General features: G+C 66.3%; 49 protein-coding genes and 8 pseudogenes (1 of these 57 only partly in view). 38 read left to right on the top strand and 19 right to left on the bottom strand.

The window, feature by feature from the left end; all coding sequences use genetic code 11:
- Positions 1-194: 194 nt before the first annotated feature.
- A complete protein-coding gene (locus HD593_RS09265) occupies positions 195-1,070 on the bottom strand; it encodes a phosphorothioated DNA-binding restriction endonuclease (RefSeq protein ID WP_185101772.1) in 876 nt (291 codons plus the stop codon).
- 63 nt (positions 1,071-1,133) lie between these two features.
- On the opposite strand from HD593_RS09265, the gene HD593_RS61230 reads away from it, so the two are divergent.
- From HD593_RS61230 to HD593_RS61215, 4 genes are read left to right on the top strand one after another with little or no spacing between them, the layout of a single operon-like run.
- Positions 1,134-1,568: a hypothetical protein gene (locus tag HD593_RS61230; protein ID WP_246546421.1), complete on the top strand. Its 435-nt coding sequence runs from the start codon at positions 1,134-1,136 to the stop codon at positions 1,566-1,568.
- Positions 1,569-1,615: 47 nt separating this feature from the next.
- Positions 1,616-1,933, top strand: a complete 318-nt coding sequence (locus tag HD593_RS61225) for a phospholipase D-like domain-containing protein (RefSeq protein ID WP_246546418.1) — start codon at positions 1,616-1,618, stop codon at positions 1,931-1,933.
- Positions 1,846-2,760 carry a DEAD/DEAH box helicase family protein gene (locus HD593_RS61220; protein WP_312903409.1) on the top strand — a complete coding sequence of 305 codons (915 nt, stop codon included), beginning with the start codon at positions 1,846-1,848 and terminating at the stop codon, positions 2,758-2,760. Before HD593_RS61225 ends, HD593_RS61220 begins: the two co-directional genes overlap by 88 nt.
- Positions 2,657-4,237: a DUF3427 domain-containing protein gene (locus HD593_RS61215; RefSeq protein WP_312903408.1), complete on the top strand. Its 1,581-nt coding sequence runs from the start codon at positions 2,657-2,659 to the stop codon at positions 4,235-4,237. Before HD593_RS61220 ends, HD593_RS61215 begins: the two co-directional genes overlap by 104 nt.
- Here HD593_RS61215 and HD593_RS09255 read toward each other — a convergent pair.
- Both HD593_RS09255 and HD593_RS09250 read right to left on the bottom strand, forming a co-directional pair.
- Positions 4,225-4,584, bottom strand: a complete 360-nt coding sequence (locus HD593_RS09255; protein ID WP_185101771.1) for a hypothetical protein — start codon at positions 4,582-4,584, stop codon at positions 4,225-4,227. The genes HD593_RS61215 and HD593_RS09255 overlap by 13 nt on opposite strands.
- Positions 4,581-5,810, bottom strand: a complete 1,230-nt coding sequence (locus HD593_RS09250; RefSeq protein WP_185111738.1) for an IS256 family transposase — start codon at positions 5,808-5,810, stop codon at positions 4,581-4,583. Before HD593_RS09250 ends, HD593_RS09255 begins: the two co-directional genes overlap by 4 nt.
- A gap of 1,143 nt (positions 5,811-6,953) precedes the next feature.
- Between HD593_RS09250 and HD593_RS09245 the strand changes: the two are divergent.
- Positions 6,954-7,730, top strand: a pseudogene (locus HD593_RS09245) (IS256 family transposase); the annotation flags it as partial.
- Between the two features lie 9 nt (positions 7,731-7,739).
- Here HD593_RS09245 and HD593_RS09240 read toward each other — a convergent pair.
- A complete protein-coding gene (locus tag HD593_RS09240; protein WP_185101737.1) occupies positions 7,740-9,839 on the bottom strand; it encodes an ISAzo13 family transposase in 2,100 nt (699 codons plus the stop codon).
- A 47-nt stretch (positions 9,840-9,886) separates the two neighbouring features.
- On the opposite strand from HD593_RS09240, the pseudogene HD593_RS09235 reads away from it, so the two are divergent.
- The 4 genes and pseudogenes from HD593_RS09235 to HD593_RS09220 all read left to right on the top strand — a co-directional run.
- Positions 9,887-10,366 (top strand): annotated as a pseudogene (locus HD593_RS09235) (transposase); the annotation flags it as partial.
- A gap of 146 nt (positions 10,367-10,512) precedes the next feature.
- Positions 10,513-10,986 (top strand): hypothetical protein, encoded by a 474-nt coding sequence (locus HD593_RS09230; RefSeq protein WP_185101770.1) that lies wholly within the window; start codon positions 10,513-10,515, stop codon positions 10,984-10,986.
- A gap of 476 nt (positions 10,987-11,462) precedes the next feature.
- Positions 11,463-12,779, top strand: coding sequence for a hypothetical protein (locus HD593_RS09225; RefSeq protein WP_185101769.1), 1,317 nt, complete (start codon positions 11,463-11,465; stop codon positions 12,777-12,779).
- 219 nt (positions 12,780-12,998) lie between these two features.
- Entirely contained in the window at positions 12,999-13,421 is a 423-nt protein-coding gene (locus tag HD593_RS09220; RefSeq protein ID WP_185101768.1) for a hypothetical protein, read from the top strand.
- 382 nt (positions 13,422-13,803) lie between these two features.
- Here the strand turns inward: HD593_RS09220 and HD593_RS65545 are convergent.
- Positions 13,804-14,010 (bottom strand): annotated as a pseudogene (locus HD593_RS65545) (ScoMcrA-related endonuclease); the annotation flags it as partial.
- Between the two features lie 322 nt (positions 14,011-14,332).
- Between HD593_RS65545 and HD593_RS64260 the strand changes: the two are divergent.
- Positions 14,333-15,226, top strand: a pseudogene (locus HD593_RS64260) (ABC-three component system protein); the annotation flags it as partial.
- Between the two features lie 21 nt (positions 15,227-15,247).
- Here HD593_RS64260 and HD593_RS09215 read toward each other — a convergent pair.
- Complete coding sequence (locus tag HD593_RS09215; RefSeq protein WP_185101767.1) at positions 15,248-16,030, bottom strand: transposase family protein; 783 nt, start codon at positions 16,028-16,030, stop codon at positions 15,248-15,250.
- Positions 16,031-16,347: 317 nt separating this feature from the next.
- Between HD593_RS09215 and HD593_RS09210 the strand changes: the two genes are divergently transcribed.
- The 3 genes from HD593_RS09210 (at position 16,348) to HD593_RS09200 (ending at position 20,754) form a co-directional block, all read left to right on the top strand.
- The gene (locus HD593_RS09210; protein WP_185101766.1) at positions 16,348-16,728 is read left to right on the top strand and encodes an ArsR/SmtB family transcription factor; all 381 of its coding nucleotides are present in this window, start codon (positions 16,348-16,350) and stop codon (positions 16,726-16,728) included.
- A 497-nt stretch (positions 16,729-17,225) separates the two neighbouring features.
- Positions 17,226-19,493: an HD domain-containing phosphohydrolase gene (locus HD593_RS09205; RefSeq protein ID WP_185101765.1), complete on the top strand. Its 2,268-nt coding sequence runs from the start codon at positions 17,226-17,228 to the stop codon at positions 19,491-19,493.
- Positions 19,494-19,875: 382 nt separating this feature from the next.
- Positions 19,876-20,754 (top strand): DUF4190 domain-containing protein, encoded by an 879-nt coding sequence (locus HD593_RS09200; RefSeq protein ID WP_185101764.1) that lies wholly within the window; start codon positions 19,876-19,878, stop codon positions 20,752-20,754.
- A 586-nt stretch (positions 20,755-21,340) separates the two neighbouring features.
- Here the strand turns inward: HD593_RS09200 and HD593_RS09195 are convergent.
- Positions 21,341-21,835, bottom strand: coding sequence for a hypothetical protein (locus HD593_RS09195; protein ID WP_185101763.1), 495 nt, complete (start codon positions 21,833-21,835; stop codon positions 21,341-21,343).
- A 264-nt stretch (positions 21,836-22,099) separates the two neighbouring features.
- Between HD593_RS09195 and HD593_RS65075 the strand changes: the two genes are divergently transcribed.
- The 3 genes from HD593_RS65075 to HD593_RS09185 all read left to right on the top strand — a co-directional run bounded on the left by HD593_RS65075 (position 22,100) and on the right by HD593_RS09185 (position 23,784).
- Complete coding sequence (locus tag HD593_RS65075; RefSeq protein ID WP_350669274.1) at positions 22,100-22,486, top strand: S26 family signal peptidase; 387 nt, start codon at positions 22,100-22,102, stop codon at positions 22,484-22,486.
- A 385-nt stretch (positions 22,487-22,871) separates the two neighbouring features.
- Entirely contained in the window at positions 22,872-23,441 is a 570-nt protein-coding gene (locus HD593_RS09190; RefSeq protein WP_185101762.1) for a hypothetical protein, read from the top strand.
- A gap of 31 nt (positions 23,442-23,472) precedes the next feature.
- Positions 23,473-23,784, top strand: coding sequence for a hypothetical protein (locus HD593_RS09185; protein ID WP_185101761.1), 312 nt, complete (start codon positions 23,473-23,475; stop codon positions 23,782-23,784).
- 679 nt (positions 23,785-24,463) lie between these two features.
- Here the strand turns inward: HD593_RS09185 and HD593_RS09180 are convergent.
- Entirely contained in the window at positions 24,464-25,159 is a 696-nt protein-coding gene (locus HD593_RS09180) for a hypothetical protein (RefSeq protein WP_185101760.1), read from the bottom strand.
- Between the two features lie 384 nt (positions 25,160-25,543).
- On the opposite strand from HD593_RS09180, the gene HD593_RS09175 reads away from it, so the two are divergent.
- The 7 genes and pseudogenes from HD593_RS09175 (at position 25,544) to HD593_RS09150 (ending at position 29,137) form a co-directional block, all read left to right on the top strand.
- Positions 25,544-25,864, top strand: coding sequence for a transposase (locus HD593_RS09175; protein WP_185101759.1), 321 nt, complete (start codon positions 25,544-25,546; stop codon positions 25,862-25,864).
- Positions 25,864-26,118, top strand: a pseudogene (locus tag HD593_RS65070) (IS3 family transposase); the annotation flags it as partial. The gene HD593_RS09175 and the pseudogene HD593_RS65070, both read left to right, overlap by 1 nt.
- Before the next feature lie 555 nt (positions 26,119-26,673).
- The gene (locus HD593_RS09165; RefSeq protein WP_185101757.1) at positions 26,674-26,922 is read left to right on the top strand and encodes a hypothetical protein; all 249 of its coding nucleotides are present in this window, start codon (positions 26,674-26,676) and stop codon (positions 26,920-26,922) included.
- Positions 26,849-27,289, top strand: coding sequence for a hypothetical protein (locus HD593_RS09160; protein ID WP_185101756.1), 441 nt, complete (start codon positions 26,849-26,851; stop codon positions 27,287-27,289). The genes HD593_RS09165 and HD593_RS09160 overlap by 74 nt, the downstream gene beginning before the upstream one ends.
- Positions 27,286-27,591, top strand: coding sequence for an NlpC/P60 family protein (locus HD593_RS61210; RefSeq protein WP_312903407.1), 306 nt, complete (start codon positions 27,286-27,288; stop codon positions 27,589-27,591). Before HD593_RS09160 ends, HD593_RS61210 begins: the two co-directional genes overlap by 4 nt.
- Positions 27,563-27,763 carry an NlpC/P60 family protein gene (locus HD593_RS65065; protein ID WP_425262872.1) on the top strand — a complete coding sequence of 67 codons (201 nt, stop codon included), beginning with the start codon at positions 27,563-27,565 and terminating at the stop codon, positions 27,761-27,763. The genes HD593_RS61210 and HD593_RS65065 overlap by 29 nt, the downstream gene beginning before the upstream one ends.
- Positions 27,764-28,231: 468 nt before the next feature.
- Positions 28,232-29,137 (top strand): MerR family transcriptional regulator, encoded by a 906-nt coding sequence (locus tag HD593_RS09150; RefSeq protein WP_185101754.1) that lies wholly within the window; start codon positions 28,232-28,234, stop codon positions 29,135-29,137.
- Positions 29,138-29,464: 327 nt separating this feature from the next.
- Here the strand turns inward: HD593_RS09150 and HD593_RS09145 are convergent, their stop codons facing one another.
- Complete coding sequence (locus HD593_RS09145) at positions 29,465-29,962, bottom strand: FBP domain-containing protein (protein ID WP_185101753.1); 498 nt, start codon at positions 29,960-29,962, stop codon at positions 29,465-29,467.
- Between the two features lie 65 nt (positions 29,963-30,027).
- On the opposite strand from HD593_RS09145, the gene HD593_RS09140 reads away from it, so the two are divergent.
- Entirely contained in the window at positions 30,028-30,603 is a 576-nt protein-coding gene (locus tag HD593_RS09140; RefSeq protein WP_185101752.1) for a TetR/AcrR family transcriptional regulator, read from the top strand.
- Between the two features lie 44 nt (positions 30,604-30,647).
- Here the strand turns inward: HD593_RS09140 and HD593_RS09135 are convergent, their stop codons facing one another.
- Complete coding sequence (locus tag HD593_RS09135; RefSeq protein WP_312903406.1) at positions 30,648-31,448, bottom strand: GNAT family N-acetyltransferase; 801 nt, start codon at positions 31,446-31,448, stop codon at positions 30,648-30,650.
- Positions 31,449-31,519: 71 nt separating this feature from the next.
- Positions 31,520-32,269, bottom strand: coding sequence for a DeoR/GlpR family DNA-binding transcription regulator (locus tag HD593_RS09130; protein WP_185101751.1), 750 nt, complete (start codon positions 32,267-32,269; stop codon positions 31,520-31,522).
- A 53-nt stretch (positions 32,270-32,322) separates the two neighbouring features.
- Here HD593_RS09130 and HD593_RS09125 point away from each other — a divergent pair, with 53 nt between their 5' ends.
- The 3 genes and pseudogenes from HD593_RS09125 to HD593_RS65060 form a co-directional block, all read left to right on the top strand.
- Complete coding sequence (locus HD593_RS09125) at positions 32,323-32,685, top strand: DUF4406 domain-containing protein (RefSeq protein ID WP_185101750.1); 363 nt, start codon at positions 32,323-32,325, stop codon at positions 32,683-32,685.
- Positions 32,686-32,713: 28 nt separating this feature from the next.
- Positions 32,714-32,869: a hypothetical protein gene (locus HD593_RS09120; RefSeq protein ID WP_185101749.1), complete on the top strand. Its 156-nt coding sequence runs from the start codon at positions 32,714-32,716 to the stop codon at positions 32,867-32,869.
- A 114-nt stretch (positions 32,870-32,983) separates the two neighbouring features.
- Positions 32,984-33,064: pseudogene (locus HD593_RS65060) on the top strand (hypothetical protein); the annotation flags it as partial.
- Positions 33,065-33,253: 189 nt separating this feature from the next.
- On the opposite strand, the gene HD593_RS61200 reads toward HD593_RS65060, so the two are convergent.
- The 3 genes from HD593_RS61200 to HD593_RS65055 form a co-directional block, all read right to left on the bottom strand.
- Positions 33,254-34,906 carry a hypothetical protein gene (locus tag HD593_RS61200; RefSeq protein ID WP_185101748.1) on the bottom strand — a complete coding sequence of 551 codons (1,653 nt, stop codon included), beginning with the start codon at positions 34,904-34,906 and terminating at the stop codon, positions 33,254-33,256.
- A gap of 135 nt (positions 34,907-35,041) precedes the next feature.
- On the bottom strand, positions 35,042-35,284 hold the full coding sequence (locus HD593_RS09105) for a DUF6086 family protein (protein ID WP_185101747.1): 243 nt from the start codon (positions 35,282-35,284) through the stop codon (positions 35,042-35,044).
- Positions 35,248-35,388: a DUF6086 family protein gene (locus HD593_RS65055; protein WP_221524673.1), complete on the bottom strand. Its 141-nt coding sequence runs from the start codon at positions 35,386-35,388 to the stop codon at positions 35,248-35,250. The genes HD593_RS09105 and HD593_RS65055 overlap by 37 nt, the downstream gene beginning before the upstream one ends.
- A 173-nt stretch (positions 35,389-35,561) precedes the next feature.
- Between HD593_RS65055 and HD593_RS09100 the strand changes: the two genes are divergently transcribed.
- Positions 35,562-35,966, top strand: coding sequence for a hypothetical protein (locus HD593_RS09100; RefSeq protein ID WP_185101746.1), 405 nt, complete (start codon positions 35,562-35,564; stop codon positions 35,964-35,966).
- 77 nt (positions 35,967-36,043) lie between these two features.
- Here HD593_RS09100 and HD593_RS09095 read toward each other — a convergent pair whose 3' ends face one another.
- The gene (locus tag HD593_RS09095) at positions 36,044-37,156 is read right to left on the bottom strand and encodes a hypothetical protein (RefSeq protein ID WP_185101745.1); all 1,113 of its coding nucleotides are present in this window, start codon (positions 37,154-37,156) and stop codon (positions 36,044-36,046) included.
- Between the two features lie 280 nt (positions 37,157-37,436).
- Here HD593_RS09095 and HD593_RS09090 point away from each other — a divergent pair, with 280 nt between their 5' ends.
- The 3 genes from HD593_RS09090 to HD593_RS60210 all read left to right on the top strand — a co-directional run bounded on the left by HD593_RS09090 (position 37,437) and on the right by HD593_RS60210 (position 40,159).
- A complete protein-coding gene (locus tag HD593_RS09090) occupies positions 37,437-38,645 on the top strand; it encodes a plasmid pRiA4b ORF-3 family protein (RefSeq protein WP_185101744.1) in 1,209 nt (402 codons plus the stop codon).
- Between the two features lie 240 nt (positions 38,646-38,885).
- Positions 38,886-39,374: a tyrosine-type recombinase/integrase gene (locus HD593_RS65050; RefSeq protein WP_425262850.1), complete on the top strand. Its 489-nt coding sequence runs from the start codon at positions 38,886-38,888 to the stop codon at positions 39,372-39,374.
- Entirely contained in the window at positions 39,323-40,159 is an 837-nt protein-coding gene (locus tag HD593_RS60210) for a tyrosine-type recombinase/integrase (RefSeq protein WP_246546412.1), read from the top strand. Before HD593_RS65050 ends, HD593_RS60210 begins: the two co-directional genes overlap by 52 nt.
- 426 nt (positions 40,160-40,585) lie before the next feature.
- Here the strand turns inward: HD593_RS60210 and HD593_RS09080 are convergent, their stop codons facing one another.
- Positions 40,586-41,464, bottom strand: coding sequence for a DUF6907 domain-containing protein (locus tag HD593_RS09080; protein ID WP_185101743.1), 879 nt, complete (start codon positions 41,462-41,464; stop codon positions 40,586-40,588).
- 341 nt (positions 41,465-41,805) lie between these two features.
- Between HD593_RS09080 and HD593_RS09075 the strand changes: the two genes are divergently transcribed.
- The 5 genes from HD593_RS09075 to HD593_RS09055 all read left to right on the top strand — a co-directional run bounded on the left by HD593_RS09075 (position 41,806) and on the right by HD593_RS09055 (position 51,327).
- Complete coding sequence (locus HD593_RS09075; protein WP_185101742.1) at positions 41,806-43,365, top strand: DUF2397 family protein; 1,560 nt, start codon at positions 41,806-41,808, stop codon at positions 43,363-43,365.
- Entirely contained in the window at positions 43,362-44,681 is a 1,320-nt protein-coding gene (locus HD593_RS09070) for a DUF2398 family protein (protein WP_185101741.1), read from the top strand. Before HD593_RS09075 ends, HD593_RS09070 begins: the two co-directional genes overlap by 4 nt.
- On the top strand, positions 44,678-49,681 hold the full coding sequence (locus HD593_RS09065; RefSeq protein ID WP_185101740.1) for an SbcC/MukB-like Walker B domain-containing protein: 5,004 nt from the start codon (positions 44,678-44,680) through the stop codon (positions 49,679-49,681). Before HD593_RS09070 ends, HD593_RS09065 begins: the two co-directional genes overlap by 4 nt.
- A complete protein-coding gene (locus HD593_RS09060; protein ID WP_221524670.1) occupies positions 49,678-50,913 on the top strand; it encodes a TIGR02679 domain-containing protein in 1,236 nt (411 codons plus the stop codon). The genes HD593_RS09065 and HD593_RS09060 overlap by 4 nt, the downstream gene beginning before the upstream one ends.
- A gap of 105 nt (positions 50,914-51,018) precedes the next feature.
- On the top strand, positions 51,019-51,327 hold the full coding sequence (locus tag HD593_RS09055; protein WP_185101739.1) for a site-specific integrase: 309 nt from the start codon (positions 51,019-51,021) through the stop codon (positions 51,325-51,327).
- Here the strand turns inward: HD593_RS09055 and HD593_RS09050 are convergent.
- Together HD593_RS09050 and HD593_RS09045 are read right to left on the bottom strand one after the other, a co-directional pair.
- Complete coding sequence (locus HD593_RS09050) at positions 51,324-52,481, bottom strand: hypothetical protein (RefSeq protein WP_185101738.1); 1,158 nt, start codon at positions 52,479-52,481, stop codon at positions 51,324-51,326. The genes HD593_RS09055 and HD593_RS09050 overlap by 4 nt on opposite strands.
- A 785-nt stretch (positions 52,482-53,266) precedes the next feature.
- A pseudogene (locus tag HD593_RS09045) lies at positions 53,267-53,740 on the bottom strand (transposase); the annotation flags it as partial.
- A gap of 47 nt (positions 53,741-53,787) precedes the next feature.
- Here HD593_RS09045 and HD593_RS09040 point away from each other — a divergent pair.
- Positions 53,788-55,887, top strand: coding sequence for an ISAzo13 family transposase (locus HD593_RS09040; protein WP_185101737.1), 2,100 nt, complete (start codon positions 53,788-53,790; stop codon positions 55,885-55,887).
- A gap of 6 nt (positions 55,888-55,893) precedes the next feature.
- On the opposite strand, the pseudogene HD593_RS09035 reads toward HD593_RS09040, so the two are convergent.
- A pseudogene (locus HD593_RS09035) lies at positions 55,894-56,670 on the bottom strand (IS256 family transposase); the annotation flags it as partial.
- A 265-nt stretch (positions 56,671-56,935) separates the two neighbouring features.
- On the opposite strand from HD593_RS09035, the gene HD593_RS09030 reads away from it, so the two are divergent.
- Positions 56,936-57,671, top strand: the 5' portion of a protein-coding gene (locus HD593_RS09030; RefSeq protein ID WP_185101736.1) for a tyrosine-type recombinase/integrase. The gene runs 431 nt beyond the window's last position; the window shows 736 of its 1,167 coding nt (coding positions 1-736); it begins with the start codon at positions 56,936-56,938; its stop codon lies beyond the right edge, outside the window.

The raw sequence follows: 57,671 nt of genomic DNA, 5'->3' as shown, positions 1-57,671 counted from the left end.
TGTCAAAATGACAAAAAGTAGCGGCGCGGTTAGCTTCGCCATCCCCTCGCATGACGCCTGTCCGCTTGCACAGCATTCCTAGGCGGGCATGCCAGTGACGGTACGCCGCCATTGCGACAATTTGGTGTCAGGCGTCGCGGACGTTCGGCTCGTGAGTCGGCCGACTGCGCGTCCAGATCTCGCAGCCAGTGACCTTAACCTCGGGCGGGCGTGCGGAACACCTGGTGGTTGTGCCAGCCGATGTGGTCCTGCTCGACTTCGTCCAGGCCGGGCTGGGGCTGTCGGGCAGGCCTGCCCGCCAGGGAGAGCACCATGTCCCGGGACGACTGCGAGCGGCCGACGAACCGGGCCGAGACGGCGATGGTGCGCTCCGCGGTCAGTCCGATGACGCCCTTGTCGAACAGTATGTGGTGGATGGCGCACAGGCACAGCCCGTTCGCCACGTCGTCGGGCCCGTCGAAGGCCCACCAGCGCACGTGCGCGGCGTCCAGCCCCACCACCGCCCCGTCCAGCCAGCCGTCGTAGGAGCAGAACGCGCAGCAGTACTCGTACGCCATGAGCACCCGGTCACGGAAACCCCGGTCACGCTGCTTCTTGATCTCCGTGAGGGTTTCCAGCGTCTCCAGGTCCAGGCCGGCCAGCAGGCACAGGTCGGTGTGCAGGGACGGCGCGAAGTTGGCGTCCAGGAGGTAGCGGGCCATCCGCCCCAGCAGGCCGGGCTCCTCCGCCAGCGCGCGGGCCAGATCGGGATGCAGACGGCCGGCGGCCTGGCCGTCGCGCAGGCGGCCCAGCTCCGGGCCCGGGCTGCCGGGGCCATGCCGGGTGTCGACCAGCCAGAGGCCGTCGTTCGTCAGGTGATGGAAGGGGTAGCCGGGGCTGGTGTCACGCGGCGGGCCGTACTCCTTGAGCAGTTTCCTCAGCTCGGCCTCGGCGGCGCTGAACGGGATGGGGCCGTTGCCGTGCCGCTGGAAGTGGCCCAGGGCGTACAGGAGGAGGAGTGGCTTGTGCGGGGCGCGCTCGCCGCCCCTGCTCCAGCGCCGGATCTCGGCCACCCGCTCGATCCAGTCCACGATCGGCCAGTGTAGGGGGATTCCGGCCTGTCGCGGGGGCCGGCCGCGCCCTATAGTCGCCGGGTGAGCGATCTCCAGCCGGGCGTCTATCAGCATCTGGTCACGCGTGAGCTGGATGGCCTGCTGCGTACGGTGTCCGATCGTGATCTGATCGACCGGCGTTCCCTGGACCTCGCCGACTCCCACGAGACCCTCGTCCGGCATCTGGCCGCGCTCACCCGGCGGGCTCTGCGTTCGGTGCGGGGTGAGAACGACGCGGTGCGGCTGGCCCGGCAGGTGGAGATCGTCAATCGGGTCGCCGATCTCCTTGGCGACCTGGTACCCGAGGCCGCCTCCCCCGAGGAGATGGTGGAGGGCCGCGGAAGAGCTGCTTTGGATTGCCAAGGGCCGGGACGCCGGTGGCCAGGTGCGCTTTCCGCCCCGACCGGCGGTCCCCCTCACCGGCAGTGCGCTGCTGGTCAACGGGCGCCGGGCAGCCAGAGATCGGCCATGAGCTGAAGCGAGAGCTGGCCTCCGCCGACCATGTCGACCTGCTGTGCCCGTTCGTGAAGTGGAACGGTGTGCGGGTGCTGGCCGAGGCGATCGAGGAGTTCCTCCAGCGCGGCGGCCGGCTGAGGGTGGTGACCACCACCTACATCGGCGCCACCGACCGCCTGGCCCTGGACCGGCTGGCGGCGATGGGTGTCGAGATCCGCGTCTCCTACGACACCCGGATGACCAGGCTGCATGCGAAGACCTGGCTGTTCCGCCGGGATAACGGGTTGTCCACGGCTACGTGGGCTCGTCCAACCTGTCGCGCACCGCGCTCAGCCACGGACTGGAGTGGAACGTCCGGCTCGCCCAGGCCGAGCAGCCGCACCTGATCGACACATTCGCCGCCACCTTCGACGACTACTGGGGCGATCCGTCGTTCGAGCCCTACGACCCGGCGCACGACGCCGAGCGGCTCGACCGCGCTCTGTCCACCGAGCGGTCGGGCGGCAACGGCCTGGTGCTCGACTTCGCGCACGTGGACGTACGCCCGTATTCCTACCAGCGCGAGATCCTGGACGAGCTCGCCGCCGAGCGGGAGATCCACAACAGGTGGCGCAACCTCGTCGTCATGGCCACCGGCACCGGCAAGGCCGTGGTCGCCGCGCTCGACTACCGCCGGCTGCGGATGGCGGGACAGGCGGAGTCGGTGCTATTCGTAGCCCACCGCAAGGAGATTCTGCGACAGAGCCTGCTGACGTTCCGGCAGGTGCTGCGGGACGAGACGTTCGGCGAGTTGTACGTGGACGGCGCCCGCCCCGAGCATTGGCGGCACGTGTTCGCCTCGATCCAGAGCTTGGACACCAACCCGCTCCCCGAGCCGGACCGCTCTGACATGGTGATCGTGGACGAGTTCCACCACGCCGAGGCCGCCACCTATCGCAAGCTGCTCACCGGAGTGCGGCCCAAGGTGCTCCTGGGCTTGACCGCGACGCCGGAACGCGCCGACGGGCAGGACGTCAAGCACTGGTTCGACGGCCGGATCGCCGCCGAGCTGCGCTTGTGGGAGGCGCTGGAGCGGGGACTACTGGCCCCGTTCCAGTATTTCGGGGTACATGACGGCACCGACCTGCGCCAGATCGGCTGGCGCAGAGGCCAGGGATATGACCTCGGCCGCTCTCGAACGTCTACACCGGCAACGACCGTCGCGCCGCCGTGATTCTCGAGACGCTGCACCGCAAAGTGGGCGATGTGGGACGGATGCGGGCCCTCGGCTTCTGCGTGAGCATCGACCACGCCCGCTTCATGGCCGACCGCTTCACCGGGCCGGACTGCCGTCCGTCGCCGTCACCACGAACAGCTCGCGTGACGAACGGGATCAGGCACTGCGCGACCTGCGGGAACGGAAGATCAACGCGGTGTTCACCGTCGACCTCTTCAACGAAGGCGTCGACGTCCCGGAGATCGACACCGTGCTGTTCCTGCGGCCCACCGACAGCGCCACCGTCTTCCTGCAGCAGTTCGGCCGCGGCCTGCGGCTCGCCGACGACAAGCCGTGCCTGACCGTGCTCGACTTCGTCGGCCACCAGTACAAACAGTTCCGCTTCGACCGCCGCTACCGAGCGCTCACCGGCGCCAGCCGTACCGGCATCGCCAGGGAGATCGAGCACGGCTTCCCGACACTGCCCGCCGGCTGCGTCATCGACGTGGACCGCGACGTACGCCGGCTCGTTCTCGAAAACGTCCGGCAGGCGCTCAACTTGAACTGGCGGGATCTGGCACACGAGCTGCGCGACCTCGGCGACGTCGACCTGCCCACCTTCCTACGGGAGACCGGGCTGGACGTGGAGGATCTGTACCGGGATCGTCAGGGCTGGGCCTCCCTGCGGCACGCCGCAGGCTTCGGCGCCGCTCCGGGTGACAAAGCACTCGGACGGGCCTTCGGCCGGATGTTGCACATCGACGACGTCGAGCGTCTCACCTTCCTGACCGAGCTGCTGGCCGGAAGAGTTCCAGAATCCCCGCGCGAGCTACGCCTGATGGCCATGCTGGACGTGATGTTGTGGGGCGGCACCGGGCCGGTCTCCGAGATGGCGGCCCGGTTCGCCCGCCTCACGGGTGCTCGTGCTGCAGAGCTGAGAGAGCTTGCGGGGGTGCTGCGCTCGGGCCTGCGCCACGTGGCTCCACCGCTGGACGCTGTGGTGCCGCTGCATGTGCACGCCCGCCACAGCAAGAACGAGGTACTGGCTGCTTTCGGTGTCGACAAGCCTGTGCACAAGAGGGAAGGCGTCAGGTACGTTCAAGCGCATCAGGCAGACCTGTTCTTCGCCACGATTGACAAGTCTGAGGGCCGTTACTCTCCCACCACGCTCTACCTCAATCGAGCGATTAGCGAAGAGCTCTTCCTGTGGGAGTCGCAGAGCATGCTGCGGTCGTCGACCCCCACCGCGCGGCGCTACGTGACAGGTGACTCTACGGTTCACCTGTACGTCAGGCGTTCCAAGCGCGAGGGCCCGCGAGGGAGGGAAGGACTCGGCGCTCCGCCATTCACGTACGCAGGGCCTGTGCAGTACGTGAGCCACGAGGGCGAGCGGCTCATCCGGTTCGTCTGGCGCCTGAAGCATGCGCTCCCACCTGAGGTGTTCCACGAGCAATTGTCAATTTCTGTGGATCGGGTGGGTGGTCAGTCTCGGTAGCGGGGGTATCCGCCGTGGTCGGGAAGTTCGTCTTCGTAGTCGCAGGCAGCGACTGCGTCATGGCCTGCCTGCCAGGCGCAGGTGAGGATCTTGGACACCGTCTCGATGACCTGGTGGCTGGGGGCGTTCCCTCTTTCGATCTCCATCTTGATCGGCCAGGTGGGGAAGTCGGTCCCATCGTGGGTGAAGGTGTCGTTGCGCCGGATCTCGATCTCGATGGTGTCGATGCGCAGCAGGCAGCCATCGCGTGTCGCGCCGGTGGCATGGGCGGTCAGCTCGATCGCGGCCTCTTGGCCGGCGCCGCGTAGGTAGAGCCCGCAGTAGTCGTAGCGGCCGGGAGTGGTCATGCGGCGTCTTTGCTCTCGTGACGTTCCAGCAGGACGCCGCGTTCGAAGCGGGCGCCCGCACGGACGAGGGCGACCAGGTGTGGGGCATTGACCGCCCGCCAGCGAGCCTGGGCCGATTCGATGAGCTTGAAGGCCATCGCCAGGCCGGCCGCGCGTGAGCCCGGCCATTTGGTGACCTTGGTGCGGTGACGGACCGTGGCGAAGGTCGACTCGATCGGGTTGGTGGTGCGCAGATGCACCCAAGGCTCGGCGGGGTAGTCGTAGAAGGCGAGCAGCTCATCCAGGTCGTCGGCCACCTTGGCGACGGCCTTGGGATACTTGGCGCCGTAGGCGGCCTGAAAATCGGCCACCGCTGCTTGGGCGTGCTCTTTGTCCTCGGCGTTCCAGATCTGCGCCAGGTGCTTCTTGGCGGCCGGGTGAGCCGACTTCGGCAACGCCCCCAGCACGTTGGCGATTTTGTGAACCCAGCACCTTTGCTCCCTGGCCTGCGGAAATACCTCCCGCAGCGCCGACCAGAAGCCAAGCGCGCCATCGCCGATCGCCAGCACGGGGGCGCGCATCCCGCGCCGCTTACAGTCGCGGAGCAGGTCGGCCCATGACTCGGTGGACTCACGATAGCCATCGGTCAAGGCGACGAGCTCTTTGCGACCGTCCGCGCGCACGCCGATCATCACCAGCAGGCACAGCTTGTGCTCCTCCAGCCGGATGTTGACGTGGATGCCGTCTACCCACAGGTAGACGTAGTCGACGCCGGACAGGTCACGATCAGCGAAGACACGCTGCTCGGCCTTCCACTGTTCGGTGAGCCTGGTGATGGCCGAGGCGGACAGGCCGCTGGCCGAGCCGAGGAACTGCCCCAACGCGGGGGCGAAATCTCCTGACGACAGCCCATGCAGATACAGCAGCGGCAGCACCTCGCTGATCTGCGGCGTCTTGCGAGCCCAGGCGGGCAGGATCGCGGAGGAGAACCGTCTGCGCTCGCCGGTTTCCGCATCGATGCGCTTGTCGTTGACGCGCGGAGCCTTGACCTCGATCGCGCCGGCCGCGGTCAGCAGTTCGCGGGGCTGGTGGTAGCCGCTGCGCATGACCAGGCGACGATCGGCCTCGTCACGCTCGTCGGCGAAAGCGGCGATGTAGGCGTCCGCCTCGGCTTGCAACGCGACGGCGAGCATCTTGCGGGCTCCCTCGCGGACGATCTGATCGATCAGCGAAGCCGACGCGGGCATCGGGCTGTCGTCAGCGGGCGGCTCGGGCACTACGGTGAGCGGCACGGGTGTGCCTTCCCGACCGACGCTGCAACGTCGGCCTTATCTCGAAACCATCATCGGATGATCCGGGAAGGTACACCCCTTCCCGGCAGATCCACAGATTTCGATCATTGCTCCGTTCCAAACGCGAGGAAGGACTCGGCGCTCCGCCATTCACGTACGCAGGGCCTGTGCAGTACGTGAGCCACGAGGGCGAGCGGCCCATCCGGTTTGTCTGGCGCCTGAAGCATGCGCTCCCACCCGAGGTGTTCCACTACGCCAAGGCAACCGCCGGCTGAGCCGACTGCAACAGGAGTACCTCTGTGAAGACACCCGCATCTGAAGAGCGGGACCCCCTTGTAAGGCTCTCGCCCGGGAGCATCGCTTTCACCAGCGTAAACACCCGCCCAGCGATGGACAGCGAGGAGGTCCTTGCTGAGGAGCCGAGGCAGGCCGAGCAACAATCACATATGACCCGTCAGTAGAGAAACCGGACGCCGTTCGACTCGAGCTCTCCTAAAGCGGGTGCCGCAGGTTCGAATCCTGCCGGGGGCACTTACCTAGATCAGCGTTTTCAGCCCCTGACCTGCGGTTTCACAGCCGCAGGTCTTTTGTTTTGTGACCTTGATAGGCAACCAGCGGTGCCCGCATGCAACCGTAAGACCATGATCAGGGGATATGCGCGGGATGATCTTGGAAGCGTTTCCCCAGCTCAGGGGCCTAATTCTCCGCCATCCCGGCCACCGGTACCCGCCACGACCGCCTGCACATTGGCCCAACGCCACCGGTGACCATGCCAAATGCGTGCGCAAACCTGCGCTGCAGGCGCACCTTCGTCTACCAAGTACACGTCCCGCCCCAAGGAGAGCCCTAGCCACCAGAGTACAGGAGGCTACGACCAGACCGCAGGAGAGCCACTGCGAACGCCGCCCCCGCATCCGACTCGCCCCTTCAGCTCTGGGTCAACTGAAGGGCACGTCAACCGGATCACCCTCCTGGATGCCAGGTTGCGTCCGCGGAAGTGGTGTACGAGTTTGACCTGGTCAGCAGGTGTGGCGTCGTGAAATGAGAACGGTCATCGCGTGATCCTTCGTAGCAACGATTCCAAGAAGGAGAACGGCGATGACCGCGGACAACAGTGTGTCGCCTGAGCGGTGGCTGGCGCAGCAGATCGAGACCGGTGACCCGGATCTGTTGCGATCCATGGTGAAGACCATGGCCGAGACGTTGATGTCGGCCGAGGCCGACAGCCTGTGCGGGGCCGCCTACGGGCAGCGCAGCGACGAGCGGACCAACTCCCGTAACGGCTACCGGGCGCGCGAGTGGGACACCCGGGCGGGCACGATCGAGCTGGCGATTCCGAAGCTGCGCTCGGGCTCGTACTACCCGGACTGGCTGCTGGAGCGACGGCGGCGGGCCGAGCAGGCGCTGATCAGCGTGGTGGCCACCAGCTACCTGCTCGGCGTCTCCACCCGGCGGGTGGACAAGCTGGTCGAGCAGCTCGGCATCAAGCACATCTCCAAGAGCCAGGTCTCGCAGATGGCCAAGGTGCTGGATGAGCAGGTCGAAGCCTTCCGCACACGCGCCCTGGACGCCGGCCCGTACACCTTCGTCTGGATCGACGCCTTGACCCAGAAGGTGCGTGAGGGCGGCCGCACGATCAACGTGCACGCGCTGGTGGCCACCGGCGTCAACGCCAACGGCCAGCGCGAGGTGCTCGGCCTGGAGGTCACCTCGGCCGAGGACGGCGCCGGTTGGCTGGCGTTCCTGCGCGGCCTGGTCGCCCGCGGCCTGTCCGGGGTGCAGCTGGTCATCTCCGACGCGCACCGCGGCCTGGTCGAGGCGATCGGCGCCGCCCTGCCGGGCGCGTGCTGGCAGCGCTGCCGCACCCACTGGAGCCGTAAAAAATCAAGGTGTCGATTCTGTGACTGCTGGGTTGTCGTCGTGTGGTGTGAGGGCGTTCAGGAGCGCGTCGGCGCTGGAGTAGCGGGTTGCGGCTCGGGTGACGGTGTAGTCGGTCTCCTCCAGCAGCGGGCGGACCCAGATCTGCGCGTTTCCGATGGTTCGCCGGCTCACCTGAAACAGCTCGGCCACGACTTGCCAGGTGCAGACCTTGCGCATGCCAAGGATGACCGCCAGGACGCGCTCGGCGTCGGTGATCTTCTCCTGGAAGATGCCTCCACGAGCGCTGGCCTGCCGGTCACCGCCGCGCTGGCGATGCTTGCGCTGCTCGGCCTCGGCGGCCTGCCGCAGCGACAGGCGCTCGGTCAGCGCGGCCAGTTCCGGGCGGCTCATCCCGGTCAGTGCCGGATCGGCGAGCAGCGCCAGCCGGTTCGGCCGTGCCGGGACGGTGTTGCTGTCCAGGAAGTCGCGCAGCGCACCGGCGCTGGTGAAGCGCAGCACGGTGGGCTTGATCGTGAGTTTGCGGGCGGCCAGGAGCTTGCCGGTCTCGGTGATCGCCTGACCGATCGGCGGCTGGCTGATCTCGAGCATCTCCGACAGGACGCGCTGGGAGCAGATCTGGCGGAGATAGACAATGGCGATCAGGGTCTTGTCGGCGTCGGTGAGCAGGGGGCGTCCGTGGTTAGCCTTGGCCTGCCGGCGTGGGCCACCACGGATTTCGAAGTTGCGCTGCTCGGCCAGGGCCGCCTGACCCGGAGCCAGGCATGCGGCCAGCTCGTTCAGCTCCTGGCGGCTCATCCCAGTCAGCCGGGGATCGGCCAGAGCATGCAGGCTTTCGGACCGGATGCGCGCCTGGTCATCGCATGGGGACAGGGGCGGGTGGCCGTCTGCCGGGCTGATTGTGTAGTTCCAGGCGCCGCGCTCGGTATGCGGGACGATGGGCAGCATGCTCATCCGCTCGGCCGACACCGACACGCCCAGCGGGTAGGCGTTGGTGTCCAGTTCGGCCGTGACGGTCAGCCCGGTGTGGGTGCGGGTCGCGGCGATGCTGTTGACCACGACCTCGTGGCTGGTCAGCGGCCTGCCGCGCCAGTTCATGGTGATGTGCGAGAACAGCCGGTGCTCTATCTTGTTCCACTTGCTGGTGCTCGGCGGGAAGTGGCAGACGGTCACCGTCAGCCCGGTCTCGGCGGCGAAGCCAGCCAGCTCGGCCTTCCATAACCGGAAGCGATAGCTGTTGGAGCCTCCGCAGTCCGCCGTGATGAGCAGCCGGTTCGCGTTCGGGTAGTCCAGGCTGCCGCGGCCGCGCCACCAGCGCCGGATCGATTCCACCGCGAACGCCGAGGTGTCGTGGTCGATCCCGACGTTCACCCAGCCCGTGTTGCGGGCCATGTCGTAGATTCCGTACGGGATCGCGTGCGGCACGTGCGGACCGGTGAAGAAGAAGCTGTGGTCCTCAACCCGGACCGGGTCGCCCTTGGGCCTCCATTGTCGGCCGGGGTTCGGCAGATCGCCCAGATACTCCTTCTTCTTCGTGTCCACGCTGATCACCGGCTCACCGTCCGCCTGATGAGCCTTGACCTGCTCGTTGATGTAACGAAATTGCGCGTCCCGGTCCGGATGCTGCTTGCCTTCCAGCGTCTTGGCATTGGCCTGCAAACTGAAGCCTTGGTCCTTCAACAGCCGGCCCACCGTCGGAGCCGAGACCGGACGGCCCTGCCGGGTCAGTTCCTGGGCCAGATCACGCAGCGACCTGGTAGTCCAGCGCAGCGGCGAGGCCGGATCCCCGCGCTCATCCGGCTCCACCAGCGCCAGCAGTGCCAGCACCAGATCCGGGTCCTGAGCTTCAGCCGTCTTGCGACCGCCACCACGACGACGGACACGGCCATCCGGCAGCGGATCCTCACCGGCCTCCAGCTCGAACACGCCGGCACGGACCGTCGTTTCGGACACTCTGGCCACTGCCGCCACCGCCCGCACCCCACCATGTCCGAGCAGCCGAGCCTCCTGGCCCATCACCAGACGCCGCTGCCGCTCGTTCAAATGCGGAAACAGCACCCTGAACCGCAAGGAAAGCTGATCGCGGACTTCGTCCGGTATGCCCATACCAGGCCAACGAGTTCAAGATCGAAAAGCAACGCCTTATTTCTTGACGGCTCCACTACCTGCGCAATCTGCTCACCACCGTGCCCAAGTCGGCCCAGCCGTGGGTGGCCACCCTGGTGCGCACCATCTTCGACCAGCCTGCCGCCGAGCAAGTTCGCGCCCAGCACGCCTGGGTCATCGACGCCCTGGAGGCGAAGTATCCGGCCGCATGTGAACATCTGGACGCCGCCCGCGAGGACCTGCTCGCCTTCGCTGCCTTCCCGCGTGAGACCTGGCGGCAGATCTGGTCGAACAATCCGCAGGAACGGTTGAACAAAGAGATCCGCCGCCGCACCGACGTGGTGGGCATCTTCCCCGACCGGCCCTCGATCATCCGGCTGGTCGGCGCGGTGCTGGCCGAACAGACCGACGAATGGACCGAAGCCCGCCGCTACATGGGCCTGGACATCCTCGCCAAAGCCCGCGTCCGGCTGATCACCGGCGACACACCGACCCCAAATCCACTTCCGCACACACTTACCGCTTAACCTGCAGAAACAGGATCACGCGAAGATCGATTCATACACCACGTCCGTGGACGTGGCCGGATGCCAGTAACCAGGTGGGCCCTACGGCCTGGCGGAACGTATCGGCTAGCTGGTTCCGCGATAAACCTGGACAATCGCCTACCGCGATGGGAATCTCCGGCTTCCAACCGGCCTTCCTCGTCGGACTCGAAGCCGTCCGCCAGGCACACGGACCGGCTCTGGCCGCGCTTGCAGGCAGGCGTCTGACGGGGTTCGCACTCGTACGTTTCGCCGAAGATGGGGACTGGTTCGCCGACTGCCCCGTCGTCCTGGACTTCGACGGCATCCAGGCGGAGATCTGCCACTGGAAGTTCGACGAGCTGTCGATCGGGTGGAACACCATCGACACGACGGCCGCGATCAGCGGATGGGAGTACATCGAGCAGACACCGGCATGGTCCAGCACCGACGAGCGGCTCGAACCGTTCGTCGGCCAGGAACTCCACGAGGTCGCCCTGCTCGAATGGCGGCCATCATCACGTCATGACCTGGTGGACGGCACCCTCGCCGTGGAGTTCGTCTTCGATACCGGTCGGTTCGGCGTGATCCTGCTGCACCGCCACAGCGGACGCTCGCCCTGACCCTTTTCAGACACCCTCTATCTGGTCCTTGTGGGCTGGGCCGTTCACGATCTCCCGTCGTCTTGCGGAGCTGTTCGAGGACAGTGCCGATGCGGTCGATATCCCTTTGGATGAGAGCTCTGGGCGGCACATGCGTGCCTTGACCTCCCTCAGCGCCCTAGGGCGCATACGATCACGGGCACGCAACGGCGTCGCAGTAACCTAAGAGACGGAAATTCGAATTACCAGAAAAACGCCTCTCGAAGGCTCAAGCATTGGCGCACAATCGCCTACCTGCACATACAGAGCTTATTCACCAGGATTTTCGGCTCGACACATACCCTGCGTCACGTAGGCTGTCAAGATCTTGTATCGAACCATGACATCAAGCAGGGTATGTGGGCGGTTCTCGAGACCGAGTTCAAAGCCACGGACGGGATTCCTGGCGAGGTCGCCCGCCCGTGGCGCACCTTCGATGCAGCAGGGAGTCTAACCTCATGTCCGCACGACAAGCATTACGGGCTGCCTTGGGCGGCGTCTTAACCATCGTCACCATGGCTGCCGGCGCAACGCCGTCCGTCGCAACCGTGGAGCCGGAGCACCGGCTCAGCAGCGTACAGCAGCCCAACAAAGCTTTGGCGGAGCAAGCAACAGAGGCACTCCGCGCAGGACAAAGCAGCAGCTCCTTGGTGGCCGGAGCGCTGTACGACCCGGAAGGCCAGCCGCTGGCAGACACGCCGCTGCGGATCGACCTGGAACCGGCCGCCTCTGTCATCGCAGCGGCCGGCACCGCGGTCGGGCTGGAATACATCAAGGTCAGCGAGACTCACACCGCCGCGGACGGAACCTTCTCCTTCACCGCACCCTCTTTCGACGACCTTCGGGGATACGCCGACGAACACGGCGTGGTGTCAGCCCTTATCACCTCGTCCGGTGGGCAGGACAGCGTCTGGCGGCGCATCTACCTGAAGGCGCCCGCTGCGTCGAAGGGCCGGTGGATGCTCGCCGAACCCACTCCGGCACGCAGGTCGGTGTCGGAGGAGCTACGCAAGATAGACGGCTCCCGAACCGCCGCCGAGGTCACCGTAGACCATTTCCCCGAAGACGCGTCCTCCCTTCGCCTGCTGGGCTACCCATCCGGCTCATCGGGGCAGACCACTCAGTCAATTCCCAATCCCGCTCAATACTGCAACAGCAACGAAGGCTATTACTTCGCCATGTCCGACCTGCCTATCAAGCGCAGCCTGGTCACCGTACGGGCACACGCGACAGGTCCGAACACCACCGCTACCTACGCCTGGAGCACCACCAACACGACACAGATCGAAGCAGCGGCCAACATTGCCGCCGGTGGAGCGCTGGCCAAAGCGGGCTTCACCAACGTGCAGAGCAATTCCGCCGGAATCAACTTCGAGATCGGCCACTACCGGCCCGCACACTTCCAAGCGGAATTCGAATTCCGCACCTGGGATCTGTGGTGTGAGCACCACATCACCCTGGAGAAGAGGCTCTCCGGAAAGTACGAGTGGCGACCGTACCGGTTCACCGGTGGCAACGACATCATTCCCGGCGGAGGCAATCAGGGCGTGTGCCCGGACCCTGACACCGTCGTCCCCATCTCCTCCCCGACCTGGGTCGCCCGGGACACCACATGGACCCGTTACGGCGGCGTCGATTTCAGCACGGTGAAACTCGACTCCAGGACGACGAACGGCGAGAGTTGGAAACTGACCGTGACACCTGTCCGATCAGCGCACATCTGCGGGCTGGAAGACGTTCCCGTCTATGCGTCATACGTCATGGAGCAGTACTAGGTGACCCCGATGCCTCAACGGCCCGGCCCGCGCACCCGTGTGCGGGCCGTCGGCCTCTTCCTCTGCCTGCCCCTCGCGGCGTGTACGAGCGCACCCGGTCCTGCGTCTGTCGCCACCCCTGGCGACGACGGACGGGTGGATGCCTCCCGCCGGGTCGGCCAGGGACCACTGAAATCGGCCCCTCCCACGGGGTACGCACTGCGCTACGACCGAGGAACGGTGTTCACCGACGGCTGGGTGGTGCTCTACAACTTCGGCGACGCACCGGTCACCATCACCCGGGTCACGACCGTCCTCGAGGGGAACGGGCTGCGCCAAGTCGGTGCCCGGATCGCGGGATACGCGCGCAAATACACCATGCAGCAGGCGTTGACCGGCTTTCCGCCGCGCACAGAGGGTCTGGGCCCGCTTTCCCCGGCCGAGGGTTACGTGCTGCCCGCCGAGCAGGGCCGCCCTCGCAAGAAGGGACACGAACTGCTGATCGGGCTGCGCGTCACCCAAGCCACCGGCCGAACCAGTCGCACGCACGTGGAGGTCGCATACACCTACAAGGGCCACACTTACACCGACCGATGGGTGAACACCATCGCTGTATGCAGCCCACGGCACGGCCCAGACTGCCCACAGCAATACGTCCAATGATCCATCCCACACGAGCACCTTCATACGGACCATCAACGCCTCACAGCGCGCGTCTCGCCGGCGACATACTTTGCCGCCCGGCGTAGGATGTCGCGCTCCAGCTCCAGCTCCCGGATCCGGGCGTTGAACTGCTTGCTCTCCTCTTCCAGCACGTCGTCGGACGATAGCCGACCCCGCACCGGCCGCTTGACCAGGACCGTCTTTCTTGGCCTCTGCCGTTCCGTTCGCGCGGGCCTCCTTCACCCGCACGCGCAGGGTCTTGCGGTTGATGCCCAAGTCCCGGCGTCCGGCTCGGTGTGCCGCTCGGCCGAGGGCCCACATGGGGTGAGCGCATCGTGACGCTTGGGGCGGCCGTTCGAGACGGCGGTGTCGAGGTCGCTGATCATCTGCAGGAGCGCCTCGGCAGGTGATGCGTCTTGGTATGGGCGGACCAGGAAACCGAGGTGGCCGAGGACCCTGCCGACCATGCGGCCCCTCCGGAGAACTCCGTTGCGCGAAGCGCGTGCCCGTTGACGCCGCAAAGAGCCACGCCGGCGATCGCCTTGGAGCCGTAGCGGCGTCCGTTGTGGATGATGAAGTAGGGGTGGCTTGGAGCGCTGCCCGTAACGAGGGGCCGCCGCTCACGAACGGCGGACGCAGGCGAGTCGCCCCGTGTTCAGGTGCGGCACAGCAGAAGAGTTGTCCGGATCGTCGTAGCGGCCGATGCGCTGGCTCCTACCAGGTCGCTTTCTGTTTGCCGGGGGACGAGGCGATGGTGCCCGGCCCGGAGGGTCACACACGCACGAAGCCATATAGCCGCAAAGGGGTCATCGGGCCTGTTCGGCATTGGAACTCGATGACGTTCGAGCCGGAATGGGGCTACTCTCCTTAAGGTCAGGAGTGTCCGCCGGTTCGCGAGCCGCGCCAAGGGTATGTCGATGGAGGAGTGCGTGGAGATTTGGGAGCGCTCGTCGATCAGGTTCATGCTCAACTCGAAACTCGATGAGCTTCATGGCGAAGCGTTCGAGGAGTTCTTCCATCGAGTTATGAGCACATCAGATCCGAGCTTTCTCAACGTTCGTACCGCTGGCCGACTTGGCGACCAGGGCGCCGACGGTCTTCTCCTCTGTGGCAGCAAGCTCTACGCGTGTTACGCGCCGCAGACGGTGGTGCCGAGACATATCTCGGATAAATTCGAAGACGATCTGAGCAAGGCCATCAAGAAGCGCGCGGAGGAGTTCAGTACATTCGTCTTCGTCCACAACGACCGGAGGGGCCTCCACCCGCAGGTGGCGAGCCTGCTCGCTGCGGCGCGGAACGACCATCCGCAGCTGGCCTTCGAGAACTTCGGGCGTAACCACTTCTACACACAGTTCTGCAGGATGGAGAAGTGGCAGGTCGAAGACTTTCTAGGCCCGTTTCCGGCGCAGTCGGTGGTTGTCGGCGTTGTGCTGGAGGAACTAGTTCCCTTGCTGGATCATCTCGCACAGTATCGCCGTCCACTCGAAGACCTGCCGCCCCTCCCCCGGCCACCGCTGACGAAGATGGACTACAACGGGTTCTCCTGGGACGTGAGGCATCGCATGCGGCTTGCCCTGCCATATGTCAGCCACGTGGAGGACTACTACCGCGGGCGGCGAGACCCCAACGAGCGAGACGAGGTCGCGGCGGGCTTTCGCGCGCACTACGAGATGATCATCGAGACCCTGGGCCCTGCGGACGACATCCTGTGGGAGCTGGAACGACACATCCTCGGCAACGCCTCGCAACGATCCCCTATGGAGCTGAACGCACTCGTCGTCCTGATGTACTTCTTCGGAGAGTGTGACATCTTCAAGGAGCGCTTTTCATCCTGCGTAGCGGCCCTCTTCGATGAGTTGCAGGACGAGGATGGCCTGCACGATGGTGGTGGCGCGGTGCGGGCAGCAGCGCAGGCGGGTCAGGACTTTCCAGGTCTTCAAGGTGGCGACGGCGCGTTCGCCGCAGGCGCGGATGCGGGCGTGTGCGCGGTTGACCGAGCGCTGATGGCGTGACAGCGGTGGCCGCAGTCGATGGCCTTTGAACGGCGTGCGGATGCTGCCGCCTGCGCCTTGGTATCCCTTGTCGGCGAAGGTCTGTACGCCTGTGGTGGTCAGCGCGTCGATCAGGCCGGTGGCGCGTGCCGCGGTCAAGTCATGCGTGGCGCCGGGCATCGCAGGTGAGGCCCAGACGAGGCGGCCGGCCGGATCGGCCAGGACCTGCACGTTCACGCCGTGGCATCGGTGTTTGCCGGAGTAGTACGGCCGTTCGTCGGCCAGCCGGTCGATCGGGATCAGGGTGCCGTCCAGGATGGCGTAGGCCAGCCGGCCGGCGCGTAAGGCGGCGGCGTGCACATCGTCGGCGAGCATGGCGAGCAGGTCGGTCGCCTCACGGACGTAGCGCCAGGCGGTGCTGGTGCCGATGGCGAAGCCCGAGGCCAGACGCGCGTAGGTGTCGCCGTTGCGCAGATGGGCGAGCACGAGCAGGGCTTGCCGGGATGGGTCCAGGCGCCGCCACCGGCAGCGGCGCTCGGCACGCCGGGCGCGGATCAGTTCGGCCAGCCGGATCAGGGTGTGATTGGACAGCGGAATCGCGGCAGGGTAAGACAGCAACGAGGCTCTCCGGTAGAGGCATCGGATCTTGGTCGACTGCTGTCTTACCGAGAGCCTCTTCTCATGCCAACCCGTCCTCGCGCCGCCCCCGCTGACCAGCGCGATCAGGTTGGAAAAGCCTCACTGTAGTTCTACCGCGACGCCCTCCGGAGCCGCCGCCCCTCACCGCGACCGCCACCGGCATGCTCCGCCAGGCGCAAGAGGAGGACAACGGAGGACAACCTCGGAACGGTGGGCTACGTCGGAGCCGCACGGCTGGCCGCCAGCGAGACTCTGTGGGACAGACAGCACTCTCTCGCCGAACTGCTGTCTGCCGAGTGGGCCCGGTGGCCGGCATCCTGGAGTCCCTGGGCAGCCGGCCGAAACTGGCCCCGCTCACCACGCTCGTACGACGGGGCCGGTGCACCACCACCGACGTCCTGGAGTCCCTCGGCGGCGAGCAGACCGGCGGCCAGTTCTACCATCACCTGCGCCCACTGCACAGCGCCAGGCTGATCACACAACGGCGGTGCGGCGAGTACGAGCTGGCGCCGCAGGTCATGATCCAAGTCCTCACCATCCTCGCCGCCGACTTGGACCTGGCCAACGACTCCCCACTCGGCCCACCCACCGATCCCCCCAACTCGGAACGACCAAGCAGGCACGGCGGTCCCCACCAGGTGGACGTCGGCAATGACGGTCTTGAACCGGCTACATGAGTCTTCGGCCATACACGACGGACAGCACCGGACTCGCCGATCCCCGCTCTGAATACACCCCTGGGGCCCATCCGGTCTGCCCGAACTTGCAATCAATCGAGATGTTCATCCGAACAGGTCCGGATGGAGTGCCGAACCCACCGTTGGCGGATTGTGCTTGAGGGCGAAGCGCCGTGCACCCAGCCGTGCGAAAGTCTGGAGCGAACGTCATGGATCTCCTGCTCGCCCTTCTTCCTCTGGCCGTGGCCACTCTCAACCTGGTCGCTGCTCTCATCGCCGCCCGGCGTCCAGTTGTATCTCATCCACCTCGGGGGGAAAGCAAGCCTGCCGATGAATGCGCAGAGGGTGAGCGACCGGCGTGATCTTCACCAGCGGGTGATACTGCAAGACAGGACGTCCGCCGCTCCCGACTGTCTTGTGGCAAACGCACGCAGGCGGGAACTGACCAGCCGGAGCCTACAATGGCCGTTACACCTGACCCAGTCACGGTCGAGACGTTGAGCGAGCTTGCCCAAGCCCTTGATCAGCTGCGGGAGAGCCGCTCCTACAGCGAGTTGGCCAAGGCAGCGAGACCGGACACGCTCCCGTCGAGCACTCTGAACAATCTCCTGTCAGGTGCGACGCTGCCGACGCAGGAGACGCTGGAGCGATACCTGCGCGCGTGCGGCGTGGTGCGCGATCAGCGAGCGGCCTGGCACGCCGCTCGGCAGCGAGTCGCGTCGAGCGCTCCCCAGGGCCTGCCGGACGCAGTGCGGGTGAACCGTGCGGATCAGCGCCGACTCGGCGTACATGCCGCGATCAGGGTAGATGACGCGGTCGGCGACCTGCCTGCTTACGTGGCGCGTGATGTCGACCTCAGCCCCGATGGCGTGCGCGCCCTGGTGAGCAAAGCGGCCGCGAGGGGTGGGATGGTCCTCCTGGTAGGCGGCTCCTCTGTGGGTAAGACCCGCTGCGCCATTGAGGCGCTGCAGGCGGTCGTGCCGCAGTGGTGGCTGTGGCATCCGGCGGATGCGGCGCAGATCCGGCAGGCCGCCACAGCACCCCCTGGTCGCCTGGTGGTATGGCTGGACGAACTGCAGCGTTATCTAGGTGGATCGACCGGTCTGCAGGCCGCGACCGTACGCACGTTGCTGCACGCTCGGACAGTGATGATCGCCACCTTGTGGCCCGAGCGCTACACCACCTACACAGCGTTCCCGGCATCTCACCGGTCCGATCCATACGCGACCGAACGCGAACTGCTCGATCTGGCCGATGTCGTCCACCTCCCGGCCTCATTCGGCGTCGCCGAGCAGGCAAGAGCACAGGCTGCCGCGGATGCCGGGGACCGGCGCATCGCAGTTGCCCTGCAATCGGCAGACTACGGGCTCACCCAGACGATAGCTGCGGCTCCGCAACTGGTGGACCGCTGGAGCGCGGCTGACCCCTACGCCGCCGCCGTCCTGAACGCCGCGATCGATGCCACCCGTCTCGGCGTCATCTCACCCATCAGCGAGGGCCTGTTACGAGCCGCCGCGCCCGGCTACTGCGATCCTCGCCAGCGCGCCGCAGCACCAGCCGGCTGGTTCGAAACAGCGCTGGCCTATGCCACAACCACCCTCAGTGGTGCCGCCGCCGCACTCGCCCCGGTCTCCGACCAGACCACCATGGGGCATATCAGCGGCTATCTGGTCGCCGACTACCTGCAACAACACGCCGAACAGCAGCGCCGTCTTCTCCAAGTGCCCGCCACCTGTTGGCAGGCCATGATCGACCACCTCACCGACTCCAGCGATCAGTCCCGGACGGCCTACTCCGCGCAAACCCGCCTCCTGGACCAGTACGCCGAACTCCTCTACCGCCAGGCCATCAACAACAGCAACAGCCAGGCGATCAGCCTCCTGAGCACTCTGCTGATCAGCCAAGGTCGCAAGCAGGAAGCCGTGGCGATATGGCGTGATCGAGCGGAAGCAGGCGACCGGTCCGCTGTCGCGGCGCTGGCAGACATGCAAGGCGAGCAAGACAGGACCGCGGCAACAGTCACCATGTGGCGCCGCCAGGCAGAAGCAGGCGACCGGTCCGCCGCCGTACGATTGACGGGACTGCTCATCGGTCAGGGCCAAGCCGAGGAAGCACAGGCGCTGTGGCACCACACATCCGGAGCCGACGTTGCGCGGACTTTCACGACAGATGTTGCTCAAGCGCTGACTTCGGCCATGCAGCTCAAAGACCCTTACCTCCGCCATCACAGCGAACGTATGTCTCGGCTCGTCGCCATGATCGTGCAACAACTCAGGATGACGCCCGACGACGTCGAGGCAGCACGCCTCGCCGCCCTGCTTCACGACATCGGCAAGCTCGCGCTTCCCAGTGCCGTCTACCTGAAGGCTGGGGCCCTCACCGAAGAGGAGTTCACCATCATCAAGATGCACGTCACGCATGGAGCGAGCATTGTCCGCCGGCTGTCGCGCCTTTTCGAGGGTACGTGCCACCCCACTGTCGACCATCCCCACATCGCCAGGGCCATTGAGGGCATCCTCCACCACCACGAACGTTTCGACGGCCGGGGATATCCCCTGGGGCTGGCGGGCGAGGAGATCCCGCAGATCGCCCGCGCCATTACCGTTGCCGACGCGTTCGACTCGATGACGACCGACCGCACCTACCGGAGCCCACGCTCCATTCACGAAGCTGTGGTGGAACTCCGCAAGGGGGCGGGCAGCTCCTTTGATCCTCAGATCGTCGAGGCGTTCGTGAGCACCCTCCAGTCCCGCATCAAAAAGTAGTGCAAATCCATCATTTCGGGCATGGGTTTGATGGCCCAACCCGTATCCCCCGAACAGGAAAACGGTGGCCAGAAAGACCATTCGGCGACCGTCGTGACCCGCAAGGATCTCGCGTACTGACCTCAGGGGCCGAGCTCGAGTGACCGGTCCCGCGTTCCCCTCCAGCAGACCTTCCCCAGCAATGGGCTGAGATCATTGGTCGTTTGCACGTGGCGCCTGGTCATGGCTGAGCGCAGCAACGATTGGAGCACATGTTGCGCGAGCCTGTTATTCGTTGGACCGTGCCATTACGATCGGCTAAGCGCATCGCAAAGGGTCTGTACGGGGATGGAATCACTCTGCGGTGGCACGGTCACGTCTCATTCGTCGTGGAGGATTCGCCATGTCCAATCCCTACGGGCAGCAGTACGACCCGAACAGAGTGCACCCCTCTGCGCATGGCGCACCGCCTCCCGGCTACGGAACGGTGCCTCCTCATCACCATCAGCAGATGCGCAACGGATTAGGCATCGCCGCGCTGGTCATCGGCATCATCGGAGTGCTGACCGGGGTGATTCCGATCCTGTTCTTCGCCTCCGGCACCCTTGGCCTTCTAGCGGTGATCTTTGGTTTCGTCGGTCGCGCCCGGGCAAGCCGCGGCACCGCCTCCAACGGTGGCTTGGCATTGTCGGGAGCCATCCTCGGCCTCATTTCCATGGGACTCGCAACGTGGGGACTGGTCGTCACGGTGAGCGCCGTGGGCGACGCGGCAACGCGGCTCGACAAGGCGCTCGCCTCCGCCACCGCGTCCCCTGAAGGCGCCGATCCCAGCCCGACGAAGAGCCAGGCACGCAAACCGATCCCGCTGGGTGCTGTCACAAAGGAGCCTCCATTCTCGTTGAAGGTCGTGTCCGTCAGCCGTGAGCAGACCGTGAGCAGTTCCATCGACAGCCACAAAGCCCAGGGCTCCTACGTCGTCGTACGGGTCCTGGTGAAGAACACCGGCAACAGCCCTGCCTCGTTCGACGGCACCGACTCAGGCCTCCTGGACAGCGACAGCAAGCAGTACAACGTGGACTCGAACGCGACGATCAGTCAGAATCTGGAGACGGGCCAGGGCTTGTACGACGAGATCAACCCCGGCCAAAAGGTCACCAGAGTACTGGTGTTCGACCTTCCGAAGAAGGCGAAGCCCGTCGTGATCGCCATGTTCGGCGCCGAGGGCTCCGACGGAGCGTTCATGTACCTGGTCAAAAACAGCGAGCTGGCCTCCCCGGCGTGATGCGGGCCTTCCCGACCGACCCCGCTCTCAAAGTATGCCGGTCTTGCTCACAGGTGTGCCGTCACGCGAGATGAAATGCCCCGCGACCGCCTCACGGCAGCACGAGCGCACCGCGTCCACCCGGGAGGTGCACCGTGCGCCTGCGGCAGCGGCAGCGGCAGCGGCGGCGAGTACGACCGAGGGGCCTCGGTGAATCCGGACAGCTATCTGGTTGATAGGGACTCACGGCTTGAGAGAAAAGGCAAGTCCATCGGCCTCGCCGTAAACCTGGATGAGGGAGCATTTCGAGGGTGAGCGTCCTTTCTGGGCTGAGCATGAGCCGTCAGGAAGTGGGCCGGATGCACGAGTGCTAGGCCTCGAACCACTCGGCGGCGATGTCGGTTCCCGTGAAGCGCCCGATCAAGGCCAAGAGGGTGGAGGCCGGAAGGTCGTGCAGATAGGTCGGTGACTGCATGGCCGCCTCTCGAACGACAGGAGGCATCCAAAGGTGGGTTACGGGTTGCTTCGAGCCCATGCCCACGGCAGCCTTCCGCACTTCCTGAGCTCGGCCGCGCGTCGCGTTGCCCTGATCGTCATCATGGTGCGATCAGGCAAATGCGCACAACCTGTTGAACTCCGCGATGTCCGTATTGATATCTGCGATCACCTGGTTGGGGTCGCCGCCGGTCATGCCGTTCAGACGGAAGTTCAGTTCCTGGAACTCGGCGGCCAGTCGTCTGATCGTCGCCCCCACCGCTCCCTGCGCGTTGAGGGCTGCGCCCATCAGGTCGCGGTACGTCTGCTGAGCCGTGGCCGCCTGGCCGCTGCGGCTGGTTCCGGCATTCCTCCGGTAGGAGGTCAGGGCGGCCGCCGCCTCGTCGCAGCCGACGGACCGGACCTCCGGCAGCGGAGAAGGGGAATCCTGGACCACCGGCGTGCGGCTCGGTGCTCGCGACGTGCTGGACTCGGGCGATGAATCCGCAGGCGATGGTGAGGGCCGGGTGATGACCCGATCCGGTGAGGATGCAGGCGGGGACGAACTGGAAACTGCTGTGCTGGGCGGGGTGGTGGGCGGCATCAGGTAAGCGAAGATCGCGACCACGGCTGCGATCGTACCTGCCAGAGCACTCACTGCCGTCCAGTTCAGGCGCGAGCCTGCACCCCCACCGCCCGCCCGCGCTGATCCGCTTCCAGTCATGTTCTGATGGTGGCCGAGCCGCCGAACTCGGTCCAGGATGATTCCTGCAGATGTTCTTGAACTGCGGACAGCCCCGGCGCCGGCTACGCCCTGGCCGCGGACCATTCCGACCGGGCGGCCACTATCCCGCTGCTCCTCCCCTGCTGACGAGCCGACTACGCTCCCCACATCGGCGATATCGTCATCTACCCCACACCACAAGGCTGGTCCGGCACCACAGCGGGTGACGAGCGCGTCGGGCGAGTCATCGGCACACCGGAAGGCGCAGTGAAATGCTACGACACCGAGGGACGGCTTGAGCTGAACGGTAATGCGCTGAACGAGCCCTACTTGGCACTCCCTCCCGCGTCTCACACGACATTCGACATTCAGGTACTGCGCGGCCAACTGTGGATCATGAACGACAACTGCCACGTCACCCTTGACTCCTGCGCCTACCCGGACACTCCCGGTGGCGGAACCATCGGGACCGCGGACGTAACGGCTGTGGTCGATGCACCACCGCGGGAAGCTCACCGACCGACCGGACCGCCGACCTGGCCGAGTCGCCGGTAGGCGGGCACCTCGTGACTTCTGCGATGTTGATGCGATGGACAGATAGGACGGTCGTCTAAGCGATCGTGCGTTTTGTCGAGGACGGGGACAGGTTTCAGCAGCCGTGGTTGCGCCGCGTCCATGACCGGGCGAACGACCGTCCGTAACATGGACTCGTTCTCATGGATATCAGGCATCGAACCCTGCCATGAAGCGCGATCGTATGGAGCAGGATATGCGCGGGGACTGGCACCAATGCGGCCTCAATGGCCTCACATGCCGAATGTACCTCATAAACCTCTGGCATCACTGCTTCTGGAGTCGTGTCCGCATCAGGCCACGAGGAGACCCATTGATGTTCCGCCACGACTCATTATGATAAGTCCGGGGCGGGAAGGTAGGGGCGATGAACGACAACCTGCAACATCCTTTTCCGTTCGCGTATGCGTACGCGGCCAAGGAGGTTCAGACCATCGCCGCTCCACTGCTGACCGCGGCCGCCCTTTCGCTCGCCGGCGTGGTAGCCGGGGCGAGCTCTAAAACTTTTCTCTGGCCAGGGCCCACTCTGCTGCTACTCGTCGCAGCATCCCTCCTGTTGGTCGCCAGCATCCAACTGCACTACCACTCGCGCCAATATCTCTACACGTGTGCCGATATCGAAGAATGGGTGCCAGAAGATATTTCACCCGCCGTTCGCGCAAAGCTGTACGAGTGGCAAGGCGACGACTTTAGCACTTGGATGGTATTTCACAATCGGGCGGTTCATTGCTTCAATACTGGCACTGTTTTCTTAGGGATAGGAGTAGCTGCCGCATTGTGGCCTCCAGAAGAGGGAACGCAGGCCACTTGGAGAACAGTGGCAGCCATTATGGTGCTATTGGGCGTTGCTGTAGAGGTGGGCTGGATGGCTCATCTGTACTCCAGAAGCGGAAGCCTGGAGGAGAAGCGCAGGAGAGAGCTCAGCAAAATTTCATGAGCAGTCACACACGAAGACACAGGAGACTCAAATGACTGTACATGACATGACCCTACCTGGATTTCTACCGCTGAAGCGCTTCTGTCGAGAGAAATATTGCTCGGCACGCATCAAGGTGCGGAGGGGAGATAAGTACGCCGAATGGAATGCAACGCTGACTCGGGGCGATAAAGCAATTACAGAATACCTCAAGAAGTACAACAAGGCTCAGCACAGAGATGGCTGCCGATACAAAGATCTGCCACCGTCCGTCCACGTCTGGTGCCGGAAGGGCGACCGAAGCGAGTTCGAGGCCCTCGCGAAAGAGCTGATCCGCCTGGAAACGGCGCGCCAGAGCTCCTAGCATGGCCTGCGTGATCGACATATCCCGCCGAAGACGTCACCTGAAAGCCTTGTTCGGACTGCTCAGCATCACATTCGGCTGCCTCTTGGCCTGGTTGTCGATACACAACAGAATGCTTCCGGTCGAGAGCTGGGCCGCAGTCACATGGCCCTGGACACTCCTCACGCTGGCGACCGTCAACTTCGCACGGTCGGCCTTGAAGGCCGGCAGCCTGATCGGGCCCGGCCTGCTGGCGTCAACCGCCTGCGGTGCACTTGTGACAGGAGTGGGAGTAAGCCGTTCTCCGCTCACCATCGTGGTCCTGGCCTGTGCGGCCATCCTGACTGGTGTCGTCCTCATTCGGTCTTCAAGGAGCAGATCTCAGGCAGGCTGGACCAGGGTCATGACCACGGGTCGTGTTCGGGCGCCGGTAGCTGTCGGCCAACACACGCCCCACCCGCGGTTGACGCTCCGCGCCATCGCTGGCGAAGTAAGGGCCGACTTCGGTGGATCGAATCTCGACGGCTCCCTGGCCGTATGGGTGACGGCGATCTCGGGACACGTCCATCTGACGGTGCCCCGTACATGGCCAGTCGTGGTGCGCTCGGCCGGCATCGCCCTGACTCGCGTCACCGATACGCACAATCCACGCGACACTCACGCAGAGGACGCCCACTCTCTCGGACTGCACCTCCTGGGGCTATGTGCAGCGATCACGCTCGTTCGGGCCTGATGTCCCGTGATCATAAGGCAGGGTGACCTCCTGATCAGCCAGGTCATCCGAGATACGTTGGAAAAGCTCCCATTCATCTTCACGGCGCGGCAACCTATAGTGCAGGGCCTTGACAAGGTCGAAGCGGTGCAGGTCATACACCACATGTATGAGCTGTGCATAGGCCTGAGCTGCTGTCACCGCACCCTTGTACGCCAGCCCAGCGATTGCCAACGCCGCAGCAGGTAACCACCATTTATCTGATTCGTCATACACGGCAAAACCCATGGTCGCCGCGCAAGCCAGAAAGCTGTAGCAAAGGTTGACCGCCGTATCCAGGGCATCCCTGGCAGCGGCCAGCGCCTTCGCCAAGGGCTGGGAGAGTTGTGGAAAGATGCGCGGCCATGACGTCAGTGTGGTCAATCCGTAGCGTTCCCCGGCCCGTATTTCGCCAGCGCGCAGGGCGTTGCCCAATGCCGTGGGCATCAACGCGTTCGCAGGTGGCATCCTAGCCAGACGTTGCCTGATGTTCTCACCTGCTCGCTCCGCGGCGGCATCCAGATCTCGTAACTGCTCGGACAACGACAAGTCTGCGGGGCTACGATCCTCCCGCCCGTCATCATCGACTTCTTGGGCCGCCTCGCTCGCGGCCTGCCATCTGCGGCGTTGGTATTCCACGAGCACGTCCGCGAGCCGAGCGGTAGACAACCACCGGTCCCAGTAACCCTCGAGCACCCGTACTGCCCGCACTTGAAAGGGCTGCAGGAGCAAACCGAGTACAGCCGCGCAGGCACAGATGCCGACTACAGTCCCTCCTAGACCAGCCGGTGTCTGCGGTAAGACCTCGTGCCAGCGACTGCGGCCCGAGAAGCCATCAGCCCGAATCAGCCCCCAGAGGCATGCGACGAAGATCGCGTTCGGCGCGAAGCCCACCGAGAGCACTCGCCGCATCCGCAACCTTTCTCCCAAACCTCACGCTGAGAGACAAGTATGGCTATAACTGATCAAGTGGCAAGTGGTGTGCCCCGGGTTGAGTGGAGGTGGATTTCTGGATTCTTGTGCCGCTTGATGAGAGGAAAGTGGCATGGGACGACGGGGCTACCCGCCGGAGTTCCGGCGCAGGTACTGGACCTGCTCGCAGCAGGCCGCGCGGCCACCGAACTGGCGCATGACCTGGACGTCAGCACGCAGACGATCTACACCTGGCACCGCCAAGACCGTATCGACCGCGGCCTGACACCCGGCCTGACCAGCGGCGAGAAGGCTGAGCTGGCCGCTGCCAAACGGCGCATCGCCGAGCTGGAGAGCGAGCTGCAGGCTACCCGGCGGGCCATCGAGCTCATCCGCGAGGCGGCACCCCCAAAAGACGGTTCGAAGCCATCGCGGTGATGGCCGGCGACGGCATTCCGGTCGAGGTCGCCTGCCGCGTCCTGAACGTGTCGGTGTCCGGCTACTACGCCTGGCAGGACCGGCCGCCCTCGCCGCGGGCCATCCGGCACGCCTGGCTGACCGACCTGATCCGGCAGATTAACCAGGATTCCCGCGGCAGCTACGGCGCCCGCCGCGTGCGCGCCGAACTGACCCTCGGCCACCAGGTCACGGTCAGCCGTGGAGCGGTGGAGCTGCTCATGCGCCGGGCCGGGCTGGAAGGCCTCAGCGGCCGGCCCAGTGGCGGCGCGCCAAGCCGGGCCAGATCGCCATCGACCTGGTCGATCGGGCCTTCATCCGGACCGGGCCCGACCAGCTGTGGATCACCGACATCACCGAGCACCCGACCCGGGAGGGCAAGGTGTTCTGCTGCGTGGTGCTGGACGCCTACTCGCGCCGGGTGGTGGGCGGCTGTTGCGTTCGCGCTCAACCCCAGGCCGAGAAAGACCCTCGGATGGAGAACCCCCGCAGAAGCCTTCAGCGAGTATCTAGACTCGCTGCTGAACAGCAGTGTTGCGACGACTAATTGAATCCGAGCAGTTCGGGTCCTGGGCCTTCACCCAGCGGGCCAAGGACTCCGGCCTGCTGCCCTCGATGGGCAGCGTCGGCGATTGCTCGACTGTGAGAATGGGATCACGTCACCGGGGCGGCTTGACTCGTGTTACGACTGACCCTGCGGGTGTCCTTGCTGTTGATCTGTCGGTCGCCTCGGTGCCGGTTGGATGCGAGCCGTCGGTCGTGTGGATGGTGACCCGATAGCCTGCTGCCTCGTGAAGAAGGCGCTCGTCACAGTCCTGTCCCTTGCGCGCGACCGGCGGTGGTACACAGTCGACCCATTGATCGTCGATGTCGCGATCAAGCTGAAACTGCCGCGGCGCGCGGCGGAAGTCGCACTCGCGACCGCGCTTCAGGAAAGCCACCTCGACAACGCGGCCGTCTCGCAAGATGGAAACCTTCGGCCTGTTCCAGCAGACACCCTCGGCCGACTGGGGCACCCGCCAGCAGGTCACCACGCCTGACCACGTCACCCGTTCCTTCTACGAGCGGCTGGTACGGGTCCGCGGGTGGGCGACCATGCCGCTGACGAAAGCCGCCGCGATCGTGCAACGACCGCGTGAGGACCTGCGTGGCGAGTACGCGAAGCACGAGCCTCTCGCCAAGAAGCTCGTGGCCACCCTTTGGACAAAGCCACTTTCGCCGGCCGACGCGAGCACGAAGGACCTGAAGCTGACGGCTGACGAACAGACCCACGTCCGAACCGGTATCGAAACCGCCGCCGGCCTCGGAATCCCGCGGGACACGATCGTCTCGCGTCCGTTCTGCGCCAGAAGTACGATGCCGCACAAGCGGATCCCGCCGTACGGAAGCAAGCCGAACGCATCGTGAACACCATCGCCAGGCAGCTGTGCGCGGAGCTCGGCGGCCTCTCCATCGCCGCCGGCTCCGCTCGCGCCGCCATCACGGTGACCGCAGCGTTGGCGCAGCAAGGCATCCCGTACTCATGGGGCGGGGGCGAGCCCGCCGGCCCCAGCTACGGCATCGGACGCGGCGCGAACACCAGTGGATTCGACTGCAGCGGCCTCACGGAGTACGCATGGAGCAAGGCAGGGACCCGGATCGGCGGCACCACGTACGAACAGATCAACTCAGCCCCGAAAGATCCCACGGGCACAGATCCAGCCGGGTGACCTGGTCTTCTACGAAACCGACTCCACTCGTTCAGGCCCTGACCATGTGGGCCTGGCTCTTAACGACGCCGAGATGGTGAACGCGCCCCACACCGGCGCCCTCGTCCGATCCCATCGACAGGCGAGGCTACGCCGGAGCGGTGCGCCCGTCCTGAATCATCGCATGCGCTGATCACGCAGCCATTAGAGCGCTACCTGAGAGTAACAAGCCTCTGAGGTCCCGATCTTCCATCGCGCGCCCCAGGCGACACCTCCCGGGCCGTCTTCTTCCTGTACGACGGCACGATCTACAAGATCAGGACGTCCGTACGCACTAGCCGGAGCTGTACTGACCCGAACCCGCAACCGACCGCCCGCGCCCGCTCCCCGGACCTGGTCCGGGGGGCGGGCGTCGGCCGTTGCCAACCCGCGATAAGCCGCATTTGACGTAAATGGGGTCCTTGGGCTTCTTGGCGAGTCACGCAGTGCGCGCTGATCAAGGTCGCGTCAGGAGACCTTTCCGTGTACGGATCGCGTTAATGGATCTCCGAGAGGATCCGCCGGGACCCCCGATCGCGAACTCGACGCCGGCGGGGTTTGCATATGCCGTAGCGGCATGTGGTCCAGTGGACGGTGAGCACGACGTTGAGAGGTTTCCTTCATGCACCTGCCTGCGATGCCCCGCTGGGTTAAGATCGGCGACGCTGCCGCATTCACCGGGACCACCCCCCGAGCCATCCGCCACTACCACGCCATCGGGCTGCTTGCCGAACCGGAGCGGGGCGCCGACAACCGCCGCCGCTACGGCTACGGCGACATGATCCGCCTGCTGTGGATCCGCAAAATGGCGGACGCCGGTATCCCCTTGGACGACATCCGCACCGCCTTCGAGGGCACCATCGACATCGAGCAGTCGCTCGCCCGACTGGAGGAATGTCTCACCGCCAAGGCGGCCGCCATCGAACACCAGCGGACCGCCGTCCGCCACCTGCGCGAGTCCGGCAACCCCCTTGGCCTGCTCTCCCCGTTGGTCACCGGCCGACTGCGCCACGTGCCGCCCGGGGCCCTGCGCCCTGCTGACCTCGATACCCTCCTGGTCACCGAGCGCATTTTCGGCCCGCTCGGCGCTGCCGTCCAGGCCGACCGGTTCATCGTCCTGGCCGCCCGGCCCGACCTGCGGGCCGAGGACGACCGCCTGGCGGAGGCCGAGGCGGCCCTGGACGACAGTGTCTCCCCCGACGACCCCCGCGTGGACGCCCTCGCCATCCAGCGGTGCGCACACGAGACCGCGTTGCTCGCCGCCATCGAGGACGCCGGACTGGAGGAAACGCACGACGACCTCTTTGAGCAGTACGACGAGACTGCGGACAAGGACGAGAGCGAGACGACGATGAGCGCGTCGGAGGCCATCGGCAATATGCCGTACGACTTCTCCCCGGCCCGCATCCGGTACGAAGAACGCGCCTTCGAACTGCTACACGCCCAGCAGAACGGCGACACGCCCCACAGACCAACTGATCAGCCCTCAACAGCCTCCGCCGACAACGCCGACGACCACAATCGATGATCTGGTGGGAAGAGGGGTTCTGTACCCGGCTCGCACTCGCCGAGGCGGGTCGCCAGGTCGTGCGTTACGACCACCGCGACCGCCGTGATGATTCACCCCCGCTGCTGCCGACCGCTCCTTTCCGTCCTGATAGGCGGGTGTTCTTTCGCACGCTGGAGCTACTGGCGCCGATTCGGCAGCCGTGGTTGCGCCGCATCTACGACCAGGTCGAAGACCGTCCGTACAGGCACCCGTTCTCGTAGCCGCAGGGACTCGAACCCACGGGAGGCGGCAGCGCGTCCCAGCCGAGCCGGAAGGGACCGCTGACGGTGACGGCGGCCGCCTGGCCTACGCGACCACCTTCGCGATGAAGCCGGCCAAATTGTCCCGCGTGCGGGCTACCCGCTCCTCCACCGTCAGGGTCTCCTCGAAGTCGCCCCCCGCAGTCTCCTTCCTGCCCCGCGTGTACAGGGAACAGGCCAGGTCGGAGCACAGGTACTGGCCCACGGTGTTGCCCAGCCTCCCCGCCTCCCCGGTGCGCCGCGCGCTCATCAGCGCCACCCCGCCCCCGGTGCGCACGGTCAGGCACAACGAGCACATGCTGCGCGAGGCGAAGCCCCGCGCAGCCCCCTTGACCGCCCGCAAGGCGATCCCCACCAGGCCGCCGTCCTCGCGCTCGGCCACCATGTAGCCACGGTCAGGCGCCCCGGGATCGCGCCAGCCGAGGAAGTCGAGGTCCTGCCACGGTTGCTCGGCGAGATCTGCCGGCAGGCCCAGCCTCTTGGCCTCGCCTTTGGAACAGTTCACGAACGAACTGCGGATATCGCTCTCTGTTATCGGTCTCATGTCCCGCACGCTATGTCAGGCTAATATAATTAGGCAAACCGTTAATTTACTTAGTGGAGGTCGTCGTGGCACGTGCGGGCATCACCGCTGAACGACTCACCCGCACGGCGGCCGAGGTCGCCGATGAACTCGGCTTCGACCACGTAACCGGCTCCGCGGTCGCGCGCCGTCTCGGCGTGAAGGAGCCCAGCCTGTACGCCCACATCCGCAACGCCCGCGAGCTGAAAGTACGGGTGGCGCTGCTGGCTCTGCAGGAGATGGCCGACCAGACCGCCACCGCGATCGCCGGCCGCGCCGGCAAGGACGCCCTGACCGCCCTGGCGGGCGTCTACCGCGACTACGCCAGAACCCACCCCGGCCGCTACGCCGCCTCCCGCCACGAACTCGATCCCGAAACCGCCGCCGGCAGCGCCGGCCCCCGCCACAGCGAGATGCTGCGCGCCCTGCTGCGCGGCTACGACCTGCCCGAACCCGGCCAGACCGACGCCGTACGCTTCCTCGGCGCCGCCATCCACGGATATGTCAGCCTGGAAGCGGCCGGCTCCTTCAGCCACACCCCGCGTGACACCGACGCCTCCTGGGCCTGGATGATCGACACCCTCGACCTCGCCCTGCGAGCCCGCTCCGCCAACCCCGCCTGACAGTCCGCCCCGGCGTGCATCGCGCGTTCAAGGTGCCGCCACGCTCAGGTGGCGTTGATGGCGTGCTCGGTGAAATGGCCGCAGGAGCGGAAGCCTAGGCGGCGGTAGACGGGCTCGCCGGCCGCGGAGGCCTGCAGGACCGCGATGCGATGGCCTCGGTCGCGGGCGGCGTGGAGTGCGGCGAGGGTGATGGCGGTTCCGTAGCCGCGCCGGCGGTGGGCGGACAGGGTGGTGATGTTGTAGATGCCGGCGACGCCCGCGTGGTGGAAGACCTCGGCGGAGCAGACCGGCCGACCCGCCGCGTAACCGACCAGGTAGCGGGCCGGGCTGTCGGCGGCCAGTGCCTGCGGAGCGGCCCGTGAGAAGAAGCGGCGAACCGTGTCGGCGGGCGGGGACCAGTTCGCCGCCAGGATCTCGGCGTAGTCGGCGAGTTGCCCGTGCTCGGTCACCGTACGGATGTCCAGTCCTTCCGCGGCGGGCGGCGGCAGGGTGTCGTCGAGTTCGGCCCACATGGCGGTTTCCCGCTCGGTCGCCGGCAGGCCGGCCGCCGACAGCAGCGCGCTCAGGTCCGGCGGTGCCGAGGCGGGTCCCACCCACCAGGAGAATCGGCGGCCGGTGGAGGCCAGTGTCCGGACGGTCTCGGCGATGCGTGCCGGTGCGGTGGCGGGGGTGAAGCGGGCCGCGGCGACGATGTTGAAGGTGTCGTCGTTCAGGCCGCTGTCAGCGATCAGGAGGTCGTCGGTCTCCAGGACGGTCGCGCCTGCCAAGCTTCGGTGCAGATGACAGGCGTGTCCGGCCAGGTTGAGCTCCATCCTGGCAGGTAGGTCGGGTACAGGGATGGACACGAGCCAGACTATAGAGCATCACGCGCAATCGTGAAAAAGTACGCACCCTCCTGACTCGCCGCGTTCATCGTTCAGGTGGCGTGGAGGATGGGCACGCTGAGCGCCCGCAGCGTGGCGTGGCCGGGGTCGACGTCGGTGACGATTCCCGCGACCTCCGTCAGCGGGAGGACGGCGAACCGGGAGGCGGCGCCGATCTTCTCCGCGCTGCCCAGCACGTACGTGTCCGCCGCCTGCCTGGCCAGGGCGCGCTTCATGGCGGCCTCGTCGGCGTCGTCGGTGGTCAGCCCCATCTCGGGATGCACGCCGGTCACGCCGAGCAGGAAGAGGTCGGCGTTCAGCCCGCGTGCGGCCTCCGCCGCGGCGGCGCCGCAGGCGACCATGGAGTGCTTGAACAGCCGGCCGCCGATCAGGTACACCTCCACGTCGTGATGCTCGGCCAGCGCGCTGGCCACGGTGGGGCTGTGCGTGATGACGGTGGCGCGCAGGTCGAGCGGCAGGGCGCGGACGACCGCGAGCGCGGTGGTGCCGCCGTCCAGGATCGCGGTGCTGCCCGGCCTGATCAGCGCCGCCGCGGCGGCGGCCACGCGTTGTTTGCCGGGCACCTCGACGCCCTGGCGGGTGGCGTAGTCGGCGATCGCGGGCGAGACGGGCAGCGCGCCGCCGTACACCCGCTGACACAGACCCGCCGCCGCCAGATCGCGCAGGTCGCGGCGGATGCTGTCCTCGGAGATGCCGAGTTCGGCGGCGAGGTCCTTGGCGATGATCCGGCCGTTCAGCTGGAGGCGTTCCAGGAGGAGCTCACGGCGTTGGGCGGCCAGCATGCACGATTCTCCTTGTTGTTTCCGGTTTCTGCCTATTATAGTTCCGCAACGTGATGATCCTGATCGCGGGTCCCTACCGTTCTGGCACGGGTGACGACCCCGCACTGATGGCGAACAATCTGGCCCGGCTGGAGGAGGCCGCATGGCCGATCTTCCGCAGCGGCCATGTCCCGATGATCGGCGAATGGGTGGCCCTGCCCGTCCTGCGCGGCGCGGGCGGCACCGGGCCGGCCGACCCGGTCGCCGAGCAGATCATGTACCCCACCGCGGAACGCCTGTTGCGGCACTGCGACGCGGTCCTGCGCCTGCCCGGGGCGTCGACCGGCGCGGATGAGGACGTGCGGATCGCCACCGAGCGCGGCCTGCCGGTTTACTACCGCGTCGAGGACATCCCTGGCTACCAGGCCGCCGCCTGACCGCCCACCTGCGACGACGCCGAGCCTCGTGATCGCCCTGAGGGCGATCACGATCGCAGACCTGGCCATGGTCCGCAGCGGCGAGATCGTCGACGCGAAGGACGCGTACGAGCAGGTCGTGGCCCAGGTCGGGCTGGAACCCGGCATCTGGGGGTGCTCGTGCAGGTCCAGCACGGTCCGATGATCCAGTCACGGCTCAGCGACCGGCTGCGGGCTCGACGCCGGGGCCGCTCACGCCCATCGCGTTGCGTACGCGGACGACGCCGCGGCCAGGCTCCTGTCCGACGTCCTGGTACGCATGCCCACCACCTGGACGGCCGACGCCCACGTCCGCGCGGGTGGCCGTACCTGGCTGTACGACTTCGCCTGGCGAGGACCGGCCGGCGCGACCCACGGCATCGACGTCCCCTTCGTGTTCGGCCTTCCGGTGACACGGGCTGGCCTCGTACGAGCCGGAGCTCGGCACCACCCGGATCTGGGACACCGATCCCGCCACCGCCCATCCGCTGCCCGAGTCCCGGCCCCGCGCGGGCGTCGCGGCTGCCCAGGGACACACCCCTGGCTCGGGCTACAGCCGGATGATGTCGTAGTGGTCGAGACGGTCGACGGTCATTCGCAATTTGCCGTACTGGCAGGAGAAGGCCGGCGACTTCGCGTGCGGGAAATCCGGCGAGACCAGCGAGACGCGACGCGGGCAGGAGCCGAGGTCGGCCTCCACGGTGAACCCCGACTGGGGTGTGATGCCCTGGTCGTAGTTGTGGTTGACGAGGTGGAGGGAGCGCTTTCCGGTGCCACGCTGCACGAGCAGGCTCGCCGCGACGTGGGCCACGCTGACCCGTACCGCCCGGGTGCTGATCACGTTGTCGCTGAAGAGCGCGCGATGATCCTTGTAGAAGCGGGTGTAGGTCTTGAAGAAGTCCATCATGCCGAGGTCCGTGGCGGTGGGACTGCCGACGGTGTCCTTCAGGTGGAAGGCGGGGAAGATGCCGTTGGCGTACGCCTCGGCGCCGAAGATCCGCCAGTAGTCCTTCCTCTCCTCCAGCGGCAGGTTGAGGTAGCTGGTCATCATGTCGTTCGGCCAGTCGATGAACACGACGACAGGCACGTGGCCCGCGATTCGGGCGCTCTGCTCCTTCAGGTAGCGGTACTGCGACTGGAGTGACTTGGCGCCGTTGAGGTGACCCTCCACCACCGGTACGTAGTCGGCGCCTCGGAAGTCGGGGGTCTGCTCGTCCGGGTTCCACGGGTACATGCCGACGCTGTTGAAGTCCACATACGGCCACAGCCCGTTCGAGGAGATGAGGACGCCGCGGTGCCGGGTGCGCCAGGAATACGCTCGCGTCCTGTCGACAAGCTCTTTCCAGTACCGGCGGAGGTACGTGGCGGTGAACGAGGTGTCCTCGGCGTACATGCGGTTGGCGACCACCCGGCCCCACTCGCGGGCGAGGGGGTTCGCCGCGTTCAGGGGGTCGCGGTTCCAGCCGCCGGCCCGCAGGTAAGCACGGTAGTTGAAGTTGGCCGCCAGGTCGCCGGCCGGCACGTCGCGACGGAGGATGTTGTCGTCGGTCATGCCGAAGCGCGACTTCCAGTCGGCGGCGGTGAAGGCCGGATACTTCTCCAGGAGGTACCGGTTGAAGTCGGCGATCGCGTAGTCGTCGAAGCCCTCGTTGCCGTTGAAACCGTATTTCGACCCGCCGCTGAATCCGGCGTTGACCTCGTCGAAGTTGAGCCCGTCGACACCGCCGTCCACCTGGATGCGTGCCCAGGACAGGAGGTATTCGCGGTATCGGGGATTGAAGAGGTTGCCCCGCCGCGCCGGCTCCGGAAAACCGAACTCGTCATGAGGGACCGGATCGCCGTCCGCGTCGCGCGTCGACATGTCGTCGAAGATCTCGGCGGTGGCGAAGTCCTTCGGGAAGATCACGCTCGCCGTGCCGCTGCCCATGAAGGTGATGCCCTTCGCGTGATAGCGGTCGATCTGCGCGAAGTTGTAGTCAGCCGCCTCGTCCCCTGCCGTGGACCACTTCCCGATCGCGCGGATGGTGGTGTCCGGGTCGAGCTCGTAGACCTGCGGGTCCTCCTCGTGCACGTCCGACTGGCTGAACGCGTACACGACGAAGTCCTTGACCGGGCCTGCGGCCGGTGCCGGTTGTCCCCACGCCGCGAGCGCCGCCGCCATCATGCCCGCTGACCAGCGCAGTAACCCGGATCGCCGTGGCATCTTGTCCCCCTGGGAGCTGCTACATCGGCAACTTTTGGAAGCGTATGTCCGGGTCCTCGATAGGGGAAGCGCGCCGTCCGGCTCGGCCGTAGGGGCCGGCTCAGGCAAGACCCGGGGGCAATGCCGTTCAGCGGCTCAGTGTGGCATCGCCCGGGCGTGCCGCGCCGCGAGCTCCGCCCATCGCCCGGCGGTACCGTCCTCGGGCAACCCGGTGGAAGGCCTGCTCACCCGCACAGCCCCGCCTCCACGCTGCCCGAGCACCAGCGCCGTGGCGATGAAGCCCTCCATGAGGGCGTGCAGGCTCGAATGGTTCGTACGCTCGCAGCGCTCGACCAGGGCGCTCACGAAGGCGGTGAGGTTTCCAGGTCGATCTGGCATTCGTCGTCCCGCATCGGCCCGAGCCCCGTCGGCAGGCCCGCCTCCGGTGCGAGGGCCTGGGAGGATCGCAGGAACAGCGCGGAGACGCCGTTCGAAGGGTCCACAGGACTTGATCACCGACCTGGTAGTACTGGCTCACCGTGCCCACCTCCCATCGTCATCCTGTCAGCGGCCGCGTCAGGGCGGCGACGGCCCGGTATCAGAGCGAACGGCGATCGTAACTGCCATGAGCGGTTCAGCAAGGGGCCGTCATCGATCTCCGAAGGAGCACACCACCATGTCGATCACCCTCACCGCCCAGGACATCCAGACCCTGCGGATCGCCGGCTGGGGCGCCATCTCGCTGATGTCCGCCGCCGGTGCCGCCGGCTCGGCGCACAAGGTCGCCACCGAGGGCTCCATCGCCCTGACCTCCGCGACCGGTCAGGTCGGCCACGTTCTCGCGAAGGCGCCCAAGGGCGTCAAGTACGGCAAGACCGTCGCCGCCCTCGCCGACCAGGTGCTGCCTGCCCTGACCGCGTCCATGAGCCTGCTCCAGCAGCAGGACCCCGCCGAGGCCGACAACTTCCGCCGCACCGTCACCGTCGCCCTCGAAGCCGCCACCCGGAACCAGAAGGGCCGGCCGAGCCCCACCCTGACCGAGATGGCCCGCAAGATCACCGAGGCTCTCGACGCCGCTTGATTGACATGCCGCCGCAGCCCATCACGGGGTCCTTTTGTCCCTGAACCACATCACGCGAAAAGCGGCGACGGCCCGCCTTATTCGATGCGGCGCAGGTCCATGCTGTCGGATCCGTCCCACCGATTGTTCGCGGCTGCCTGGCGGGATCGCTCTGCCAGTTCGCCGGTCAGGCCGGTGCGCTCGATGCACCATTCGACCCACTGCGGCAGCAGATCGAGTACGGCCTCGGCGTACTTTTCGATGTACCCGTCCGCGACGAGGACCACGGCGTGCTCGATCCGATGCGGGGAGCAGGCATAGTAGCCGGGCCCGGACAGGCGCGACCAATTGTCGGCGAGCGTGGCGACGTCTTCCCGTTCGGGGCTGCGGTCATCTCGATCGCGTAGCCAGGCGGCGAAGTCGTCGATGATCGGGTTCAGGTTGTGCTGAGGTTTGGGTTCGGGAGCGACGGTGAACGAGTCGCAGAGCGCGCGGGCGCGCTGGCGCATGCGGAAATGCTCGGCGATGAGCTGCTGCGACTCGATGCCGAGCAGCATGGCATCCAGGAAGTCAGAACGGCACAGCGGATCCAGCAGGTCGCGGGCGGTGGTTTGGTCGCACGGCACCGGCTGGGCGGAGGCGGGTGCCGCGTGGGACCCCACGGCGGCTCGCCACTCGGCGAGCGCTTCCCGGGGTGAGGCGAAGACGCCGGCGTGCACGACCCGGTCTCCGGTGCAGCGGTCGATGTCCCAGCAGTACCAGTGCGGGTTCTGCTCACCCCAGGCAAAGGGGGCCAGTAGCGCGCACCGCGAGCCGTACGCGTCGGTCAGCAGCAGTGGCTCCCCGGCCGGAGCGGCCCGGAGAATCTCGCTGGGCCACCCGGGAGCGATGCCGGCTTTGGTCAAGGCCGTCGTGGTGTCCTTGATGGCCTCGCGGACGGCGAGATCGGGGTCGCGGCGCAGCATCTCCCCGCTGGGCGGCGGGGTCATCGCGGCGAGCCCGTGCAGCAGTCGCCACAGGTCGTCCATCTGCCCGCCGGTGCGCGTTGCGATCTGGATCTCGTCGCGGACGAGGTCAGCCAGCGAGGCCAGGTACTGGTTCCAGTGGAAACCCATGGTCTCGATCTGGGTGCGCGTCCACATTTCCTCGCCGACCAGGTCGACGACGGCGTTCTCCAGCCGCAGCGGCGAGTGGGCGGGCAGGTCAGGCATGCCACCGATGATCGATTCCTGGGAGTCCGGCCACCACTGATCCCCAGCGGTCCCCAGCAGCGACTCCAACAGCCCGGAACGAGGGTCGGGTGCGGACTGACGGGCGGCGAGCTGCTCCGCGCGCCGGGCAGGATTGCCACTGACTCCCCGCGTGGGGCTCGCCTTCGCTCTCCGCTTCTTCGCCACGGCACCCGATCCTACGGGTGTCCATGGGCCAGGAAGGGCTTGTTCGCGCGGCGCGGGCGGCCAAGGCCGAACGCTGCGCCATACGCTGAACGCCATGCAAGAGGAGTTGCGAGCGTTCACCGAGTGGGTGGGCGAAGGCCGGAAACTGACTCAGACGGGGAACCTGACGCTGTCGGACGCGCGGACGCTGGTGGCGCTGCTGAAGACCGGCGACGAGATCGACCCGAAGATCGGCGACCGGGTGTTCCGGACGAAGAGCAGCACCGAATTGCCCGGATTGAACCTGATCGTGGAATGGGCCAAAGCGACGGGGCTGGTCAGGGTGGTCAAGGGACGGCTGCTGCCGGTGAAGAAGGCGGCGCCACTGTTGAACGACCCGAAGCGGTTGTGGGAGGCGTCGTTCACGGCGTTGGGGAAGATGAGCCAGGCGCTCTTCCCCAAGAATTACTGGTACTCGTCCCTGGTCGGCGAGGAGTTCGCGCTCATCTGGCCGGCGCTGCAGCGTAGGTTGTACGGCGGACCGGTGCCCGTCGCGGATCTGCGAGAGCTGGCCTGGCAGATCGCATCGCCGTACTACGAGATGCGCGACCCGCGAGCGCAACGGCGAATGGCCGATCAGGACATCGATCGGCTGCTGACCGTCCTGGCCCGGCTGGGCGTGGTGGAGCTCACGGAAGAGACGGCGACCCTGACCCCGGCCGCGGTGACCACCGTACGGCGCAGCCTGGGCGAAGCCGCACCGGGAGAGCCGATCTACCAGATCCGGGTGACGCTCCAGGGGAGCGCGGACCCGGTGATCTGGCGGCGCCTGCTCGTCTCCCCCGGGATCACGCTCGCCAGGCTGCACCACATCCTGGTCACGGCGATGGGCTGGCAGGACAGTCATCTCCACCTGTTCAGGGTCGGCGGTGTCCTGTACGGCCAACCGTCCCGCGAGTGGGATCTGGACGTCGTGGACGAGGGGAAGACCTCTCTGGCGGAGGTGCTTGCACAGGTCAGGGCAGCCATCGAGTACGAATACGACCTGGGTGACAGCTGGCGGCACGACATCGTGCTGGAGGAGATCCTCACGGCGGAGGAAGGAGTCCGTTACCCGGTGCTGATGGACGGGGAAGGTGCCTGCCCGCCAGAGGACGTCGGCGGCATCGGAGGCTACGCATACTTCCGTCTGGTGCTGGCCGATCCCGAGCACGACGAGCATGATGAATATGTCCGCTGGGCCGGTCTGGACACCGCGCAGAAATTCGACCCGGCCAAGTTCGCCGTTGAAGCCGCTCGCCGAGCGCTGGCCTCGGCCGGATGATCAGACGCGCATCTCAGATGCAGCCCGCGGGCCTCCCCGCCGCAGCACTCGCCCCGCACGCCAACAACCCCTGGTCTGCCCGGTTGGGACTTATCGCGGCAACACCGACCGCCGCACCACGGAGCCTCCCCGTCCTTCGGACACTTGACCTGGGGCATCCCTGGTCGGAGGCGAGCCCTACCTGAAGCGTCTGTCGTCGCACACCGTGAGGGGCGGAGGTGGCGCAGATGGCAGACTCGGGTGCAGGTCAGCAGACGATGCGGCTGTGTGGATACGGCAACGGGACGTCAGCGAGGCGTGACGTGTCCGCGTCTACCGATAGATGACGATCACGGCAGCTGGTACTTCGCGGTGCAGGTACGTGGCCTGGACGGGCAGCGGCAGCGTATCCGCCAAGGTGGTTACGCCGATCCCGAGGAGGCGCATGCGGCAGGCCGGGCTTTGGCCACCGCCGACCGCGACGGCGCAGGAGCCGGATGCACCGTCGGTGAGTGGCTGGCACGCTGGCTGGCTACCAAGGACGCTCTACGTCCGTCGACCCGGCAGGGCTACGCCACGCATATCCGCCTCTACCTCGTCCCGCGGCTGGGACGGATGCTGCTGCACCAACTGACCTCGCGCGATGTCAACGGACTGCTCGCGACGCTGGCGTCCCGTCCCTCGCCGACCGGCCGCGGTTGTCGCCCGCGACCGTGGTGCGGATCCACGCCACCTTGCGGACCGCGGTGAACGCGGCGGTGCGCGCCCGGCTGATGCCCATCAACCCGGCCAACGGAGCGGCGCTGCCCCGGCCGCGCCGACCGCATCCGGTCGTCTGGACCGCCGGGCGGACCGCCCGCTGGCGGCAAACGGGAGAACGTCCAGCAGTAGCGGTCTGGACCGGACAACAGCTCGCGGCGTTCCTGGCCGGCATCGCGCAGGATCGTTTATATGCCGCGTGGTGGCTGGCCGCGCTGCGCGGGTTGCGCCGCGGTGAGCTGGCCGGGCTGCGCCGGACGGACGTCGACCTGCAGGCCGCAGAGCAGACGGTGACGCAGCAGCGGGTGCACGCCGACGGCCGGGTCATGGTCGGGCCGCCGAAGAGTGCCGCCGGCTGCCGGGTGGTCGCCCTGGACGCGGAGACCGTGCGGGTGCTGAGCCGGCACCGCGAGCGGCAGGAGAAGCTGAGCGCGGCGGCGGGCACCCGCTGGCAGGACTCGGGCTACGTGTTCACCACCGCGGACGGTGCGCCGCTACGGCCGGACTACCTCACCGGCCGGTTCCGCCGGCTGGTGACCGCCTCCGGGCAACCTCCGGTCCGGCTGCACGACCTGCGGCACGGTGCCGCGACGCTGGCGCTGGCCGCGCACACCGATCTGAAGGTGGTGCAGGCCATGCTCGGGCACGCCACTATCGTGCTGACCGCCGACACCTACGTCTCGGTGCTGCCCGAGGTGGCCCACCACGCCGCCCAGGAAACGGCCCGGCTCGTGCTCAGCACCGCATCCGCGCTAGGGCAGCCGCTCGGCGGCTGACTCAGCTTTGCCTCATATCTGCCCCATGCCGCGCCAGCGAGCGGGCGCGGCTGCGGTATCCGCTGGTGGAGTAGCGCGCCCTGCAGGATTCGAACCTGCGACCGTCGGATTAGAAGTCTGCGGGTGCTTTGTGTGCCCGGCCGTGCCCAACCCTGACGGAGCGTGTCCGGGGCGAGCGAGCACGCACCGAGCACCGTGGATCCCCTAATCGATCATTGCATAGTGGATTCGCAGGACGATCCCGTACTTCAGGACCACGCCAGCGCTACGCTGGGCGACGGCCACTGTGCTCGGCGCGTGCTCCGGCGCCCTGACGCGCCGCGCGGTGCCCCGGAGCGGCGCACCGCAACCGGCCTGCCCGGCGGAGCGCCTCCCCATCACCGACCGAAACCAGGTAGCCGGCGACATGGGGTCACGAGCGATGTCCTACACGCTCATTGTCCTGCCTCGGGCCAGGACAGCGAGGCGGACGATCGCGCATGCCAGCCGCTCGGCGTCGGGCAGCGCCGTCCCGTTGTCACCGTATTCATGGAACCAGATCTGCGCATCATCGCCATCGTGGGTGAGCCATGCCCCTTCTATGGCACCGCTGTCACACACATCCTCTGGCCAGTGGCGAGTGCACCATGGTCGGCAGCCTGTCCTCTCGCTGATGACCGACTGCGGTTCCGGAACCGCGGACCGGTCGCGTCCCGCCGAGACGAGCACGAGAAGGTGAAGGGCGATCTCCTGGGCCTCGTCGAGGGTCATGTAGTAGCTGGCGTGATCTCCGGTGTCTCCGAAGCAGATGCGCGGCTCGGCCTCGCGATAATGCTGCACCAGATCCGTCATGATGCCGGTCGGCTTGTACTCCGGCTTGTCCCCATGCCCGTAATTGATGTATGGCATCGTCTGCAGCGCAGTGTTCAAGTACAGGCTGTTGTGCTCCCGGTCATCCGGATGATCGGAGCCGCTGTGCTCATCGCGGCACCAAGCCGGGCAGGGGCTCACAGTGAGCCATTCGGCTGGGCTGGCGGCGAGACGGCGTTCCTGTTGATGCGTGTAGCACTCGACCACCTTGACGTCCAGCAGAGTGCCTGCAGGTGCTAGATGCCGCTCCTCGCTCCCACATTGGATGCATGCGCGGCCTTCGAGCTGAGCCGCGGTCAGGGACTGACGCGGGCTATCCGGGTCGATGCGCTTGTCACTCATGGACGAGCTTTGGGGCGCCTCCGCGTCGGCGGGGTGGCGCTGGGCCGGGACTGAGCGGGTCTGAAGATTGACTCCCGCGTCGGCGGCTGAACTGGTGTCAGCGTTGATGCTCATCGGGGATACGCACCTCTCGATCTAAGCCGGTTACTTTCTGAGCGTGGGTGCGTTGCACGCTCTCAACCAGTCATACGCCGGATACGCAAGTCAGTAAAGGGGCTATCGATACTTGTGAGAGATGGAGTGAGCGAAGTTCCGATTGAGAACAAAGGTATTGAAGGTGCACCTGAAGCACCCCGATGGCATTCGAGTCCCGATTCATCGCAATTTCGGCTAGCCCAAATACGGTGGATGGTGCAGAATGAACCGATCTCGCGGAGTCTCCGGAATATTGTCAGACCTGGTAGCCACACTTTGCCGATGAGGCTCGGGACCACGGTGGTCCTTAGGAGGTAAACGTGGAGCAGCCCCGGCGATGGTGGCAAGCGGTTCTTCCTGCTGACTGGACAGTGTTCGCCCTACCCGACGATCTGGCGCGGGAACGGTACACGGCGCTCTTGGCCGCTCTCGAAGAGCTGTCGACCCGAGGGCCCATGTCAAGCCCGGAGGAGATCACGGCGCAGGTGCGCAGCGTCGGATTTCACGATCCGCTGCCGGAGCCGGAGTTGCGGGAGACGCTGGATCAGCTCGCCAAGTGGGGGTTCGCCGAGCCGTTTCGCGACTACACGGCACCCGTGCGCAACTACCAGGGCCTGATCGTCCGGCAGGAGGCATGGGCGCTGACGCGCAAGGGACGGGGCATTGTGGCCGCGGTCCGGGCGGCTGTGGTCGATACGCGGCGAGCGCTACAGCTTCCGAGCAGGTTGCTCGACAGCGTCGAGTTGACCATTCGCAAACTTATCGATCATCTGACAGATCAGAGTGGCATCCTGCCCATGGATCTGGACGACGTGCGGACTCGAATTGAGGAGCTTCAGCGGGTCACCGCCGACTTCTACACCGCATTGGCGCAGATGGTGCAGTCAGACGTAACCGACGATGAACTGTTCGGCGACAACCGGGACCGAGTGATCGAGGCTCTTCGACAGTTCCCGCGCGAATACGAACGCGCCTTGCGGCGAGTGGAGATGGCGCTGATCGACCTGCGCGGCACAGGGCATCGACGGATTGTCGAGGCGGCCGTCGCACACGCGGGACTGATCGACGTACGGGACCAGCAGTATTGGGTCGAGGAGCGGGTGCGCTGGATATCGGACCTTGAGGCTTGGTTCGCGCCGGACGGCACCGTTCACCGGCTGATCTCCTCCGCGACCGGGGCGGTGTACACGTTGCTGGTGGCCATCGAGCGCCGCTATTCAGCACGCCGCCGCGGCTCGGATCTCGGGCTGGACTTCCATGTGCTCGCTCGGAGTCTGTTCCGCCAGCCGAGCGACGAGGAGGCCAGGCGTGTCTTCGCGGCGGCCTTCGGCGACTGGCCGGCGTGGCACGTGATGGCCGGGGGCGTGGAGGAGGATGTGGCCCACGGCACGGCAGCGGTCGCAGGTGACTTCCCGTACCGAGTCGAGGTGACGTTGCGTGAGCACGAGCGGCAGGGGCGCGCCAGCGGGCGCCCGCGCAAGGTGGCCGACACGTCGGCGGCACGCGCGGCCGCGGTGACCGAAGCCGCCGCCGAGGCTGCCCGGCGCCGCCGCCTGGCCGCGCTCCTGATCACGGATGGAGAGGTGGGGCTGGATCATTTCGCGGGTCTGGATTCGGAGACTGCCGCCGTGCTGCTGGGGGCGATCGAGACCGCACTCGCGCAGTTCGACCGCAAGGCAGGTCGTGGGATCGTGCCTGTTGACGGCGCGAGCGTCCTGGTCGAGGTGCGGCCGGGTGTCGCCGGCCGTACTGTGACGGTCGAATTGGCCGATGGACGCTTGACAGGTCCAGATCTGAGGGTGCGTGTCACCTCTATCGAATCCCGCACTGCGGCTGGAGCGTTCCGTTCGACGGCCGAGCGGGACGGAATGGTCGCATGAGCGGACTCTATCTCGACCCCGACCTGCGTGAAGCGGCTCGGACGCTGGTCGCGACCGGGCGGCTTCGCGCCGAGTGCGATCCCGAGTGCTACCGGGCGGCTGTCAAGGGGCGCCGTGATCTGGCCGAGTTCTTCCGGCTCCAGTTCGGTTGGACCCTGGAGGTCTTGGAGGTTGCCGAACTGGTCCGCCTGCACAAGCGACGTGTGGATGTTCCCGCTGATCGAGGACCACGGGTACAGCGTGGACGCGGCGATGGCCCCTTGGCGCCCAAAGATGTTCTCGTTTGCGTCGCGCTGGTGTGCGAACAACTCTGGCGACGCTCCCGGATGAGCCTACGGGAGTTGCTCCAGGCAATCGCGCACGTCTGCGCATCGGAGGCGCCACAGGGCACGCTCCCCGAGTTCCAGGTCGTTGCGCCGGACGGTGTCGGCAAGCAGGCGGCACGGCGGAACCGGCAGCACCTTGTGGATGCGCTCAAGCTGCTGGTGGCCGAAGGGACAATTGCGGTGGACGCCGACCTCGACCATGCCGTGGACGACGAGGACAGTGATCTGGTGGTCACCGCCGCCCGGGATCGCTTGGCCGCCAAGTTCTCCTCTCTGTCCCCGGTGTTGCTGGGGCTGGACGCTCTCCCGCCCGAGCGGCATGTCAACGCTCTGTCGGCGCGATCCCTGCTGGATCGTGAGCATGTCACAGATGCAGGTACGCCGCCGACCTTGGAGGATCGCAGGTTGCGAATGATGCGTCGGCTCGTCGATGACCCGGCGACCGATCCCAGCGATGATCAGACCGAGGGTTCGCCGTACCTGCACACGCTGTCGGGTCGGGAACGCGCCCTGAATGTCATCGGATCCCTCGGTTACGCAGCCACGGTCAGGCGGGACTGGTGGCAGGTCGCCGACCCGACTGGAGTCGGAACCGGCACCATGTTCCCGAACGGTCGCCGCACCGAACGGCAGGCCGCACTCGCACTGCTTGCGGCTCTCCCTTACCGCGTCGATGCCATGGCGCCGCTCCCCATCAGCGAAGTGCTGGGTTTGCTGGAAAAGGCTCGTGAAGCGCTGCCGCGGTGGGCCGCGGCCTATTCCGGGCGGCTGCCGGTCCTCGCCCGCGCCGCGGCCGCTGAACTGGTCGCAGTAGGGCTGCTCCGCGAGGCCCGGGAAGATCAAGACATCTGGCATCCAACCCCCGGGATTCACCTGTGGCGAGTACGAGTCCGCCCCAATGCCACCACGAAGGCGCAGGGCGAACCGTCCGGTGCCGTGCTCGCTCAGGATCCCCTTCCTCTCACTGCCGAAAATCCAGGAAACCCATGATGACGAAGACGGAGCACCCAGCACGCCTGCTCGCCGCGGGCGACATAGCGACGCTCGGAGTCCCGGGCGCCGATGACCGTTGGCAACCCACGCGCGCCGGCGTGGTCAACTCCTGGGCATGGGCGGACGAAACGCTGCTGTTCGCCGATGGGTGGCTCGCCCTCGCCGGTCCCAACGGCTCCGGAAAGTCCTTGACCGCGTCCATGCTGATCACCGTGTTGCTCGACGCCGAAACCTCCCAGACGGCTCTGTCGGTTTCGGGCAAGGCAAGCGGGACTCTCACCAGCAGGCACACCGATCGGAACGAGCGTGAGGACCGGACGGGGGCGTGGTGGCTGGAGTACGGCCTGCGCGACAGCCTGAGCGGTCAGACGTCGTACCTGACGACCGGTCTGTGGCTGCGGGCGACCGTCAGCGAACTGCAACGTGCCTTCTTCATCGTGCCCGGCCGGGTGGGCCATGACCTGATCCTGCAGCGCGATCGCGAGGCGATCAGGATCGCTGACCTGGCGGAACAACTCGCCACGCTTCAAGGAGAGCTGTTCACCTCGTCATCGGCCTTGCGCCCGCAGGCGACAGCACATCTGCAATCCGTCGGCGACGAGCGGAGCTACCGGCAGGCGGTCCGGACCCGGCTGTTCACCCCTCTGGACGAGGTCCAGTTCGAGGCGCTCATCAGCGTGCTTCGGAGCCTGCGTAGCGTCCGTACGGCCGAAGCGATCTCACCGGTGAAGATGCGTGAGGTCCTCACCGACGCCTTGCCCGCCCTCGAACCCGATCAACTCAAGCTCATTGCCGAGGCAATGGAACGCATCGCTGAACTCGAGAACCAGCTCGATCGTGCGCGCAGCGAAGCCCGCCTCCTGAAGGACGCGCACCGCCTTTACGGCCGCTATCTGAACGCCGTCAGCCAGCTTCAGGCAGCTGAGCTGTCATCGGCAAACAACGCCTATGACGACCAGACGCGACGTGCCAGGGAAGCGACCGAGCAGCTGAAGAAGGCGGAAAGCGCCAAAGCCTCGGCCGGGACCAGATTGGAAGCGACCCGCACCGCGATCTCTCGGCTGGAGGGCGAGCTCGGAGCCGCCGACCAGGTCCTCGGCGAACACGTCGGCGCGAAGCTGCCGCTCCTGCAGGAAAGAGCCGACGAGCTCACCGTGGCGGCGAGAGAGGCGGACACCCGGGCTGAGCAGGCCACTAACAGCGCATCCGAGGCCGCCGACCAGGCTCAGGAATCAGCCAGTTCCGCCGCCGAGGCGCAGCGCCACCTCAACGACCTCGCCGATCAACTACGGCGCGACTCGTCCGTGGCAGGAGCGGAATCGGCTTTCGATCGACTCTTGGCCGCCCTCCACGACCTTGCGATTGGCGAGCCGACAGTTTCCGCTCCATCGTTGGACCTGCCGCAGCTATGCGCGACACCGCTCGCATGGGTCGAGGCCCGCACCAGGCAAATTCGCCAGGTTCAGGACGCTCTCCATCAGCACAGCGAGGCACAGCACACCGAAAGGGCAATGGCCGACATCAGGCGCCGTGCCGAGGAGGACGAGGACAAGGCCCGCGGGGCAGTCGAGGATGCCTCGCGAGCCGGTCGGCAGGCCGAATCCGGGTTCACCGACGAACTCGCCATCTGGTCTGCGGCTCTCCGCCACATCGAGCCCCCGCCCCCTGAACTCGGTACTCCCGACCCCACCTCGGCAGATGGACGCTTGTCACCCGGCAAGGTGAGCGCATGGCTGGAGTTGGCCGCCTCCAGGACTCGCGACCGCATAGATGTGGCAGGGCGCCGGGAACGCGCCACGACCGATGCGGCGCTGGCCCGCCAGGCCACCAAGGTTGCGGCCGACGCCCGCGCCTCGCACAGAGCCGAGTCCGTCCGAGCGGAGAAGGCCGCTGTACGGCTTCAAGAGGTCAGCGTCGAGATCGAGAGTGAGTCCACGGCGGACGAGCAGGCGCGTTCGCAAGCTTACGAAGACCACACAGCAGAACTGGCCACCGTTCAAGACGAGGTGGCCGCCGCCCGGCAGCGCCGTTCCGACAGTGCGGCCGCTGCCGTCCTGGCCGCACGCGACTGGCTCACGAAGACGCACCGCTGGCGAAGTTCTCTGGTGTTCCTCGACCCGAGCACCATTGCCCTGCCAGGCCCTGCGGAACACCTCCCGTCCGCACAACTCGACGCGCTGGATCCCACCACGGTCTACCTGGCCGCGCACAACGCTTATGCCCACGCTGTCCCCGATCTCCACGATCGGGTGTCTGCTGTTCACAACCGGATGGAGCAGATCGCTGATCACATCGACACCGTCGAAACTGAGCTGGCACAGGTTCGGCAGGCAGCCCCCGTTCCGCCCGCGCCGGTGTGGCGGAACCGGCGCCCCGAGGACGGCGTCCCGCTGTGGGCTCTGGTCGACTTCGCCGATCACCTGGTTCCGCAGAAAGCCGACCGGCTGGAGGGCGCGCTGCTGGTGTCCGGCCTCCTCGATGCATTGGTCACTTCTGATGGCCGATTGGTGACCGGAGACCTCGTCATCACCGCACGCACACCGGCCGCCGGACGGACGCTCGCGGACCTGCTCAGTCCGGAAAGCCACCCGGATCTGTCAGCCGACCAGATCGCACACGTGCTGCGCGCCATCCCGGTCGACGCATGCGAAGCCGGCCAGGTCCCCAGCACGTTGACGCATGGCGTGCTCACCTCCTCTTGCCCATCCGGCTACCGCGCGGCCTATATCGGGCGGACGGCTCGTGAGCGCGCCCGCCGTCAGCGCGTCGCAGAACTTGAGCAGAAGCTGGCGCGGCTCGAGGGTGAGTTCGCCGAGGCCCAAGAAGAGCTGGCGGCACGGAACCGGGATGTGGAAGCCGCCGCCAAGGAGCGGGACGGCGTCCCACCGGACGGCCCACTCAGCGCCGCCCGCCAGCAGCGAGCCGAGCTCACCACAGCCCTGGCCAGCGCCGAGCAGGCGGCCGTCCGCCGTACCACTCAAGCCGACCGAGTGCTTGCCGGGGTCCTGGCAGGTCTGGAGGCCAAAGCCGCGCAGCGCTCCGCACGACTGGCCGCGGCGCAACGAGACATGCAGCATGCCGAGCAAACCGCGCTCGCGGCGGACACCCGTGCCACCGAAGCGGAGAGGGAAGCGACGGAACTTGCCCAGATCGCGGCCGTAAGCGATACCGCGCATGCGGAGGCCACCCGTGCGCAGGAGGAGGCCGACGCGGAACGGTCGGCGTTCCCCCACCTCTTGCTGGCCGCCGTGGTAGAGGCACACCGGGTCGAAGACAGCGCCGACGCCACCCTGATCGGAGCGCGCGCGAGCGTCATCGACGCCTCCGGACGACACACCCAAGCCACGGGTGCCGTCAAGAGGGCACTCCGCACGCTGAACCAGGCGGCGGCCCTGCCTGACGGATCCCTCTTGCCCACCTCACGGGACACGCTTGACAAGCATCTCCATGCGGTCTCGTCCCTCGACCGTGCCATCGACGGCTGCTCCGCCGCCGCCCGGCGCTGCGGTGAGCTGATCCAGCTCGTCCAACGCGATGCCCGCAACGCCGCCGCCCTGCAAACCGCCGCCGCCAAGGCCACCGAGGCCGCCATGAAAGCGGGGCTCGCGGCGACGAAGATGGTCGCGCATGTCGCGAAGATTCGTGAGCTGTACGGCACCGAATACCAGGAATTGTTCGAGGAACGTCAGAATCTGGCCAGTCAGCTTCAGCAAGCCAAGGACGCGGCGGAAACGCTGCTTACCGAACGGCAGACCGCTGAGGTGGACGCGGTGCGGGCCCGCTCCACCCTGGAGGGCATCGAACCGCATCGCGCCGAGGCCGAGCGTCGTCGAGACCACTCTCTACGCCTGCTCGGCCGCTTGGTCGACGAACGCCTTGCTACGCTGCCGGACGATCTGCCGGCCGACGAATCGGGCCGCCCTGCAAACCTGACCGCCGGCCTCTCCTGGGCCTACCGCTTGCTCGCCGGCAAACCCTCCGGCCCCGAACGCCTGAACACCCTCGTCCAGAACCGCAACCGAGCACTCGTCGCGCTGGAGAACAGCGTCCGCACCGCCAGCGCTGCCCTCGCCCGCTTCAACCGCCAGGTCGTCCTCGTCACTGTGGAGGACACCGAATGGCGACGGGCCATCATCGCCGAACCGGACGCCACCCGGGGTGACGACCTCGATCTCGCGCTTCAAGCCCTGCACGCGAGCATCGCCCAACTCGAAGAAGACCTGCGTGACGATGTCAAACAGACCATGAAGACCGGCATGTTCACCAAACTGCGGCGCGATATCCAGGTGCGCCGGGATGCCGCGCGTGAGCTGGTCCGGCAGATCCGGGGAACCCTTCGGGAAGTCCGTACCGGGGTGGCCAACGTGGGCGTACAGGTCGACTGGGATGTCCGCAAGGACGAAGACGCCCAACACATGATCAAACTCATCACTCAGCCACCCTCCGAGGCCACCTTCGAGCAGATGTACACGGTCCTGCGACAGCGGATGGACGAAACGGTCGGCGAACCGTGGCCCGACCGCGTCGCTCATACCTTCGACTATCGGGCCTGGCATGAGTGGGACATCTCCGTCACCCACTCTTCCTTCGGCGACGGCAGCAGTGAAGCGTTCCGAAAGGTCTCCTCCCGCTCCAACCCGCTGGAATCGCTGTCTACCGGGGAGCGCCGACTCGCCACCATGTTGCCGCTTCTGGCCGCCGCCTGGTCGATGTACTCCGGCGACACCTATCGCGGACCCCGGCTACTGTCGATCGACGAGATCGACGCCGCCTTCGACGAGCCGAACCTCCGCCAAGTCCTCGGACTGCTTCGATCATGGAAGTTCGACGTGCTGGCTACCACGCCGTCCATATCCCCCATGATCAAGCGAGAATCCGGCCGCACCATGGTCCACGAGGTCATCGCGGCAGGACGGCAACGCATCACTGTCCCTTGGCTGTGGGAAGGACACGGCGATCCGCGACCTCTCACCCTCGAGCTGAACAGCCCGTCATGAGCCACGGCCTCGACCTGATCGTGGACGATCCCGACTTCGCCCCGCTGTGGGCCGCCCTCCACGACCGCCTGTGCTCGGGAGACGAAAGCGATGCCATCGCCACGCTCAAGGTGCGCGATCTTCCGCCGTCCGCGATCGCCGAACTGCGGTCCTGGTTGGACACCACTACCCGGCGCCGCCGCAGCCGATCAGCCGTGGCCATGACGGGCACAATCGCGCACGTCCCCATCCGGGAACTGCTGTCGGTGCTCGAGATCTCTCCGCACGAGCTGATCCCTCTCGTAGAGAAGGCCACCGGTAAGCAGATCGTGAACCGAGCGGCCGCCCGCAGGGATGCGGCAACGCTGCGCGAGGACCTCTGGGCGTACGCTACCGACCAACTCCCCCAGCTACCACGCTTGGTCGCGCGCATGCGCTCAGCCGGGGTCAGCGACGACGAACCCGCGCTCCGCCGACTGATCACTGCCCTGGCCGAAGTCATCAAGCAACTTCCCGTCCGGCCTCCCGTCAGCCTGCCCAAACTCGCCCACGACAGCGCCGGCGACCCCCACTACTTCGACCTGAACACCCCCAACGGCGCACGACTCGTCTCTGCCGTCGCCGAATTCGCCGGGCAGCCAGAACCCGGCCGGCCCGATCTTGTCCGCACCCTGCTCTCGAACGTCGGCATCGTCGCGGACCGGCTATCGGCCACAGTTCTCCTGTACCGGGTCAAGGTCGTCGGAGACGGCGTCATGGACCGGCGGCTTCGGGAGGCGACGACGCCGGTGGCGGTAACCCTCCTCGATCTCGTCCTGCACCCACCCATCTTGGCCCAACAAACACTGACCGTCGTCGAGAATCCGTCCGTTCTCGAAGCGGCCATGGCCTTGGACAGCGACCTTCCCCTCGTCTGTACCAGCGGCCATCTAAGGGGCGTCGATCACGCCCTGCTCCAGCTCGCCTTCGACCAGAACATCGCCCTGCGGTACGCGGGTGACCTCGATACCGACGGCTTTCAGGTCGCCAACTACATTGCTCAGCATTACGGCGCCGAACTCGTAGCGATGGACGCGGAGATCATCGCCGAGGTCGGATCGGCACCCTCCGCGGTGCCATTCGGCCCTCACACTGATCCGACGTTAAAAGCAGCACATGGACTGCCCGAGTACGTCCTCTTCCAGGAACACGACGCCGTTCTCCGGCGCATCTTGACCGACCAGGAGTCGCCCATGAGATCGGAACCGACATGAGCGCTGCACCGCGTCAAGAGCAACTACGACAGCTCCGACCTGTGGTTGACGAGTTTCGTACCCGCAGTGAAACCATTCGGGCGGTCATCGGGAGAGCGCCCGACGGTGGCGGTCTGGACCGAACAGCAGCTCGCGACCTTCCTGGCCAGCATCGCGCAGAACCGCCTGTACGCCGCTTGGTGGTTGGCTGCGCTGCGCCATCTGCAGCGGGGCGAGCCGGGCGGACTGTGCTGGACGGACATCGACCTACGGGCGGCGGAGGTGACGGTGCCACAGCAGCGGGTGCACGCCGACGGCCAGGTCGTGGTCGGCCCGCGGCCAGTGTTCCACGCCTCCGGAGCATGCCTATTCGTCCACGACATAGCCATACCTGGCGATCTCCACGAACTCGAAGACTCTTGCCAGGTCGCCTAGATTCTCAACCGCCTGCGCACTCGAGCAACCTCCTTGGTGAACGCCTTCAATCTGCGTTCGTCTACAGATATTTCTAAAGTGATCTCGATATGCCGCGGCGGCGGGTTGGGCGTCGCAAGCCACGCGGGAATATTTCCAAATTCCCGGATGACTCGATCCATGAAGAAAAGAATTTGACCTATGGGTTGCCCAAGGATCGCCGATAACATATCCGCGGCCTGACGAAACTCGTCCGCATAGACCGTTCCTCGAACCTCACTTGCAAGATTGAGAAGGTCTTCGCAAGTGGAGACTATGCGGCCAGCGAATTGCACGATGGTACCGACATCACCAGCGAATCCCGGCGACCCAAAGGCGCGGACATTTATGTCGGACGCAAAGATTGCATTTAGTCCTTTCGCTATCAGAAGTCCGTCATTTAACACCCCCTCAAGCTGGGCCAGAGATGACGGTCGGTCTAGATACCTGCCAGTCCGGCGCCCATAACCATTCTGATAGTCGCGCCACCTTAGATCTAGAGCGACACGCCCTTGCAAGAGCACACCGGCGAAGAGTAGGTATTCCCAGGCGCGTGGCATCTGCTCGATCAGTGCCCGCTGCTCATCCGGGTTTCTGGGCACCCAGTTTATTGCCAGCGGCTTCTGCGGGGCGAGTGAATCCAAGCGCCTCATGACATCGTCAAGCTTCTCGGCGACCTCGTTAGCCATGAGATTCGGGAAGAGCTCTCGCAAGCCCTTGAATCGCTGAAGTCTATCCGCAAAATACTCCGGCCCTCGCCAACTGACTTCAATACCAGCGGCATTACCAGCTTGCACCATACTGGCGGCGATATGTTCCGGCATGGGATAGTTCGAAAGGAAGGTCCAGCGGTTTATATCCCAAGCCCGATCTTGCTTGAGCTGGATCGCCTTCTTCAGGTCGCCAGCCATCTTCGTCCTGATCTCGGCGTCAATGCTGCGGTTCTGCGCTCGCTTGAAACAGTGTGCAGCAAACATTCTCCGCTCGGACTTCAAGAAGCCGTCGTTTCCCCTATCGGCCCGGTCATCATCAATCGGAAGGAAGTCGTCCCCATGTTCTGCCTGCAGAACCGCATTACACAGCCGGACAAAGTCCTGCGGGTTGGTAATGAGCTCAATCTGCGCCTGCAAGTTCACAGGCGGAATTGTACTAACTGAGCCACCAAAGATCTACATCGTTGGGATTTGCGACGCTTGTTCTGCTCGAGAGCACGGTTTCGCGCTGCGATCTGGGGTTTGCTGTGCGATCAGAGCGGCGGCCGCGACCATCGTCAGGCATTGCTGTCGCTTGTCTACCGGCGGGTGAAGGTCTTGTTCGGCCTGCTTACGGTGCTGGTACGCGCTGATCTGTCCTAGGACGTTGTGGGGCTCAAGAACTCGAGTACAGCAAACGCAGAGCCTTTCGCCCCGTGGAAGGAAGGGCTCTGGGGCGCCGCATGGCTGGTCCGGACCACCTGGGACCATGTTCCGTGATCTTTCCTATAGTGGACGCCGTCACCCAGCGTCTGTTGGCTGAGGTGCCCACCTCCCGCTCATGCTGAAACGCCGGTAGCGCTGAGCCCTGACCGCCCTGCCCAACATCGAACCCGTCATTCTGGAGGCCATCGAAGTCTGCCCACCGCCTGGCCACCACTCAAAATTCGGCACGACGAGCCGCGCTCCATCTCACCCGGGCGAAGCGCCTGCGCAACACCCTCCAGCGCCAGAACGCCTAATGTCTGTCAGCAGGCTGTGGATCTGTACGGCGAGCTGACCTGGCTCACTCTGAGTTCCCCCGCACTCCCAACACTTGACCTCAGGTCATCGCCCGATCCAATGCAAGCCCTAGCTGGCACATCTGTCGTCGCCCACCGTGAAGGGTGGAGGGTCATGTCCCGCGGAGTGGTGTAGTTCGGTTCTCGCGTGAGGCTCTGCTGGTTCGACTATGCCGTCATGAGTTCGGTGTGCGCCACCCCCTGTGGATTGGTGGTGGGTGGGGTGAGCAGGGCCATGGAGCTTTCCGACAAGTAGCGACGGTCGGCGACTTGCCATTCGTCGTGGGCTTCGACCAGCACCGCACCGGCCAGGCGGAGCAGCGCTTCTGGGTTGGGGAAGACGCCGACGACGTCGGTGCGGCGTTTGATCTCTTTATTCAGCCGTTCGAGAGGGTTGGTCGACCAGATCTTCTTCCAGTGCCCGGGCGGGAACGCGGCGAAGGCCAGAATGTCGTCGGCGGCCTCGTGCAGCATCGCCTGCACCTTGGGGAACTGGCGGCCGAGCATGCCCGCGATCACGCCGAGTTGGTCGCGCACCATGTCCGGGGTGGGCTGGGCGAAGATGGTGCGGATGGCGGCGGCGACCATCTCGGCCGACCCCTTCGGGACGGTCGCCAGGACATTTCGCAGGAAGTGGAGCCGTCAAGAAATAAGGCGTTGCTTTTCGATCTTGAACTCGTTGGCCTGGTATGGGCATACCGGACGAAGTCCGCGATCAGCTTTCCTTGCGGTTCAGGGTGCTGTTTCCGCATTTGAACGAGCGGCAGCGGCGTCTGGTGATGGGCCAGGAGGCTCGGCTGCTCGGACATGGTGGGGTGCGGGCGGTGGCGGCAGTGGCCAGAGTGTCCGAAACGACGGTCCGTGCCGGCGTGTTCGAGCTGGAGGCCGGTGAGGATCCGCTGCCGGATGGCCGTGTCCGTCGTCGTGGTGGCGGTCGCAAGACGGCTGAAGCTCAGGACCCGGATCTGGTGCTGGCACTGCTGGCGCTGGTGGAGCCGGATGAGCGCGGGGATCCGGCCTCGCCGCTGCGCTGGACTACCAGGTCGCTGCGTGATCTGGCCCAGGAACTGACCCGGCAGGGCCGTCCGGTCTCGGCTCCGACGGTGGGCCGGCTGTTGAAGGACCAAGGCTTCAGTTTGCAGGCCAATGCCAAGACGCTGGAAGGCAAGCAGCATCCGGACCGGGACGCGCAATTTCGTTACATCAACGAGCAGGTCAAGGCTCATCAGGCGGACGGTGAGCCGGTGATCAGCGTGGACACGAAGAAGAAGGAGTATCTGGGCGATCTGCCGAACCCCGGCCGACAATGGAGGCCCAAGGGCGACCCGGTCCGGGTTGAGGACCACAGCTTCTTCTTCACCGGTCCGCACGTGCCGCACGCGATCCCGTACGGAATCTACGACATGGCCCGCAACACGGGCTGGGTGAACGTCGGGATCGACCACGACACCTCGGCGTTCGCGGTGGAATCGATCCGGCGCTGGTGGCGCGGCCGCGGCAGCCTGGACTACCCGAACGCGAACCGGCTGCTCATCACGGCGGACTGCGGAGGCTCCAACAGCTATCGCTTCCGGTTATGGAAGGCCGAGCTGGCTGGCTTCGCCGCCGAGACCGGGCTGACGGTGACCGTCTGCCACTTCCCGCCGAGCACCAGCAAGTGGAACAAGATAGAGCACCGGCTGTTCTCGCACATCACCATGAACTGGCGCGGCAGGCCGCTGACCAGCCACGAGGTCGTGGTCAACAGCATCGCCGCGACCCGCACCCACACCGGGCTGACCGTCACGGCCGAACTGGACACCAACGCCTACCCGCTGGGCGTGTCGGTGTCGGCCGAGCGGATGAGCATGCTGCCCATCGTCCCGCATACCGAGCGCGGCGCCTGGAACTACACAATCAGCCCGGCAGACGGCCACCCGCCCCTGTCCCCATGCGATGACCAGGCGCGCATCCGGTCCGAAAGCCTGCATGCTCTGGCCGATCCCCGGCTGACTGGGATGAGCCGCCAGGAGCTGAACGAGCTGGCCGCATGCCTGGCTCCGGGTCAGGCGGCCCTGGCCGAGCAGCGCAACTTCGAAATCCGTGGTGGCCCACGCCGGCAGGCCAAGGCTAACCACGGACGCCCCCTGCTCACCGACGCCGACAAGACCCTGATCGCCATTGTCTATCTCCGCCAGATCTGCTCCCAGCGCGTCCTGTCGGAGATGCTCGAGATCAGCCAGCCGCCGATCGGTCAGGCGATCACCGAGACCGGCAAGCTCCTGGCCGCCCGCAAACTCACGATCAAGCCCACCGTGCTGCGCTTCACCAGCGCCGGTGCGCTGCGCGACTTCCTGGACAGCAACACCGTCCCGGCACGGCCGAACCGGCTGGCGCTGCTCGCCGATCCGGCACTGACCGGGATGAGCCGCCCGGAACTGGCCGCGCTGACCGAGCGCCTGTCGCTGCGGCAGGCCGCCGAGGCCGAGCAGCGCAAGCATCGCCAGCGCGGCGGTGACCGGCAGGCCAGCGCTCGTGGAGGCATCTTCCAGGAGAAGATCACCGACGCCGAGCGCGTCCTGGCGGTCATCCTTGGCATGCGCAAGGTCTGCACCTGGCAAGTCGTGGCCGAGCTGTTTCAGGTGAGCCGGCGAACCATCGGAAACGCGCAGATCTGGGTCCGCCCGCTGCTGGAGGAGACCGACTACACCGTCACCCGAGCCGCAACCCGCTACTCCAGCGCCGACGCGCTCCTGAACGCCCTCACACCACACGACGACAACCCAGCAGTCACAGAATCGACACCTTGATTTTTTACGGCTCCAGTGCACGCGACACCTCTGCCAGGCCGCGCCGAGCAGCACTGCGCCGATGGAGGCGACCAGGCCGGCGTGCGCGTCGGAGATGACCAGCTGCACTCCGGCCAGGCCGCGCGCCTTGAGCGAGCGCAGGAACGCGGTCCAGAAGGCGCCGTCTTCGCTGTCACCCACGGCGAAGCCGATGACTTCGCGGCGGCCGTCGGCGCTGACGCCGGTGGCCACGATGACGGCCTGGGAGACCACCCGCCGGTTCACTCGCGCCTTGCAGTAGGTGGCGTCCAGGAACAGGTAGGGGAACCTCTGCTCGGCGAGCGAGCGGTCGCGGAAGGCGGATACTTCCTCGTCCAGGTCGGCGCAGATCCGTGAGACCTCGCTCTTGGAGATGCCGGTGTCGGCGCCGAGGGCTTTGACCAGGTCGTCGACCTTGCGGGTGGACACGCCGTGCAGGTAGGCCTCCATCACCACGGCGAACAAGGCCTGGTCCACGCGGCGGCGGCGTTCCAGCAGCGAGGGGAAGAACGAGCCGGTGCGCAGCTTGGGAACCTGCAGCTCCAGATCACCCGCGGTGGTGGTCAGCGTGCGGGGGCGGTGCCCGTTGCGCTGCGCTACCCGGGTCGGGGTGCGCTCGTTCGGGGCGGCGCCGATCACCGCGGTCAGCTCGGCCTCGATGAGGGCTTGGTAGATGGTCTCGGCGGCGTGCCGGATACGTTCGCTCGCCTCGGAGTTCTTCAGTACCGAAAGGACTTCTAACAGGGCAGACTGGTCCAGGGCCATCGTGTGCTTCTCCTCTGCGTGTCACTTGGCGGTTTCACACAGAGACTCACGCGATGGCCCTCTGTCGTTAAAGGCGACGCGCCGATGAGGGCCGGTTCTACACCACTCGACGGGACGTGACCGGGTGGAGGTGGGACAGATGGCACAGACTCGTGTGCAGGTCAGCAGGCGATGCGGTTGCGTGGATGCAGAAACGGGACGTCAGCGAGGGGTGGCGTGTCCGCGTCTGCTGGCGGATGACGATCACGGCAGCTGGTATTTCGCGGTGCAAGTACGCGGCCTGGACGGGCAGCGGCAGCGCGTCCGCCAGGGCGGTTACGCCGACCCCGAGGAAGCGCAGACGGCAGGCCGTGCCCTGATAGCTGCCGACCGCGAGGGCGCGGGAGCCGCCGGATGCACACTCGGGCAGTGGCTGGCACGCTGGCTCACCAGCAAGAAGACCCTGCGTCCGTCGACCCGGCAGGGCTACGCCACGCACATCCGCCTCTACCTCATCCCGCAGCTGGGACGGATCCTGCTCCACCAGCTCACCTCGCGCGATGTCAACGGCCTCCTCGCGATGCTGGCGTCCCGTCCCTCGCCGACCGGCCGCCATCTGTCGCCCGCGACCATGGTGCGGATCCACGCCACCTTGCGGACCGCGCTGAACGCCGCGGTGCGTGCCCGGCTGATCCCGGTCAACCCGGCCAACGGCGCCGAGCTGCCCCATCCACGGCGGCCGCATCCGGTCGTCTGGACCGCCGGGCGGACCGCTCGCTGGCAGCAAACAGCCGAACGTCCGGCGGTGGCGGTCTGGACCGAACAACAGCTCGCAGCCTTCCTGGCCAGCGTCGCGCAGGATCACCTGTACGCCGCCTGGTGGCTGGCCGCTCTGCGCGGACTACGCCGCGGCGAGCTGGCCGGGCTACGCTGGACGGACGTCGACCTGCAGGCCGCCGAGCTGACAGTGACGCAGCAGCGAGTGCACGCCGACGGCCAGGTCGTGGTCGGTCCGCCGAAGA

Origin of the sequence: Nonomuraea rubra (assembly GCF_014207985.1) — a bacterium.
Classification (GTDB): domain Bacteria; phylum Actinomycetota; class Actinomycetes; order Streptosporangiales; family Streptosporangiaceae; genus Nonomuraea; species Nonomuraea rubra.
This window is presented reverse-complemented; position numbering and strand designations above follow the sequence as displayed.

What these genes read in the sequence shown, in the direction of transcription:
- HD593_RS61215 (WP_312903408.1), top strand. Translation starts at nt 2,657, where the DNA reads ATGACGGCACCGACCTGCGCCAGATCGGCTGGCGCAGAGGCCAGGGAT.
- HD593_RS09255 (WP_185101771.1), bottom strand. Translation starts at nt 4,584, where the DNA reads ATGACCACTCCCGGCCGCTACGACTACTGCGGGCTCTACCTACGCGGC.
- HD593_RS09250 (WP_185111738.1), bottom strand. Translation starts at nt 5,810, where the DNA reads ATGCCCGCGTCGGCTTCGCTGATCGATCAGATCGTCCGCGAGGGAGCC.
- HD593_RS09240 (WP_185101737.1), bottom strand. Translation starts at nt 9,839, where the DNA reads ATGGGCATACCGGACGAAGTCCGCGATCAGCTTTCCTTGCGGTTCAGG.
- HD593_RS09230 (WP_185101770.1), top strand. Translation starts at nt 10,513, where the DNA reads ATGGGAATCTCCGGCTTCCAACCGGCCTTCCTCGTCGGACTCGAAGCC.
- HD593_RS09225 (WP_185101769.1), top strand. Translation starts at nt 11,463, where the DNA reads ATGTCCGCACGACAAGCATTACGGGCTGCCTTGGGCGGCGTCTTAACC.
- HD593_RS09200 (WP_185101764.1), top strand. Translation starts at nt 19,876, where the DNA reads ATGTCCAATCCCTACGGGCAGCAGTACGACCCGAACAGAGTGCACCCC.
- HD593_RS09190 (WP_185101762.1), top strand. Translation starts at nt 22,872, where the DNA reads ATGAACGACAACCTGCAACATCCTTTTCCGTTCGCGTATGCGTACGCG.
- HD593_RS09185 (WP_185101761.1), top strand. Translation starts at nt 23,473, where the DNA reads ATGACTGTACATGACATGACCCTACCTGGATTTCTACCGCTGAAGCGC.
- HD593_RS09175 (WP_185101759.1), top strand. Translation starts at nt 25,544, where the DNA reads ATGAGAGGAAAGTGGCATGGGACGACGGGGCTACCCGCCGGAGTTCCG.
- HD593_RS09160 (WP_185101756.1), top strand. Translation starts at nt 26,849, where the DNA reads ATGGAAACCTTCGGCCTGTTCCAGCAGACACCCTCGGCCGACTGGGGC.
- HD593_RS09150 (WP_185101754.1), top strand. Translation starts at nt 28,232, where the DNA reads ATGCACCTGCCTGCGATGCCCCGCTGGGTTAAGATCGGCGACGCTGCC.
- HD593_RS09145 (WP_185101753.1), bottom strand. Translation starts at nt 29,962, where the DNA reads ATGAGACCGATAACAGAGAGCGATATCCGCAGTTCGTTCGTGAACTGT.
- HD593_RS09130 (WP_185101751.1), bottom strand. Translation starts at nt 32,269, where the DNA reads ATGCTGGCCGCCCAACGCCGTGAGCTCCTCCTGGAACGCCTCCAGCTG.
- HD593_RS09125 (WP_185101750.1), top strand. Translation starts at nt 32,323, where the DNA reads ATGATCCTGATCGCGGGTCCCTACCGTTCTGGCACGGGTGACGACCCC.
- HD593_RS61200 (WP_185101748.1), bottom strand. Translation starts at nt 34,906, where the DNA reads ATGCCACGGCGATCCGGGTTACTGCGCTGGTCAGCGGGCATGATGGCG.
- HD593_RS09105 (WP_185101747.1), bottom strand. Translation starts at nt 35,284, where the DNA reads ATGCCAGATCGACCTGGAAACCTCACCGCCTTCGTGAGCGCCCTGGTC.
- HD593_RS09100 (WP_185101746.1), top strand. Translation starts at nt 35,562, where the DNA reads ATGTCGATCACCCTCACCGCCCAGGACATCCAGACCCTGCGGATCGCC.
- HD593_RS09095 (WP_185101745.1), bottom strand. Translation starts at nt 37,156, where the DNA reads ATGCCTGACCTGCCCGCCCACTCGCCGCTGCGGCTGGAGAACGCCGTC.
- HD593_RS09090 (WP_185101744.1), top strand. Translation starts at nt 37,437, where the DNA reads ATGCAAGAGGAGTTGCGAGCGTTCACCGAGTGGGTGGGCGAAGGCCGG.
- HD593_RS09080 (WP_185101743.1), bottom strand. Translation starts at nt 41,464, where the DNA reads ATGAGCATCAACGCTGACACCAGTTCAGCCGCCGACGCGGGAGTCAAT.
- HD593_RS09070 (WP_185101741.1), top strand. Translation starts at nt 43,362, where the DNA reads ATGAGCGGACTCTATCTCGACCCCGACCTGCGTGAAGCGGCTCGGACG.
- HD593_RS09065 (WP_185101740.1), top strand. Translation starts at nt 44,678, where the DNA reads ATGATGACGAAGACGGAGCACCCAGCACGCCTGCTCGCCGCGGGCGAC.
- HD593_RS09060 (WP_221524670.1), top strand. Translation starts at nt 49,678, where the DNA reads ATGAGCCACGGCCTCGACCTGATCGTGGACGATCCCGACTTCGCCCCG.
- HD593_RS09040 (WP_185101737.1), top strand. Translation starts at nt 53,788, where the DNA reads ATGGGCATACCGGACGAAGTCCGCGATCAGCTTTCCTTGCGGTTCAGG.